54 protein-coding genes and 9 pseudogenes (1 of these 63 cut by a window edge) are annotated in these 55,153 nt (G+C 69.6%); 26 read left to right on the top strand and 37 right to left on the bottom strand.

Annotation, left to right across the window (positions count from 1 at the left end; all coding sequences use genetic code 11):
* Positions 1-838, top strand: partial view of an IS1182 family transposase gene (locus tag AB0D46_RS14050; protein WP_362877568.1) — the 3' portion only. The gene continues 827 nt to the left of window position 1, outside the view; only the last 838 of its 1,665 coding nucleotides appear in the window; the start codon falls outside the window, past its left edge; its stop codon occupies positions 836-838.
* Positions 839-1,076: 238 nt separating this feature from the next.
* Here the strand turns inward: AB0D46_RS14050 and AB0D46_RS14045 are convergent, their stop codons facing one another.
* Together AB0D46_RS14045 and AB0D46_RS14040 are read right to left on the bottom strand one after the other, a co-directional pair.
* A complete protein-coding gene (locus tag AB0D46_RS14045) occupies positions 1,077-2,240 on the bottom strand; it encodes an aminotransferase class V-fold PLP-dependent enzyme (RefSeq protein WP_362877631.1) in 1,164 nt (387 codons plus the stop codon).
* 132 nt (positions 2,241-2,372) lie between these two features.
* Positions 2,373-2,699 (bottom strand): annotated as a pseudogene (locus tag AB0D46_RS14040) (FAD-dependent oxidoreductase); the annotation flags it as partial.
* A 389-nt stretch (positions 2,700-3,088) separates the two neighbouring features.
* On the opposite strand from AB0D46_RS14040, the pseudogene AB0D46_RS14035 reads away from it, so the two are divergent.
* Positions 3,089-3,229 (top strand): annotated as a pseudogene (locus AB0D46_RS14035) (ATP-binding protein); the annotation flags it as partial.
* Between the two features lie 832 nt (positions 3,230-4,061).
* Here the strand turns inward: AB0D46_RS14035 and AB0D46_RS14030 are convergent.
* The 4 genes from AB0D46_RS14030 to AB0D46_RS14015 form a co-directional block, all read right to left on the bottom strand.
* Positions 4,062-4,736, bottom strand: a complete 675-nt coding sequence (locus tag AB0D46_RS14030) for a LysE family translocator (RefSeq protein WP_362877567.1) — start codon at positions 4,734-4,736, stop codon at positions 4,062-4,064.
* 118 nt (positions 4,737-4,854) lie between these two features.
* Complete coding sequence (locus AB0D46_RS14025; protein ID WP_362877566.1) at positions 4,855-5,382, bottom strand: aminotransferase class III-fold pyridoxal phosphate-dependent enzyme; 528 nt, start codon at positions 5,380-5,382, stop codon at positions 4,855-4,857.
* Positions 5,383-5,530: 148 nt separating this feature from the next.
* Entirely contained in the window at positions 5,531-5,851 is a 321-nt protein-coding gene (locus tag AB0D46_RS14020; protein WP_362877565.1) for a hypothetical protein, read from the bottom strand.
* A gap of 695 nt (positions 5,852-6,546) precedes the next feature.
* The gene (locus tag AB0D46_RS14015; protein WP_362877564.1) at positions 6,547-7,005 is read right to left on the bottom strand and encodes a hypothetical protein; all 459 of its coding nucleotides are present in this window, start codon (positions 7,003-7,005) and stop codon (positions 6,547-6,549) included.
* A 582-nt stretch (positions 7,006-7,587) separates the two neighbouring features.
* Here AB0D46_RS14015 and AB0D46_RS14010 point away from each other — a divergent pair.
* From AB0D46_RS14010 to AB0D46_RS14000, 3 genes are all read left to right on the top strand, one after another.
* The gene (locus AB0D46_RS14010) at positions 7,588-7,953 is read left to right on the top strand and encodes a hypothetical protein (RefSeq protein WP_362877563.1); all 366 of its coding nucleotides are present in this window, start codon (positions 7,588-7,590) and stop codon (positions 7,951-7,953) included.
* Positions 7,954-8,436: 483 nt separating this feature from the next.
* Positions 8,437-9,597 (top strand): globin domain-containing protein, encoded by a 1,161-nt coding sequence (locus AB0D46_RS14005; RefSeq protein WP_362877562.1) that lies wholly within the window; start codon positions 8,437-8,439, stop codon positions 9,595-9,597.
* A 94-nt stretch (positions 9,598-9,691) separates the two neighbouring features.
* On the top strand, positions 9,692-10,249 hold the full coding sequence (locus AB0D46_RS14000; RefSeq protein WP_362877630.1) for a pyridoxamine 5'-phosphate oxidase family protein: 558 nt from the start codon (positions 9,692-9,694) through the stop codon (positions 10,247-10,249).
* 257 nt (positions 10,250-10,506) lie between these two features.
* Here the strand turns inward: AB0D46_RS14000 and AB0D46_RS13995 are convergent, their stop codons facing one another.
* A complete protein-coding gene (locus tag AB0D46_RS13995) occupies positions 10,507-11,445 on the bottom strand; it encodes a hypothetical protein (RefSeq protein ID WP_362877561.1) in 939 nt (312 codons plus the stop codon).
* A 124-nt stretch (positions 11,446-11,569) separates the two neighbouring features.
* Positions 11,570-11,716 (bottom strand): annotated as a pseudogene (locus tag AB0D46_RS13990) (transposase); the annotation flags it as partial.
* 84 nt (positions 11,717-11,800) lie between these two features.
* Between AB0D46_RS13990 and AB0D46_RS13985 the strand changes: the two are divergent.
* A pseudogene (locus tag AB0D46_RS13985) lies at positions 11,801-12,106 on the top strand (hypothetical protein); the annotation flags it as partial.
* A 118-nt stretch (positions 12,107-12,224) separates the two neighbouring features.
* Here AB0D46_RS13985 and AB0D46_RS13980 read toward each other — a convergent pair.
* The 3 genes and pseudogenes from AB0D46_RS13980 to AB0D46_RS13970 form a co-directional block, all read right to left on the bottom strand.
* Positions 12,225-13,025, bottom strand: coding sequence for a maleylpyruvate isomerase family mycothiol-dependent enzyme (locus AB0D46_RS13980; RefSeq protein WP_362877560.1), 801 nt, complete (start codon positions 13,023-13,025; stop codon positions 12,225-12,227).
* Between the two features lie 149 nt (positions 13,026-13,174).
* Positions 13,175-13,642, bottom strand: a pseudogene (locus AB0D46_RS13975) (hypothetical protein); the annotation flags it as partial.
* Between the two features lie 265 nt (positions 13,643-13,907).
* The gene (locus AB0D46_RS13970; protein ID WP_362877559.1) at positions 13,908-14,297 is read right to left on the bottom strand and encodes a hypothetical protein; all 390 of its coding nucleotides are present in this window, start codon (positions 14,295-14,297) and stop codon (positions 13,908-13,910) included.
* Between the two features lie 252 nt (positions 14,298-14,549).
* On the opposite strand from AB0D46_RS13970, the pseudogene AB0D46_RS13965 reads away from it, so the two are divergent.
* Positions 14,550-14,686 (top strand): annotated as a pseudogene (locus AB0D46_RS13965) (transposase); the annotation flags it as partial.
* Here AB0D46_RS13965 and AB0D46_RS13960 read toward each other — a convergent pair.
* On the bottom strand, positions 14,665-14,967 hold the full coding sequence (locus tag AB0D46_RS13960; RefSeq protein ID WP_362877558.1) for a type II toxin-antitoxin system Phd/YefM family antitoxin: 303 nt from the start codon (positions 14,965-14,967) through the stop codon (positions 14,665-14,667). The pseudogene AB0D46_RS13965 and the gene AB0D46_RS13960 sit on opposite strands and share 22 nt — an antisense overlap.
* Before the next feature lie 210 nt (positions 14,968-15,177).
* Here AB0D46_RS13960 and AB0D46_RS13955 point away from each other — a divergent pair, with 210 nt between their 5' ends.
* Positions 15,178-15,828, top strand: coding sequence for a hypothetical protein (locus AB0D46_RS13955; protein ID WP_362877557.1), 651 nt, complete (start codon positions 15,178-15,180; stop codon positions 15,826-15,828).
* Here the strand turns inward: AB0D46_RS13955 and AB0D46_RS13950 are convergent.
* The 4 genes and pseudogenes from AB0D46_RS13950 to AB0D46_RS13935 all read right to left on the bottom strand — a co-directional run bounded on the left by AB0D46_RS13950 (position 15,713) and on the right by AB0D46_RS13935 (position 17,701).
* Positions 15,713-16,156 (bottom strand): transposase, encoded by a 444-nt coding sequence (locus tag AB0D46_RS13950; protein WP_362877556.1) that lies wholly within the window; start codon positions 16,154-16,156, stop codon positions 15,713-15,715. The genes AB0D46_RS13955 and AB0D46_RS13950 overlap by 116 nt on opposite strands.
* A 4-nt stretch (positions 16,157-16,160) precedes the next feature.
* Entirely contained in the window at positions 16,161-16,355 is a 195-nt protein-coding gene (locus AB0D46_RS13945; protein ID WP_362877629.1) for a transposase, read from the bottom strand.
* 75 nt (positions 16,356-16,430) lie between these two features.
* Positions 16,431-16,553, bottom strand: a pseudogene (locus AB0D46_RS13940) (IS110 family transposase); the annotation flags it as partial.
* A 146-nt stretch (positions 16,554-16,699) separates the two neighbouring features.
* Positions 16,700-17,701 (bottom strand): helix-turn-helix domain-containing protein, encoded by a 1,002-nt coding sequence (locus AB0D46_RS13935; RefSeq protein ID WP_362877555.1) that lies wholly within the window; start codon positions 17,699-17,701, stop codon positions 16,700-16,702.
* Between the two features lie 527 nt (positions 17,702-18,228).
* On the opposite strand from AB0D46_RS13935, the gene AB0D46_RS13930 reads away from it, so the two are divergent.
* From AB0D46_RS13930 to AB0D46_RS13920, 3 genes are all read left to right on the top strand, one after another.
* Positions 18,229-18,573, top strand: a complete 345-nt coding sequence (locus AB0D46_RS13930; protein ID WP_362877554.1) for a DoxX family protein — start codon at positions 18,229-18,231, stop codon at positions 18,571-18,573.
* A gap of 57 nt (positions 18,574-18,630) precedes the next feature.
* A complete protein-coding gene (locus AB0D46_RS13925) occupies positions 18,631-19,890 on the top strand; it encodes an SGNH/GDSL hydrolase family protein (protein ID WP_362877553.1) in 1,260 nt (419 codons plus the stop codon).
* Between the two features lie 64 nt (positions 19,891-19,954).
* Complete coding sequence (locus AB0D46_RS13920) at positions 19,955-20,722, top strand: class I SAM-dependent methyltransferase (RefSeq protein WP_362877552.1); 768 nt, start codon at positions 19,955-19,957, stop codon at positions 20,720-20,722.
* 389 nt (positions 20,723-21,111) lie between these two features.
* Here the strand turns inward: AB0D46_RS13920 and AB0D46_RS13915 are convergent, their stop codons facing one another.
* A complete protein-coding gene (locus AB0D46_RS13915) occupies positions 21,112-21,795 on the bottom strand; it encodes a DUF3995 domain-containing protein (protein WP_362877551.1) in 684 nt (227 codons plus the stop codon).
* Entirely contained in the window at positions 21,792-22,235 is a 444-nt protein-coding gene (locus AB0D46_RS13910) for a hypothetical protein (protein ID WP_362877550.1), read from the bottom strand. The genes AB0D46_RS13915 and AB0D46_RS13910 overlap by 4 nt, the downstream gene beginning before the upstream one ends.
* A 716-nt stretch (positions 22,236-22,951) precedes the next feature.
* Here AB0D46_RS13910 and AB0D46_RS13905 point away from each other — a divergent pair.
* Complete coding sequence (locus tag AB0D46_RS13905; RefSeq protein WP_362877549.1) at positions 22,952-23,473, top strand: DUF4142 domain-containing protein; 522 nt, start codon at positions 22,952-22,954, stop codon at positions 23,471-23,473.
* Between the two features lie 475 nt (positions 23,474-23,948).
* On the opposite strand, the gene AB0D46_RS13900 is transcribed toward AB0D46_RS13905, so the two are convergent.
* From AB0D46_RS13900 to AB0D46_RS13880, 5 genes and pseudogenes are all read right to left on the bottom strand, one after another.
* The gene (locus AB0D46_RS13900) at positions 23,949-24,545 is read right to left on the bottom strand and encodes a hypothetical protein (RefSeq protein ID WP_362877548.1); all 597 of its coding nucleotides are present in this window, start codon (positions 24,543-24,545) and stop codon (positions 23,949-23,951) included.
* Between the two features lie 429 nt (positions 24,546-24,974).
* The gene (locus AB0D46_RS13895) at positions 24,975-25,448 is read right to left on the bottom strand and encodes an SPW repeat protein (protein ID WP_362877547.1); all 474 of its coding nucleotides are present in this window, start codon (positions 25,446-25,448) and stop codon (positions 24,975-24,977) included.
* Positions 25,449-26,108: 660 nt separating this feature from the next.
* Positions 26,109-26,265: pseudogene (locus AB0D46_RS13890) on the bottom strand (CBS domain-containing protein); the annotation flags it as partial.
* Positions 26,266-26,820: 555 nt separating this feature from the next.
* Positions 26,821-27,099: a GlsB/YeaQ/YmgE family stress response membrane protein gene (locus tag AB0D46_RS13885; protein ID WP_362877546.1), complete on the bottom strand. Its 279-nt coding sequence runs from the start codon at positions 27,097-27,099 to the stop codon at positions 26,821-26,823.
* 103 nt (positions 27,100-27,202) lie between these two features.
* Complete coding sequence (locus AB0D46_RS13880; RefSeq protein WP_362877545.1) at positions 27,203-27,373, bottom strand: hypothetical protein; 171 nt, start codon at positions 27,371-27,373, stop codon at positions 27,203-27,205.
* A gap of 449 nt (positions 27,374-27,822) precedes the next feature.
* Here AB0D46_RS13880 and AB0D46_RS13875 point away from each other — a divergent pair, with 449 nt between their 5' ends.
* The 5 genes from AB0D46_RS13875 (at position 27,823) to AB0D46_RS13855 (ending at position 31,555) form a co-directional block, all read left to right on the top strand.
* Positions 27,823-27,957, top strand: a complete 135-nt coding sequence (locus AB0D46_RS13875) for a hypothetical protein (RefSeq protein WP_362877544.1) — start codon at positions 27,823-27,825, stop codon at positions 27,955-27,957.
* Positions 27,958-28,199: 242 nt separating this feature from the next.
* On the top strand, positions 28,200-29,567 hold the full coding sequence (locus tag AB0D46_RS13870; protein WP_362877543.1) for a GAF domain-containing SpoIIE family protein phosphatase: 1,368 nt from the start codon (positions 28,200-28,202) through the stop codon (positions 29,565-29,567).
* Complete coding sequence (locus AB0D46_RS13865; protein ID WP_362877542.1) at positions 29,564-29,935, top strand: STAS domain-containing protein; 372 nt, start codon at positions 29,564-29,566, stop codon at positions 29,933-29,935. The genes AB0D46_RS13870 and AB0D46_RS13865 overlap by 4 nt, the downstream gene beginning before the upstream one ends.
* 99 nt (positions 29,936-30,034) lie before the next feature.
* On the top strand, positions 30,035-30,199 hold the full coding sequence (locus AB0D46_RS13860) for a hypothetical protein (protein WP_362877541.1): 165 nt from the start codon (positions 30,035-30,037) through the stop codon (positions 30,197-30,199).
* A 24-nt stretch (positions 30,200-30,223) separates the two neighbouring features.
* On the top strand, positions 30,224-31,555 hold the full coding sequence (locus AB0D46_RS13855; protein ID WP_362877540.1) for a PQQ-binding-like beta-propeller repeat protein: 1,332 nt from the start codon (positions 30,224-30,226) through the stop codon (positions 31,553-31,555).
* A gap of 377 nt (positions 31,556-31,932) precedes the next feature.
* Here the strand turns inward: AB0D46_RS13855 and AB0D46_RS13850 are convergent, their stop codons facing one another.
* The 4 genes from AB0D46_RS13850 to AB0D46_RS13835 all read right to left on the bottom strand — a co-directional run bounded on the left by AB0D46_RS13850 (position 31,933) and on the right by AB0D46_RS13835 (position 34,864).
* Positions 31,933-32,262, bottom strand: coding sequence for an STAS domain-containing protein (locus tag AB0D46_RS13850; RefSeq protein ID WP_362877539.1), 330 nt, complete (start codon positions 32,260-32,262; stop codon positions 31,933-31,935).
* Between the two features lie 90 nt (positions 32,263-32,352).
* Complete coding sequence (locus AB0D46_RS13845; RefSeq protein ID WP_362877538.1) at positions 32,353-32,769, bottom strand: ATP-binding protein; 417 nt, start codon at positions 32,767-32,769, stop codon at positions 32,353-32,355.
* A 74-nt stretch (positions 32,770-32,843) separates the two neighbouring features.
* Positions 32,844-34,094, bottom strand: coding sequence for a PP2C family protein-serine/threonine phosphatase (locus AB0D46_RS13840; protein ID WP_362877537.1), 1,251 nt, complete (start codon positions 34,092-34,094; stop codon positions 32,844-32,846).
* Between the two features lie 410 nt (positions 34,095-34,504).
* Positions 34,505-34,864 carry an ATP-binding protein gene (locus AB0D46_RS13835; RefSeq protein WP_362877628.1) on the bottom strand — a complete coding sequence of 120 codons (360 nt, stop codon included), beginning with the start codon at positions 34,862-34,864 and terminating at the stop codon, positions 34,505-34,507.
* Positions 34,865-35,670: 806 nt separating this feature from the next.
* On the opposite strand from AB0D46_RS13835, the gene AB0D46_RS13830 reads away from it, so the two are divergent.
* Positions 35,671-35,928, top strand: a complete 258-nt coding sequence (locus AB0D46_RS13830; protein WP_362877536.1) for a hypothetical protein — start codon at positions 35,671-35,673, stop codon at positions 35,926-35,928.
* Positions 35,929-36,227: 299 nt separating this feature from the next.
* On the opposite strand, the gene AB0D46_RS13825 is transcribed toward AB0D46_RS13830, so the two are convergent.
* The 6 genes from AB0D46_RS13825 to AB0D46_RS13800 form a co-directional block, all read right to left on the bottom strand.
* Positions 36,228-37,433 carry a PP2C family protein-serine/threonine phosphatase gene (locus tag AB0D46_RS13825; RefSeq protein ID WP_362877535.1) on the bottom strand — a complete coding sequence of 402 codons (1,206 nt, stop codon included), beginning with the start codon at positions 37,431-37,433 and terminating at the stop codon, positions 36,228-36,230.
* A 265-nt stretch (positions 37,434-37,698) separates the two neighbouring features.
* The gene (locus AB0D46_RS13820; RefSeq protein ID WP_362877534.1) at positions 37,699-38,745 is read right to left on the bottom strand and encodes an acyl-CoA desaturase; all 1,047 of its coding nucleotides are present in this window, start codon (positions 38,743-38,745) and stop codon (positions 37,699-37,701) included.
* 227 nt (positions 38,746-38,972) lie between these two features.
* On the bottom strand, positions 38,973-39,218 hold the full coding sequence (locus tag AB0D46_RS13815) for a hypothetical protein (protein WP_362877627.1): 246 nt from the start codon (positions 39,216-39,218) through the stop codon (positions 38,973-38,975).
* 41 nt (positions 39,219-39,259) lie between these two features.
* Positions 39,260-39,715, bottom strand: a complete 456-nt coding sequence (locus AB0D46_RS13810; RefSeq protein WP_362877533.1) for an SRPBCC family protein — start codon at positions 39,713-39,715, stop codon at positions 39,260-39,262.
* Positions 39,716-40,320: 605 nt separating this feature from the next.
* Entirely contained in the window at positions 40,321-41,439 is a 1,119-nt protein-coding gene (locus tag AB0D46_RS13805) for an acyl-CoA desaturase (protein WP_362877532.1), read from the bottom strand.
* A 7-nt stretch (positions 41,440-41,446) separates the two neighbouring features.
* Positions 41,447-42,502, bottom strand: coding sequence for a ferredoxin reductase (locus AB0D46_RS13800; RefSeq protein ID WP_362877531.1), 1,056 nt, complete (start codon positions 42,500-42,502; stop codon positions 41,447-41,449).
* Between the two features lie 86 nt (positions 42,503-42,588).
* On the opposite strand from AB0D46_RS13800, the gene AB0D46_RS13795 reads away from it, so the two are divergent.
* From AB0D46_RS13795 to AB0D46_RS13785, 3 genes are all read left to right on the top strand, one after another.
* A complete protein-coding gene (locus tag AB0D46_RS13795; protein ID WP_362877530.1) occupies positions 42,589-43,728 on the top strand; it encodes a helix-turn-helix domain-containing protein in 1,140 nt (379 codons plus the stop codon).
* A gap of 370 nt (positions 43,729-44,098) precedes the next feature.
* Positions 44,099-44,824, top strand: coding sequence for an SDR family oxidoreductase (locus AB0D46_RS13790; protein ID WP_362877529.1), 726 nt, complete (start codon positions 44,099-44,101; stop codon positions 44,822-44,824).
* Between the two features lie 52 nt (positions 44,825-44,876).
* Positions 44,877-45,305 (top strand): DUF427 domain-containing protein, encoded by a 429-nt coding sequence (locus AB0D46_RS13785; RefSeq protein ID WP_362877528.1) that lies wholly within the window; start codon positions 44,877-44,879, stop codon positions 45,303-45,305.
* Positions 45,306-45,410: 105 nt separating this feature from the next.
* Here AB0D46_RS13785 and AB0D46_RS13780 read toward each other — a convergent pair whose 3' ends face one another.
* Positions 45,411-45,971 (bottom strand): TetR/AcrR family transcriptional regulator, encoded by a 561-nt coding sequence (locus tag AB0D46_RS13780; RefSeq protein ID WP_362877527.1) that lies wholly within the window; start codon positions 45,969-45,971, stop codon positions 45,411-45,413.
* A gap of 105 nt (positions 45,972-46,076) precedes the next feature.
* Between AB0D46_RS13780 and AB0D46_RS13775 the strand changes: the two genes are divergently transcribed.
* The 3 genes from AB0D46_RS13775 (at position 46,077) to AB0D46_RS13765 (ending at position 48,661) form a co-directional block, all read left to right on the top strand.
* Positions 46,077-46,925 (top strand): alpha/beta hydrolase, encoded by an 849-nt coding sequence (locus AB0D46_RS13775; protein WP_362877526.1) that lies wholly within the window; start codon positions 46,077-46,079, stop codon positions 46,923-46,925.
* 140 nt (positions 46,926-47,065) lie between these two features.
* Positions 47,066-48,151 carry a PP2C family protein-serine/threonine phosphatase gene (locus AB0D46_RS13770; protein WP_362877525.1) on the top strand — a complete coding sequence of 362 codons (1,086 nt, stop codon included), beginning with the start codon at positions 47,066-47,068 and terminating at the stop codon, positions 48,149-48,151.
* Between the two features lie 171 nt (positions 48,152-48,322).
* A complete protein-coding gene (locus AB0D46_RS13765; RefSeq protein WP_362877524.1) occupies positions 48,323-48,661 on the top strand; it encodes a hypothetical protein in 339 nt (112 codons plus the stop codon).
* 34 nt (positions 48,662-48,695) lie between these two features.
* On the opposite strand, the gene AB0D46_RS13760 is transcribed toward AB0D46_RS13765, so the two are convergent.
* A complete protein-coding gene (locus AB0D46_RS13760) occupies positions 48,696-49,865 on the bottom strand; it encodes a DUF6545 domain-containing protein (protein ID WP_362877523.1) in 1,170 nt (389 codons plus the stop codon).
* A gap of 3 nt (positions 49,866-49,868) precedes the next feature.
* Positions 49,869-50,384 (bottom strand): toxin-antitoxin system, toxin component, encoded by a 516-nt coding sequence (locus AB0D46_RS13755; protein ID WP_362877522.1) that lies wholly within the window; start codon positions 50,382-50,384, stop codon positions 49,869-49,871.
* Positions 50,385-51,114: 730 nt separating this feature from the next.
* On the opposite strand from AB0D46_RS13755, the gene AB0D46_RS13750 reads away from it, so the two are divergent.
* Both AB0D46_RS13750 and AB0D46_RS13745 read left to right on the top strand, forming a co-directional pair.
* Entirely contained in the window at positions 51,115-52,176 is a 1,062-nt protein-coding gene (locus tag AB0D46_RS13750) for a MoxR family ATPase (RefSeq protein WP_362877521.1), read from the top strand.
* A complete protein-coding gene (locus AB0D46_RS13745) occupies positions 52,173-53,990 on the top strand; it encodes a hypothetical protein (protein WP_362877520.1) in 1,818 nt (605 codons plus the stop codon). Before AB0D46_RS13750 ends, AB0D46_RS13745 begins: the two co-directional genes overlap by 4 nt.
* A 280-nt stretch (positions 53,991-54,270) precedes the next feature.
* Here the strand turns inward: AB0D46_RS13745 and AB0D46_RS13740 are convergent.
* Positions 54,271-55,153 (bottom strand): annotated as a pseudogene (locus tag AB0D46_RS13740) (hypothetical protein); the annotation flags it as partial.

Below are 55,153 nucleotides of genomic sequence, written 5' to 3'. Positions count from 1 at the left end.
GGTCACGCCCTATGACATCGAGGCACGCGGCAGCGTCAAACGGGACACCATGTGGGACGGATACAAGGTCCACCTCACCGAGACCTGCGAGCCGGACGTCCCGAACCTGATCACGAACGTGGCCACCACCGTCGCGACGGTTTCCGACATGTCGATGACCGAGACCGTGCACGCCCAGCTCGCCGAGTCGGGCCGTCTGCCCGTTGAGCATCTGGTCGATGCCGGATACGCCGACGCGCATCTGCTGGTCAGCACCCGACGCGAGTACGGCATCACGCTCACCGGCCCGGCCGCCGCCGTCATCAGCCACCAGGCCGCCGGTGGCGGCTTCACCGGCGACGACTTCACCATCAACTGGGCGGGCGAGCAGGTCACCTGTCCCGGTGGTAAGACCACCACCCGCTGGAACCCGGATCACTCCCAGCACGGCACCCCCGTGATCCGGGTCCGGTTCAACAGCGGCGACTGCCGGCCCTGCCCGGTCCGCGAGCAGTGCACCACCTCCAGCGTCGGCCGGCGCCTGACGCTGCGGCCCCGCGAGGAACACGAAGCACTCCACCAGGCCCGCGCCGACCAGGCCACCGACACCTGGAAGGAACGCTACAAAGCCCGCGCCGGAGTCGAGGGCACCATTTCCCAGGCTGTTGGGCGCTGCGGCCTGCGCAGATCCCGCTACCAGGGCCTGGCCAAGACCAGCCTCCAGCACCAGCTGACCGGTGCCGCCATCAACCTCGCCCGCCTCGACGCCCACCTCACCGGCACACGCAGGGCCCACACCCGCACCAGCCACTTCGCAGCACTTCGCCCCGCCGAGCCGAAGCTCGACGGGGCGAAGTAGACCCCCGAATTAACCAACAGCATCAGCTCATCGGCGGGGGCCGGAGCTTCTTCCATCCCGACGCCTACTGTTCGGCTGACATCCCCGCCCCGGGGTGCGCTCGCGCAGCCCGGGACTCCCACTTCTCCCTTGAGCGTGATCAGCGAAGCCGACAGCTTCTTCGCGCCGGACAAAGCACTTACGCACAGGGCGCGCCGTGCGGGGGCAATCGTCAACCACGCCGGCCGAGGCCCCGCGGTCAGGAGCGAGGTCGCACGTGGGTCGGGCCGGCCTCGAGCGCTTGGAGTAGTCGTTCGATGTCGTGGTCGGTGGTGTGGAGGTGCGGGCTGATGCGCAGTACGGATCCGCGGGCTCCTACGTGGACGCCGGCTTGATCGAGCGTGTTCAGCAGGCCGGCTCGCCGGTGTTCGGAGACTTGCAGGCCGAGCATGTGCGGGCCGCGTGGTTCGGGGACGTGCAGGCCGAGGTCGCGTGCGGCGGCCGCGATCCGTCCGGTAACGGCTTCCAGCGTCGCGGCGATGTTCGGCACCGTCCAAGCGACGAGCTGTTCGAGGGCGGCGATGGCCATCGGTGTGAGCTCGAATGCGGTGCGCTGTCCCATGTCGAAACGGCGCGCTCCGCGTTGGTATGTGTCGCGGTAGTCGACCAGGCGCGCGAAGTCCTGGGCGTCTTCGCGTGCGATCCAGTTCTCCTCCAGCGGTAGGCCGTCCTGGTGGTGAGGGGCGACGTAGAGATAGCCCAGTCCGAAGGGGCCGAGCAGCCACTTGTAGCCGACGGTGACCACGAAGTCCGGTCTCAGTTCGACGACATCCAGGGGAACGGCGCCGGCCGACTGGCTGGCATCGATGACCAGGGCTGCTCCGGCGTCATGGGCAGCTTGTGCGATGGGTGGCAAATCCACCAAGGTGCCGTCGGTCCAGTGCACCTGCGGCACCGAGACCACGGCGGCCGTCTCATCGAGGTCACGGAGGACCGCGTCCGTCCAGGTCTGTCCGGGCTCGCGGTGAACGGTGTGCACTGTCGTGCCGGTACGGGCAGCGAAGCGGCGCCAGGTGTAGACGCCGGAGGGGTACTCCTCCGCCAGGACCAGGACTCGCTGGCCGGGGAGGCCATCGAGGTTGGCAGCGGCTGTTGCGATGCCGTAGCTGGTGGCGGAGACCAGCGCGACATCGTCAGCTTCAGCACCGATGAGGCGGGCGAAGAGGCTCCGGCGTTGCTCGGCGGCGGTGAACCAGTCCGATGCGGTGATCGCCCATGGCTCTGCCCGGCGGCTCAAGGACTCTTGGCCCGCGGCGAGCACGCCGTTCAGAGTGGGCGCGAGGCTAGCGGTGTTGAAGTAGGCAACCTCATCTGGGACGTGGAAGAGATGACGTGCGCTGGGCAGGACGATGCCATGGGCCATGGTGTTCACGGTACTTCCGCCTCCTCCTGCGCGCTGTCCGGGCACGCGGCGTTGCGGGCCGCTGGTGGTAGCGGCCCGCGTCGGCTTGTCCGCTGGTGCGCCGCAGCTCCCGCCTCGTGCGTGGCGGGGTGCTCAGCCGGTGGGGGCGCCGAACCAGGTGGGCACTGTATTGAGCAGGTCCTGCTGGTTGTCGCCGACCCAGGCAACATGGCCATCCGGCCGCAGCAGGACTGCGGGCGCGTCGAGTTCCTCGGTGGCGTCCATGATGTGGTCGATCCGGTCCGCCCAGCCGGTCAAGGAGAACCGGCCGGTCCGGTCGAGCAGGAGGCCGCGGCCGCCGTGCATCTGGTCGTAGAGGCGGCCCTGCTTGAGCTGGATGTCCCGCAGTCGGCGTCCGAGCAGGTCGTGGCCGTTGCCGAGGTCATAGCGCACCCCGACGGCGGTGATCGTCTCGGTCAGTTCCCCTGGTTCCGGTTCCTGAACCACGTCAGAAGGGCGTAGCAGTACGGCCGGCAGGTGTTCTGGCCGGCGTCCCCGACTATCAGGTTCCTGGTCCAGTCCGAGACTGGCCCGATCGGCCCGCCGACTGCGTCGAGGAGGAGGTACGGCACCACCGGCTGACCGGTCTGCACCACCCCACGGGCCAGAATGCGTCGACCGGCGCCCAGCCGCGCGGAGTCGTATCCGGGCGGTCCCCCGGCGCTGCGGCGCAGACGAATGACGCTGCCCATCCAGGAGGCAGCGGGCCGCCGTAACGGAAAGCGGCCGGCGGCCCCAGCCACGAGCGGCCCACCCGCTCGAACGCCCCGTCGGCGGGCAGCGCCCGCAGTCGCCCGGCGCCGCTGTTGCGTCTCCAATACCCCGATCCCTACGCCGAGGCGGCCCGCCCGCGGTTGCACTCCGAGGCCGAGGTCACCGACACCACGCACCTCACCCCCGCCCAGGCCGCCCAGGCCGCCCAGGAGATCACAGAGGCCGTCAAGAGTTGAGGGAACGACCTTCCGGCGCCGCACCGCGCAGGTGACAACAAGCCTGCCTTTGTGTCAGCTATCGTGCTTCGGCTCGATTCCTCCGGACATCCGAGCCCTCTCGGCGTTGTACTCAGTAACCGACGTCGAGGTAGTCGATGTCAGTGAACTCGACGAAACGCTCGTCGGCACCTCGGCCGCTGTCCTTGAAGTAGGCCTCCTGAAGGGCCTAGGCGGCGATCTGCTGGAGTTCCGCCTCCGTCGCTCTGGTCTCCTGCGCGGCGAACAGACGACCCGCGTACTCGGGCGATGGCTTCGATGACCAGGCCAGTGCGCTGCTCGGCCTCCATGAGCTCGACGAGTTCGGGGCGCGAATACTCGATCTGGCCCTTCACGTACCGCTCGACGGTGGGCTGGGAGGTGGTCAGCAGGGTGGCGACGGCTTTGGTAGAGCCCCTCGACGAGGTAGCGGATTTGGGCGCCGGCGGACTTGGAGATCGGCCGGTGACCGCGGCAGCCCGGTCCGGACCGTCCGCGACGACGCTCACCGTGCCAACCCCGTTGTACTCGTAAGCGGTCACGGCGCCCGGCGGCGATCTCGCTCTCGGTGGCACTCGATGGGGTGGCACGGGACACAGTGGAACCGGCTTCGCCGTTGGCGGATCTGCCATACGAAGGTAGGCGGAGGAACGGAAACGATCACCGCCCGTGTCCGCCGCATGCTTCCTGCCCCACCCGAGCGACGAGGCTGCCCACAGACGCGAGCAGGACCCGGCCGGAGTGATTACGGTCCCGGGCCGGGTCCTGCTCGCTTGGGGCAACCGTCGTGGCTTTCCCATCCGCGCGGGGGGGGTCAAGCGATTGCTGCGACGCCGATGCCGATGCCGATGAACAGCCATCCGGTCGTCAGTTCCCAGCGGTGACGGAATCTCGGTCGGGCGAGGAGCGCCCGTAGGTGCGTGGCGACGGCGACCAGGGCGAACCAGTAGACGATGCCGATAAGGACGTCCAAGGTGCCGAGGAAGAAGATCTGCCGGGTCATCGATCCGCCGCCGTTGACGAACTGCGGCAGGATGCTGATGAAGAACAGGGCCGCCTTGGGGTTGAGTACATTGGTGAGGAAGCCCTGGATGAAGCCGGACCGCCACCGGCCTCTGGTGGGTCCGGCCTCCGCGGGGTCCACCTGCGCCGGGCTGTTCTCGGGGCCGCCTGTCGCCTCTCGGCCGGCCGACCGCTCACGGGCGGCCCGCCGAGCTGCCAGCACGGCCCGTACCCCGAGGTAGACGAGGTAGGCCGCGCCGAGCAGCTTGATGGCGTCGTAGACCATAGGGGAGCGAGCGGCGATCAGCGACAGTCCGGTGGCGGCGGCGAGCATGTGCACACACAAGCCGGCCTGGGCGCCCAGCGCCGCGGCCCGGCCCTTTGAGGGGTGTTCGGCTGCTGACCGGCATACCACGAGGAAGTCCGGCCCCGGAACGAGGTACGCCGCCAGCACCACACCAAGGAACCCGACGAGATCAACCGACATTCGCTCTCCGTTCATCAGCCCCGTGGCCGGTCCGCCAACGGGATTGGTTCGTCCATGGGCCGGTGCACCTGGGGCTGGGACGTCGGGTCCGATGTCAGGTCACGAAGGTCCGCACGGATCACCGGGCGACCGCCCGGTCGATTAACTTGAGGCCCCGCTCCAGTTGTCCTGCCGCGGCTGTCAGTGGCGGCCGGAGCTTGACCACCTGGTCGTGGACTCCGGCCGTTTCCAGCAGCAGACCGTTGCGGAAGGCGGCGTCACACACCTCGCGGGCCGTGCCTGGACGGATGAAGGGCAGACCCCGGGCCAGGCCGCACCCGCGAGGTGCGGGCAGCCCGTGCCGGCAGGCGGTCTCGGCGAAAGCGTGTCCCACCTGGCCGCCCAGCGCGGTGGTCCTTGCTTCCGGCGTTCTGTCGGACCAGCACAACTCCAGCGCCTGGGCGGCGGCGACGAACGCCGGCTTGTAGCCGCGGAAGGTGGCGCTGTGCTCCCCCGGCTCACACGCGTCGCACTCGAGGCGGAGCAGCGTCAGGGCCATGGGCATCGCGTACCCGCTGTTGGACTTGGCCAAGCAGACGATGTCGGGGAGGATCGCGGCCGCTTGGAGGCCGGGCGATCGCCTGGTCGCGGTTGTCCGGAGGGTCATCGAAGGGCGTTTGGCATGGTGTGCGGCAGCGGGATGCCCGCCCCGGCGCGTTTCATCGGGTTGTAGGTGCGTTTCATCGGTTGGCGGTGACCGCCAGCGACCCGAGCGTCCTGCCCTGGAAGCCGCGTTCGAAGTAGGCGACGGCGTGTCACCCGGTGCATTTCCGGGCGAGCTTGAGCGCGGCCTTGACATTACTCGGCGGAACCAGGGGCTCTCCCTTGGCCGACGACACCGGGGTCGCCAGGCGCCAGCGCGACGCCCTTGCCGCGCACAACTGGCACGAACCCGTGCCAGTTCTGCGGGCGGCCTGGTTCTCGTGACGCCAGAGGTCCATCACCAAGCACGTGCGTGGACGGATGATCTCTGCGGCCAGCAGCACCTCGCAGGGGGCCTCGATGCTCACCGTGTCGACGGCGGGTGGGGCAGCCACTTCGATGCGGGTGCCGTCCGCGCCGACGGCGAGCGTCACGACGGTTGATGTGGCCAAGGTCATCTGCTGTCGGGCTCACCCAGAACGGCGTAGGTGTCGATCGGCTCGCGCTGCGCGGGCGAGGGTGGCGACGGCAAATCCGGGGGCGATGTCGAAGTGGAGACTGCTGTAGGAATCGGCCGTCAAGTGGTGGCGTGTGATCACGCAGCCTCCCCCGGCGTAAGGCCCGGGCGGCCGTGGGGCGGGCAACCTCGTCCGCTCCCGCTTGGCGGGCATCAACCTTGGTTCCGGCTCCGCCTGGCGAGCCCGGTGCGCAGCCCGGGCCACGGAATTTCTGGCCGGAGCAGGCGACGCCCGGAACGCAAAGGGGCCCCTGTTCAACCGGAACCGTTCCGGCTGACCAGGGGCCCCGTAGTACCGGTCGGTCCTAGCTGCGGACTAGGGACGCGGGGTCGAACTCGATCGGGAACGGCTCGTCGATGCGTCCCACGGCGCCCGCGAGGAGTGGCGGCAGGTCTTCATACGAACTGGCTCGCAGGAACCCGATCAGGATCCGCGGCGCGGGCTCCAGCCCGATGCGCCAGCAGTACTCGATACCCGCCGCCGGTACAGCGCGGCTTGAGCTTGCGGTCTGTGACCGGGGTGGACGGTGAAGCGTTCTCCCGCCGGGCCGGCCGCCGGTACAGCGCCGCTGGCGTCGGCGACGCTCGGCCCCTACGGCCGGAGGCGACGGATCAGCCGCACCGGATCGGTCCGGTGTCGAGGTTGTATTTCACTCCTCCCCGGACCAGCGAGCCGCTCACCGAGATGCACTGCCCCGTCGAGTTGAACCAGGTGTACAGCGGTCCGGCGTAGTAGCGCAGGTTGGCCGGATGCTCCTTGGGCGGGTCGACGGAGTAGTCGCCGCCCTCGTCGAAGATCGCCACGGTGACGTGCGAGGCGAGGCCGTCGTAGGGACTGGACCAGAACTTCACGCAGTTCTTCTTGGTCGAACCGTTCCAGTAGGTGCGCGCGTAGCCGCCCCCGTCGCGCCCCGCCGGATTCTTGGCCCAGTACGTTTTGCCGTCCCAACTTCCGCTGCACTGCTCGGCGGCGGGGGCCGCCTGCGCTGTGGGGGAGGCAACAAGACCGAGCAGCAGCGCCATGACGCCGACGCCCAGCACCTGTGGTGTACGTAACCGCTTCTTCAGCATTCGCATCTCCTGCTGATCAGATGCCGTTGACCCGGTCTGCCCAGGCCATGCCTATTACGCTCCGCTCCCCACGGACCGCACATCCGACGTTTCACGAAATCTCCACCGGATTCACCGCGACGCCACCACCGGGACCAAGGCCGTCCGGTGCGAGCCCGAACGTCTTTGCGGGGTAGACGCGGTGGCCAGGGTGCGGTTCGTGTCCGCGTCGACGCGATGGCGGGCCCGGTAGGCGGGATGACTGGCTGACTCCGTGGGCCGGGAGAGGTAGGGCCTTTCGGCCAGCTGGTGGGAGCCCATCGCGGTAGGCGTGGCGACGCATACATCACGCTCCGCGACTGTCCCCAAATTCGTGCCAGAACCGAGTTGCGGCGTCGTTTCGACACGATATTGAGAGTCGCTCGCTCGCGCGAATAGCCGATGTCGCAAGAACGGGAGGCATCCCTTGCCCGTTCACCTGGCTGGCGGCGAGCTGTGGCCGACCGCGGACCTCCGGGTGAGGCTGGTGGGGTACGGGCGAAAGCCTTCCAGGGCCCGACCCGTACGCAGGGCCCAGAACTGCCGCCACCCACCCTCGCGGAGATGATGATGTCGCACGCCAACGAGGTCAGAATCCCCTTCCTCTTCTGCTCGTCGCCGCAGGCGCCCGGGATCCAGGGCGTCGACAGGGTCAAGATCCTCTGGGACGGGGAAGAGATCTGGCAGGGTGAAGCCGGGACCGGTGAGACCAATACGCCCGAGGTGACCAGACCCCTGCTGGGGTCGGGCACCCTCGCGCTGGCCGTGAGGCCGGCGGCGGAGGGCAGCGTGTGGGACGTCATCGGCTCGATGGTGCTGAGCGAGGCGGATCTGGGGGCAGGCATCCAGACCGCGCGATTCGTGAAGAGCGGCGCGGACTACGAGCTCTCCTACGAGGTGGCCATGGACGTCAGCGACGACCGACCCTGATCACAGGGCCGGACCATCGGCCACTCATCAGATCTCCTGAACAGCCGGCAGATGAAATCCCCTGGGCGGGGTACCGGTAGCACGCGGAATCAACCGTGCCGGTTGCCGCGGGCCGTTGCTACTTCTGAGTCACACCCATGATCGGGTAGCCTCCGGAACCGCTTGGTCCGCTCTCCGATGCCCCCCAACAGGAGGACTCATGCCTGCCCCCGTCGCCGCCACGACCGCCACCCTCCCAGAAGGCAGATCGGGCGAGGACGCCTCCCGCCGCAAGCTACGAGGCGGTGACCGCGCGTGCCACAGCGTCGGACGCCTGCGGCCGACTCACATATCGACGGGAGGAGCGCCGGTCTCTTGAAGTTCCGGATCGGACGCCCGACACACCCGTCCACACACCCGCCCGCCCACGCACACGCACACGCACACGCACACCCGGGCCCGGGGGGCTCCGGCCCCCGCGCAGTTCCCGCCCAGGCCGGCGCCGTGGGCGAGTCGGCCGGCGCCGAGCCGCCGCTCTCGGCCCACGAAATCGCCCTCATACGGGCTTCCGTCTCCGTCGTGGAGCCGTTCGCCGCGGACATGACGGTCTATTTCTATGCGATCCTCTTCGCCCGCTACCCCGAGGTCCGTCCCATGTTCCCGCCGGGAATGGACGCCCAGCGCGGGCGCCTGCTGCGCGCGCTGCTGCGCATCGTGGACTTGGTCGACGACCCGGAGCGCCTGGTCGGCTTCTGCGGCCACCTCGGTCGCGACCACCGCAAGTTCGGCACCCTCAGCGCGCACTTCCCGGCCGTGGGCGAATGCCTCCTCGCTGCTCTGGCCCGCTACGCCGGCCCGGCCTGGACCGCGGACATCGCCGCGGCCTGGACCAAGGCGTACGGGGTGGTCGCCGACGTCATGATCAGCGCTGCCGAGCAGGACGAGACGCAGCGGCCCGCGGTGTGGCCCGCCACGGTGGTGCACAAGGTCCTGCGCGGACACGGCATCGCCGAGGTGACCGTGCGGCCCCATATGCCGTACCCGTACGCGGCCGGGCAGTACGTCAGCCTCGAAACTCCCTGGTGGCCCAAGCAGTGGCGCTACTACTCGCCGGCCAACGCACCCCGCCGGGACGGCACCCTCACCTTCCACGTGCGCGCGGTGAGCGGCGGTTCGGTCAGCGACGCGCTCGTACACCGCTCTGCCGTCGGAGACGTGGTCCAACTCGGGGCACCCATGGGGGACATGGTGCTGGACGCCGCCGTCCACAGCGACCTGCTCTGCGTGGCGGGCGGCACCGGTCTCGCACCGATCCGCGCGATCGTCGAGGAAGTGGCCCGTCGCGGCGGACGGCACCAGGTCGATCTGTTCCTCGGAGCCCGTACCGGCGCCGAGCTGTACGGGGTCGACGACATGCTCCGGATGGCGCAGCAGCACCATTGGCTGTCCATCAGGGGCGCTGTCTCTCACGAGCACATCCCCGGCATCCGGGGATCCCTGCCGCAGGTTCTCGCCGAGTACGGCCCGTGGTACCAGCACGACGTCTTTCTCAGCGGGCCGGCCCCGATGGTGGTCTCCGCGAGCAAGACGCTCACGCAGCACGGCACTGCGCCCGACCGCATCCACCACGACCCCTTCGAGACCCCCGTCCTGTCCGCTTCCTGAGACACACCCGTGCCGAACCTGCCAGGAGAACGCCCCCGTGACTTTCCCACCGCCCGCTTTCGGATCAGCAGGTGAACACCGGCTGCAGCAGCACATGGGCAGCGCCGACCGCGCCGCACGGTTCTACGACCAGCAGGTGCGCTCCCGCCTCACGGCCGAGATGCAGGAGTTCATAGGCCGCCAGAGCATGGTCTTCCTGGCCACCGCGGACTCCCGCGGGGAATGCGACGCCAGTTTCCGGGCGGGTCCGCCCGGCTTCGTGCGCGTGCTGGACGAACACACCCTCGCCTATCCGGAGTTCCGGGGGAACGGCGTGCTCGCCAGCGCCGGCAACATGACGGAGAACCCGCACCTCGGCATGCTCTTCGTCGACTTCACGCACGACCACGTCGGCCTGCACGTCAACGGCGTCGCCCAGCTCCAGCTCGACGCCGAGCTTCGTTCGGCGCACCCCCGCCTGCCCCAGGACATCGCGCCGGGCCGCGCCCCCGAGATGTGGGTCCGCCTCACCGTCGAAGAGGCTTACATCCACTGCTCCAAGTACATACCGCACCTGGTGCCGGGCCCCCGCGCCGCCCACCCGGCCGACCGGCCGAAGGACGCGGACTACTTCACCGCGCGGGCAGCGAAGGCGTCACGCCCCACCCGGTGAGCCGCGTGAACCCCTCGACGCCCATGGCACCGGGCGGGCCCCGGGCGGCCGGGGCCGGGCGGGGCCGGGCGGCACCGGCCGGAGGGTGCCGGGCGGGGCCGGTCCCGGCCACCGCGCCGGCACCGCGCCGCTCGATCACGCCCGCCCCAAAGCCCAGGCACCCGGCCCGGTTCACCCGGTTACTGCACAGTTGCGCGGTCCTCCTCGTACTCACCGGTCACTCCGGACCCGTCGAAGATGTGGGCGACAGCGGAGAGTCAGTACCCTCCATAGCCTCCTGTCCCGCTGGTGCCGGTGCCCCCGATCTCACGGCTGGATGAGCTGCGGCCCGACGGGGGCAACGTGAAGGTCCGGTAGTCCTCGTAGAACAGTTCCCGCCACCAAGTCTCGAAGCTCACGCTTTCGAGCTCGCGCTCCGTCTGGGTGATCGCCGTTCTGTCCCACTGCAGTTGGACCGGCTTCAGATCGTTGAGTGCCTGGCGCAGACCCGGCAGGTCGACGGGCGGATTCATCTGCGGCGAAGTCGGTGCGATGCCGTCCCCGGCGGGTACGTCGTGCCGGAAGACGTACGCGGTCGGTCGGCCGTTGGTTGCCATCGACCAGCCCCAGAGGGGCCGTTCGGCGAGCGCGGCCTTACGGCGATGAGCCTGCCGTGCACGTTCCCCTGCTTTTTCCTTCTCGATCCACATCGCTCCCGCGATCTCTTGCCGGATCGGCTTGTAGGCCTCCCCGGCCTCCTGCATGACACGCTCGTAGCGCTGCCGGGCCTTCTGCCAGTTGCGTAGGGCGAGGGGTGCGGCGAAGCGCCTCCACCGCGGGACGGACCTGGCGCGATGGTTGGCCGCAACCAGCTCGGCGCTGACGCCGTCCACGGCGGTGGCATAGGCGACGGCAGCTTCGACCCAGCGACGGCAGGCTTGCGCCGTGCACGGTACGAGACAGCTGTCTCCGTCGGTGTCGACCAGGAGGGGGCGGCCCGTCGTGCTGAACCGAAACCCTCGGGGTGCGTCATTCGGCCGGGGGGTCCGAACCGGAAAGAAGCGATCCGGGTTTGTCCGCCATCCACCCAGCAGCCATGGAGGCCGGTATTCCGAAACGTAAACCTTGCCGTCCTCGGGTTCGACCAGTTCGGCGCCGTCCTGCAAGGACAGCAACGTCCTGTCCACCACAAGGTACGGCAGTTCTAAGCGACTCATCGGCTCTCCCCCGTGTGCCTGGACCCTCATGATGCTGTCCTGCCCACCCGCCGGACAATGCCGCCGCTCGGTGGTCATCTCAGGCCGGTGCCAGGAGCAGATCAACTTCCGCGCGCCGGGAAGGCCGACCGCGGTTGAGTGCTCCGTACAGGGCCCCGTGCTCGCGCCGATGCTCGGGCGCCGGCGCCAGGTCCACCAGCGTCCTCACTCGTCCGTCGCTGCACAGCGCCACATCCGTCAGCTCGAACAGCGCGTCGCACCGCCCGATCAGGCAGTCGTAGAAAACCTTTCGGCATACGCCGTCGTCGGCCCCGGCACCTCCGAGGGTCTGCCGGCTCCCGGTGTGCAACCGGCGCGGCCCGAACCGGCGGAGGCGGCGAAACCGAAAACAGCGGTGCCGGTGTGGTGCGCGGGGCTGGCCTGGTCGGCGCTGTCGGTGGACAACCAGCGCATCCTGCAAGCCCTCAGCGACCGTAACCGACTCGGTCAAGGAGCTTTGACGTGCCAGGAGATGGCCGCCTGCATTGGCCTGGACCCCGTACCGGAAAAGGTGGAGGCACTGCGATCGAAGACCAAGCGGCTGACGGCGCGCGGCTGGCTGATCGAGCCGACACCTGGCCGATTCACGCTCGCGAAGGACGTGGCCGGGCAACGCGGCGGGTGGCTTGGTGACGCCCCGAGGCCGCCTCGCGGGTTTGAGCCCGGTGCCGCGACTGACGAACCTGGCGAAGAGTCGTGTCCTACCGGCTCGAGGCGCGGCCAACCGCCCCCGCTACGTCCTACTTCTCCTCCGGCTCCCAGGCGCGGAGCAGGTCGAGCAGCCCTGCGTCTCCGTCAACGTGCAAGGAGTCGGCCTGGATCCGGTCGTACAGGTAGAGGACCAGCTCACTGGCCGTGCCGTGGACGGCGGCGCCGGCTGCGTCCGAGTCCTCGCCGGTCGCGTCAGTGGGCGCGGGGATGCGGGTGGAGCGTGCGCCGTCGCCGTCGACGGTGAGGCGCCAGGAGCGGCCCTCGGCGGCGTGGAAGTCGAAGGCCGTGGGCTTGTGCGGCCAGGCACTCGGCGTTGCGCAGACGGTGTACAGGAACTCCTCCACACCGTCGAGCGCCAGCTCGACCGGCAGCGGCTGCGGGGAGCCCCCGGCGAGCTGGGCGTCGTAGGTGTGCACCGCGGTCTCCTGGACCCGGTGCCGGGCGGTGCCGCCGGCGGTCTGCGGTGACTGCGACGCGGGCCACCACGTCCAGCAACCGCTCTCCGGCCCCGCCGCGCGCAGGGCGCCCAGCAGAAGCTGCGTCGACGCGTCCAGCCAGGCCAGCAGGGCCTCACGCTCCTGCGGCACTTCCAGCGCGGCGCGCGCGGCGACGGCCTCGGCCGGGGGAGCGTCGGCAGACCCCGCGCCGACGATGGCGGCCCAGAAACGGTCTCCCCCACCCAGGTGCTTCACCAGATCGAACAGCGTCCACCCGGGGCAGCTCGGCACCTGCGCGTCGAGACCGGGAGCGGCGGCGACCACGGCGCGGAAGGCGGTCGACCGTTCATCGATCAGTCGCAACAGGTCAGGGAACTCAAGATTCTTCTCCACGCCGGATGTCTATCACCGTACTTCGGTGATCGGACAGCGATTTTCACAGTCGCCGCCGGTTGGCCATTGCGGACGTCCTCGCCTCCCACCGCTCCGGTGACAAGCTGCGCACTGCCGCGAGGACGCTGGTGGTGGCGGTACGCCAGGCGTCATGCCTGTGGGTGCTCTGGCCTCGCCCCTGCGGCCGGGCACCTCGGCGACGTGACGTCCACCCGGTGCGCGCGGTCGCTGCCGCTCGATGTGATGGACGCGGAGGTCACGACGCCGGGTGAGGACCGGTCGGCTCGGGAGTTCAGGTGACTCCCGTTCGACCAGCACTCCTCAGCTTCGGAGCAACAACAGCCACTTAGTACTGCAACGGTATTTGCCGTGACGGTTTGTTGACCTCTGGTGGGGTGTGGCCGCGTCGTTCGTAGCGGCTGATGCGGGCTTGGAACTATCGTCGCCGTCGCCAGTGTGACCAGTGCAGGACGTGGTCGATGCTCGGGCGGGGCGACGATGAGGCAGGCGTGGGCGGCCATGGCCAGGGTCATGTGGCGGTGCCAGCCGTCGTAGCGGCGGACCTGGTAGTCGTCCAGGCCGCACTCCTGCTTCGCGCTCTGGAAGCATTCCTCGACCGACCGGCAGCAGTCGATCGGCGAGCTGGACCGCGCGCTCACCACGGCAACTGAAGGCCGACCGCTACCCGGCTGCTCCACCGACCCCAGCCGCACCGAGGACATCAGGTGGCGCCAGGCCCGCACCACGCTGCTCGAGGCCGTCGCACGCCACCGCCACGCTCCCCTGCTCGCCGCCATCGTCGAGCTCGGCGGTGAGCTGGAGAGCTCCCAGCTACCCCTAACGGGCGCTTCAGGGGCGCGGTCATGCCAGAAGGCTGCGCGGTCAGCGCCGGCCACCGCCGATGCGGCGGTCGTCGGCCAGTGCGGTCAGCGGGCCGAACTCGCGGGCAAGCTCGCTCCACGTCAGAACCTCGCCGCAGCGGGCCGGGAACTCCTTCGGGTTGAACTCGGGCATGGTCCAGGTGCCAGTGCCCCGGTCCCGCAGCCACAGGTCCCCGTCACCGTCGACCACAGTCGGCGGGACCGGTACGGGCTCGGCCTGATCGGTGGGCTCCCAGGTGACCCGGCCCGGGTGGGAAGCGCGGCGCAGCTCGGTGGTGGCCAGCCGCGCGGCCAAGTCACGGGTGGACTCTTCGGCGTCCTTGACCGACGCGAGTCGGAATGCGTCGTCAAGTACGGGCAGGGCTGGATTCTTGCTGCGCTTCGAACTCATACGCTGACTACCTCCGGTGGGGGGCGTCACATCCGTTGTGGCACCCGTAGAGGAACACCGTATCCGAGGCGTGAGCCGAGCCGGCTACGACCACTGTCCAGGTGGAGGCGCTGGCACACCGGGCGGTGGGGCTAGGTCGTGTTTTAGAACTGGGGTCCGTGTCTCACCTCATTCCGTGAGGATCTCGGTGTGGGGCGAGGAGATCTTTCAGATGGGCAATGGGTGGTGCTGGGTCCGTGGTTGCCGGTCGCAGTGTTGAGCAGGCCGTCGGTGTGCCGTCGGCGGTTGATCGACGGATCCGCTGGCGGGTGCGGACCGGGGCGCCGTGGCGGGATCTGCCGACGGAGTACGGTCCGTGGCAGACGGTCTATAGGTTCTTCCGTCGCTGGCAGCGCGAAGGTGTCGGGTCGGCGGTGCCGCCCGGGCCCCCGGCCCCGGCGGCCGCCCGGCCGAACCCCACCAGCCCGCCCCAAACGGGGGCGCGCGGGTCGCCAACCGCGGCCGCACGACCCTGTGCCACGTACTGCTCGAACCACTCGGCCGGCACGAGGTAGGCCAAGGTCTTCCCCTTGCGGGTGATCGCGGCGGGCTCCCCCGCGATCCGGGTGCGATCGAGGATCTCACCCATCCGCTTGCGAAGCTCGATCGTCGAGTAGGTTTTCGGCTCCATCCCTCCAACCTACCCCAACTATCATAGTTGCGATAGTTCGTGTGCGCGCACGCGAACTCCCTGCCGGGCATATCGCGAACGGCACCATCGAACATCCCTGCGGGCACGGGGTCGCACGAACCAGGTCCAGCGCGTCGTCATGGGCGGCGCACCCCCTAGGCTGTGCGCCGGTCGGCCCCGGGCGCGGGGTCCCAGAGGTCGGGGAACAGGATGTCCGTAGAACGTCACATAGCGGAAATGCTCCAGCAGATCGCGCGTCAGCAGGACATCGTCGAGATCGCCCCCCAGGGCTCCGCGCCGAAGGCGGCCGCCCTGGCGCACGTGGCGGAGCAGTACGGCTACACGTACGGCATGGCGCACAGGACCGGGTTCAAGAACTCGCTCGTCCAGGTCCGGATGTACCGGGACCCGCGGCCCGACGCGCGCGTCCGCGAGGCGGCCACCATCACCTCCCATCCGCAGGCGGGCAACGGCGGAACAGTGCCGGGGCTGCAACAGGGATCGCTGAAGCCGCTCCCCGAAGCGGTCCGTTCCGTGGCCGTGCTGAAAGACCTCGTCACCTTCGACGTCATGGCCCTGTACGTCGCCGACCGGCGCCAGAAGGTGATGGTCTACCTCGCCTGCGCGCTCCTGGCCGTCCTCATGCTCATCGACAGGTCGCCGGTCGAAGCGGTCGCCTCCGGCGGGGCGGCCGCGCTGCTCTGCACAGTGGCGTTCGAGGTGGGCACGATCCGCCGTGGCAAGATCACACGGCGGCTGACGGACGCCGGGTTCCTCGCGGTGCGCGACGAAGAGGGCGGCCGGCGGTTCCTGCGTCCGGGGCAGCAGTTGCCCGGCCACACCAACCCATTCGCCGCCTGAAGCCCTGGCCGGCGAGCGCAGGCAGGACTGCGACACCGCCGGGCAGCGCCTTCGCTGCTGCCTGGTCCGCGACGGTTATGGGGTGCCGGCGGCGCAGGCGAACGCCCTCGAGCTCGATGGTCCGCATGATCCTGGCGACGCGCTTGTGGTTGACCGCCGGGCCGCCCTCGTCGCGGAGTTCCGCGGAGTTCCGCGGTGATCCTGGGGGCTCCGTAGGTGCCGTCGGGTCCTGGTGGACCTTGCGTATCGGGGCCGCTTTGCGGAGGGTGTTCCGTTCTTCCTCGCGCTCGCGGATCCTCTTGCGGGTGGTGGCCGGCTCCGCCTCCACGTTGTCACCGCCCGGACCGCGAGGTGGCCGGCGGCTCGGAGCGGGCGTCGGGTCGGCGGCCGTCGGCGGCTCGGATCCAGTTCCGCAGCGTCTCGGTGTTCACCCGGAGATCACCGGCGACCGACTTGATCGTCGCTCCCGGCCTCAAGCGGTACAACGCGACCGCGTCCGCCTTGAACTCGGCGGGATGATGCCTCATCCCGCCGAGACTCCGTTCTCCTGGACCATCGAGATCCGAGTGTCTCCGGTGTCCAAAGCCCAGGGTCAAGGCCCCCTCAGCGTGGGGCAGCCGTTTGTCGAAGGCCTTCTTCCCGGCCGGGGTGACGGCGGTGGCGCGGTGTTCGCCCTTGCCGACGTCCAGGCCGAGGAAGGCGCCGCTGCCGCTGATGTCGATCAGGTGCGTCCTCCGGTCGTCCTCGTCGCCCTGCCGTCCCACGGCACCCATCGCCCCATCCACATGGCGAAGAGCCTCCCGACCTGTTTCTCACCCATGGACCGAACGGCAGTCGGGCGATCACTGATGCGACGTGGTCCAAGCCCGGGTCAGTGCCGCGCTTGCTGGGTGGTATCTGTTTGGCGGTGCTGTCGCGCGTGGGCACGGTACTCGGAGGGGGTGGTGTCGTAGGTGTCGCGGAAGCTGCGGCTGAAGGTGGCGGCGTTGGTGAAGCCCCAGCGGGCTGCGATCATCTGAACGGTTCGGTGGTCCATGTCGGGGCTAGCGAGGTCGTTGCGGCAGCGATCAAGGCGCCGGCGCCGGATCGCTCTTGCGATGCTGTCGGGCTCCCCGTCGAAGAGTGTGTAGAGCGTGCGCAGAGAGATGTTGTGTCGTTCGGCGATCGTGCGGGGCGAGAGGTCGTGGTCACCGAGGCTGTGTTCGATGAAATGCAGGATCCGCTGCAGCACCAGCTGGGATCGCGCTTCGACCGGCGCCTCGCCCAGGGAATGCAGGTGCTGTGCGAGGCACGCGGTGACCAGGTCGACCGTGGCGGACCCCATGGAGAGCAATGCCTCGGTTCCGCAGTGCGCTGCTTGAGCGTGGAGGGTGCGCAGGAACGCCGCGAGAATGGCGGTCGCTCCGTTTCGGGCAGGGAGGCGATGCACCAGGAGCGGTTCGAGTCGGCGAGGCTGCAGTGGCAGGGTGGTCCGCGGTATCTGCAGCGTCAGGGCGTGAATTGGGTCGCCCGCGGACAGGCACTCGGTCAGCATGGGGCTGGAGGTGTCGGTCAGTACGAAGTCGCCCGCCACCAGTGTTTCGCGACCGCCCTGGGAGACCCGGAAGCTGCCCTGGGTCACGAGTACGAGTTGGTAGCTCTCGGGATCACCCTGTCGGATGTGCCTCGCGGATCTCCATGCCCGCATGGGGGAGAATTCGAACGCCGACAACGCGACAGGGCCAAGTGGCATGTCCTGAATGTCTGCGTGGAAGTCGTCCCGTCGGTCACTGCTCAGCGACAGGGGCATGACCTCGTTGGAGACGGTTTCGAGGAACCATTCGAATCTGTCTGCTGGGGGTGCGACAGAAGTCGCCGCCCTTGCCCCACCCACAAGTCCCCCACTGCGTACGTGTCATGCCACAGAAGCAGTTGATCCGATTACCTCATGATCCAATCTGGCGCTTTGAAACTCAAGTGGGCTCTTGCACGTCGCTGATGGCGGCGCCCGTCCAGTGGGTTGAGGGTGCCCGTGACCGTCGGGCCGAAGGGTTGCCGGGAGCATTGAGGTGACGGCGGGATGGGCGGTCGGTCGACACGCCGTTGGAGGAGCCGCCGGCGGTGCACCTCGCGGCGCCCAAGGGGTCTGCCCGTCGGGAAGCACCCGATACGGACCGATGCCGGATCCATGGGCCGGAGTCAAGCCGGCTGCACAGAATGCGAAGGCGCTCCGCACCGTATGCACACTGCGCCCGCTGCCCCACGATGTCTAATCAAGCCGTCGAAGCAACGTGTCGGCACCGTGGGGATGAGCAGGCATGCCCCCTGGACGGCACTCGCCCGGTGATACACCCCGCTCTCGGCCTGCACTCTCACACACCCACCACACGTCTCGCACCCAGCTGACTTTGGAGCATCCGCATGTCCATCACCGATGTCGTCACCATTCTGACCGCTCTTTGGGTCGGCTTCTCCGGCTTGTCCTTGATGCGCAGAGCCCCATTCGTCGTGGAGCCGCTCGTCCAGTACGAGGTGCCCCGATCCTGGTGGACCCCTCTTGCCCTGGCCAAGCTCGCCGGCTCGGCCGGCCTGCTGATCGGGTTGGCCATACCGTTGCTCGGGTTGCTCGCCGGGGCGGGCCTGGCCCTCTACTTCCTCGGCGCTGTCATCACCGTGCTGCGGGCCCGTTCGTACAAGACGGTCGCCTTCCCCCTGCTCTACCTGGCTCCGGTCACGGCCACTCTCGCCCTGGGTCTCACTGCCTAACACCCGCGCGACGCGGCTCGGGCCGCCCCCTGTCGACCACATACGAAAGAGCACACGATGCGCGCCTTCTCCCGCCTGCCTCTGGCCGTCGCTGCCTTGGCTACTCTGCTGATCGCCGCCCTGGCGTCCGCGCACACGCCCACTGCCTCCCCGCGAGCGCACCAGTGGATCGCCGGCTGGAGCACGGCCGTCCAACGCCCCTCCCAGAGCTGGTACCCGACCTGGGCGGAGGCCGGCTTTGACAACCAGTCCGTACGTCAGACCGTGAGGGTGGGCACCGACGGTTCCGACCTGCGCATACGCCTGTCCCACGCGTTCGGGGCGACCCCGCTGCGACTGACCGGTGCCACAGTCGGTATCTCCGCCGAGGGTGCCGCTGTCCGCCCCGGGACCCTCCGCACCCTGACCTTCGACGGCTCCGCCTCCCCTTCGATCCGGCCCGGAGCGCGGCCGGCCAGCGACCCGGTACGGCTGCCGGTGAAGGCGGGTGACCGGCTCAGCATCACCCTGTTCTTCAACGGTCCCTCGGGCCCTGCCACCTTCCACAACGTGGCGATGGAGACCGCGTACCGGGCCGACGGCGACCGCCGCGCAGACGTCAGCGGGGACGCCTTCACGCAGCAAAGCTCGTCCTGGTACTTCCTCGAGGGCGTCGACGTCGCCGCGAAACCGGCGGGAGGTCGGCGGGACGCGATCGTCGCCTTCGGCGACTCCCTCACCGACGGCGCGGCCTCTACACCCGGTGCCGACAACCGCTATCCCGACCAGCTCTCCCGCCGCCTGTCGGCCGAGGGACGTCCTCGCCCGGTCCTCAACGCCGGCATCGGCGGCAACCGGGTGCTGAGCGACTCGGCGTGCTTCGGCGAGAAGGCCACGACCCGATTCCAGCACGATGTCCTCGAGCAGACCCGAGTGGGTACCGTGATCGTGCTGGAGGGAACCAACGACATCCTCATGGGTGAAACCGCCGCGAACGCCTGTACCACCACGAACAGGCATGTGACTGCCGCCGAGCTGATCGAGGGTCACCGCGCGCTGATCCGCGCTGCCCACGCCCGGGGGATTTCCGTCATCGGCGCGACGCTTCCGCCCGGCAAGGGCCTGGAGAGCGGAACTCCCGCCGGGACCCGCGCCGCACTCAACCAGTGGATCCGCACCAGCGGTGCGTACGAAGCAGTCGTGGACTTCGACCGCGTCCTCGCCGATCCACTGAACCCCGAACAGCTGCTCCCCGCCTACGCCAGCAAGGACGGACTCCACCCCAACGACGCCGGCTACAAAGCGATGGCCGATGCCGTGAACCTGGACTCCCTGTAGCTCCTTGCACCGAGCCGCCGCGCGCCGGGCGCCTTCGGACCACCGACCAAAGGACGTCATCCCCGTGACCACCGTCTCCGAGCACTACGACCGGATGCTCGCCGCGCACTACACCTGGATGCTCGGCAGCGACATTCACGCGGTCGCCCGCGACCAGGCCGAACTCCTTCGAGGGCTGGGAGTAGGGCCCGAGACGGTCGGGGACGCAGCCATCGACCTTGGGTCCGGGCCCGGCCCACAGACCCTGGCTCTGGCACACCTGGGCTTCTCCACCGTCACCGCAGTGGACCTCGGCCAGGTCCTGCTCGACGAACTCGTTGGGCATGCCGATACCGCCGGCTTCGCGGGCACCGTACGCACCGTGCGCGCGAACCTCCTGGATGCCCTCCCCCACGTGGCCGGACCGGACACCGCCGCCGCGATCGTATGCATGGGCGACACTTTGACCCACCTGCCCAGCCGTGCCGACGTCCGCTCCCTCCTGGACAGCGTGGCGTGTGTCCTACGTCCCGGTGGACACATCGTGGTGACCTTTCGCGACCTCACCGGGGAGCTCCGCGGCGATGATCGGTTCTTCCCCGTACGCTCCACCGAGGACCAACTGCTCACCTGCTTCCTGGAGTGCGTGGACGACGACACGGTCATGGTCCACGACCTGCTCCACACCCGCTCGGAGGGAAAGTGGCTTCTCCAGGTCGGCAGCTACCCCAAACTGCGGCTGGCCTCGGACTGGGTGAGTGGTGAAGCCCGGCGCGCCGGGCTGCAGGTCCAGCACGCTGCCGCGGGCCCCCGAGGCATGCGGGTTCTCCACGCGATCAAACCGAATCGGTGAAGCACGGGGCCTCCGTAGGCTCCCGTGCCGGGGTAGTGCCACGTTGCAGGTACCGATGACGTTCGGTCGGCGAGGCCGTCGCCGCATGGTGAGCAGGTTGCTCCCCGGCGACGGCTACGTCTTACGGGGCAGAAGACATACTCCTCATGGAGATGACGACGGAGAGGACCGCACATACCAGCAGGGCCGGCTACTTCGCGGCCTTGCCCGACCGTCCTCGGCGTGTTCCTGTTCATCCCGGCGGCCCTGTTGCTGTTCATCACGTCCTTCGCCAACGACGGTGTCCGCCCTGGCACATGGCTGGTGGTGATCACCCCGATCGCGGCCGTGGCAGCGGTGGCCGCGTTCTTTCTCCAGCGTCCGAACCCGGAGGGCGGGCCTCCACCCTCCTACAGCGCGACGCTCGACTCCCCCGATCGAGCCCACGATCGAGACGTCAATCGGGGCAAGGAGCGCCTTCGAGGGTTCGGCGCCACGTCGATCCCGGTCGGTGAGTATCCGGTCGGTCGACTTGCGCTCGGCCGGTTCAAGGGGGCTTGTCGGCGCGGTGTGGCCCAGGCGGTCGCGCCCCACAGCAGGCCCCAGATCAGGAAGTAGGGCGACCACAGCAGCAGATCCACTCGAGAGAGATGGAGCGCGATCTCGGTGTTGGGTGGCCCCACCCGCTGAACGCCCGACAGCACAAGGGCGTCGCCCACGACGCCGAAACCGAACGCCCCGCACGCTCGCAGGACCATCAGGACGCTGGTGATCCACATCGGCACGGTCAAGAGCCGACGTGGCAGCACGCGTCCCCAGGGCCGCACGGTGGCGAGCGCCGCCAAGGCACCAAGGACGACCAGGCCGACCGATATCCAGTGACCGACGATCGCGGCGGGGCTCTGCGCGACGAGCTCCTCCCGGGCCGAACGCGGCAGAGGGGCACTGGAGGTGAGCGCCGTGCCGCCCAGCGCCCAGTGGAGTTTGAGGGTTCCGTAGCCGGCGAAGGTCCAGGCGCAGGTCGCGTAGGCAGCCCACCGCCGCACCGACACAGCACGAGGCGTCATGGGCCTCGTGTCCACCACCTCCTTCATACCGTGTCCCGCGCCGTGTTCGCCGCTGCTGTGGCGGTCTGTCCCAGGCCGCGAGTGAAGATCCAGGCCATGGCCAGCCAGAGGCAGAGGCCGACGGCGCCCTGAATCGCGGCCCACGGCGACCATCCACCGGGGCCGGAGGGCAAGAGGACTTCCCGGGTCACGTGGATGTGACTGACCGCTGCCAACGCGCCCGTTGCCCACAGCGCGGTGAGGAGCAGCGGGCGCGGTATCAGGCCGCCCCACGGCCGTACGGCGGCGAGCGCGATGGTGGCGGAGAGCAGGCCGAGTAGGGCCAGCGTCCACTGCGTGAGGGCGACATCGGATGTGTTGACGTACTGCGAGGCGGGCACCAGCGGTCCGCCGGGAATGCCCAGACGTCCCTGGGTCGCGTAGTAGCCCTTCTGAACCACGTAGATCAGTTGGCTGAGAACGGACAAGTACGCGGGCCAAGCCCATGCGAGGACCACCGCGGTCGGGCGTCGCGCCGGCCGCCACCGCCGAGCGATCTCTCTCGCCTTGGCGTTCATGAGCCCGGCACCTGGCGCAGGTCAGGAGAGTTCGTCATGCGTTCATGATCACGCCGACATGCTTGTCCGGTCTTCACACCCTGGAATGATCCGCCTCCCCCGGGCGGGGGAGAAAAGCTGAACAGGACCGCCGGAGCGGGGGGACACGGAACAATTCGGCTTCGTGGGGCAGGCTGCGGTCCGGCATGCGATGAGGGGGAAGCGGTCTGCCAGGAGGGCGGTTTGCCCGAGCCGCGCGTATTCAGACTCGACGCGAGCGCGGCACGTGAGGAACTGCTACTCCACGGCACGATGCGGTACCTCAATCGACTCGGTTCCGCCATGCGAAGCAACTGAACGGGGTGCGGTCCGCGGGCCCGGCGGAGGAGTGTCTTTGCGGACACGGACCTGCACACGCCGGGCTTATTTTCGGCCTCCGGGTTATTGGGTTCCCAAAGGCCGAGCGGCCGGTGCCGTGCAAATCGGCACACCCGCGGCCGCGCCGCACCGGATCGGGGAGGCGGAGCAAGAGGTACGGGCCGTCGAGGCGGCGCGTTTCGGGCGGCGACGGGTGGACAGGCGCCGGGCAACAGCGAGGTCGCCGAGCTCCCCACCGCGGGCGGCCCCACAGGATCCTGGAGGTACCCATGCGTAGCAGGTGGATGACCACAGTGGTGCTCGCGGCGGCGCTGGGCGGCGTGGGCCTGTCCCCGGTCGCGGCCGCCCCCGCGCCCGGCAGTTCGGACGCCGAGTACGTCCAAATGGCGCATCAGGGCAATCTGGCCGAGATCATCGCGGGCCAGGACGCGCAGAAGAACGCCAAGGACACCTGCGTCAAGGACGCGGGTGACACCCTGGTACGCGACCACACCAAGCTGGACGCCGATCTTTCGGCACTCGCCGCGAAGGGCAAAGTGACCCTGCCGAACGCCCCGACGGCGGAGCAGCAGGCCGTCTTGGCCGACGTCAAGGCCAAGGCCGGCAGCGACGCGTACGACAAGGCGTGGCTCACGGCTCAGGAGGGCGCACACACGAAAACCCTCGCCCTGATCGACCAGCAGATCAGCCAGGGCAAGGACGCCGACACCATCCAGGCGGCCCAGAAGGCACGGCCGATCGTGGCCATGCACCTCGACATGGTGCGCGGAGGTACCTGCCACACCATGTGACCGGTTGACCGCAACGAGCCGGCACTCCACTGCGATCCGGGCGTGAATCCGCCCAGTAGAAGCGCGACAGCCCGGCCGGGCAACCGGGCCGGGCTTTGTGCGCGGCGGTACCGCCGAACGTTCAACGGGCGGTGCCGTACGGCGCCTCCCGCATCGGCCGGATGGCCGATGGCATTCGGGGCGCGCCTTCTCGGCACCCGAGCCGCGGGCCCGCTGAGCGTGGCCTGCGGAGAATCTGCGGGCGGCCCGCGATATGCCGCGACAGAGCCCGGCCAAGGCCCTGCCGGGCGCTGCGTGCGTGAGGACCGCGTCAGCTCAGAGACCGTCGTTGCGATCAACGGCTCCCCGCTATCCCCCGAGGTCGGCGTGCGTAGGCTGGGGGGTGGCTGCGGGACGGCGGGAGGTCATGCGCTCCGTCCCGTCGTCGTACCAGCGTTCGACCGGCTCCTCGGCTCCTGCCGGCCGGTCGGGGGCCTCAGCAGCCGTGATGGGACCAGCGATCACGGGACGGCATGTGCGGCGACAAGTCGCGCGCACGTTCCCACATGCCCCGTGCCTGTTCCGCCGGGCGCTGCTGTTCTCCGTGAAGGGCGTTCAGGATGAGTAGGCCGCCGGTGAGCGCGGGGACGAGCCACTGCGCGTAGGACAGCTGCCGCTCCGCCTTGCCGGTGTCGAAGGAGTCGGCGGCCTCCTGGGCGTCCTGGGCGTCCTCCGAGGAGGCGAGGTCGATCTTCTTTCCGAGCATCCGGGCGTAGGCAGTCGCGGCCAGAGCGGCGCCGGTCAGGACGGTCTTGGCCACAGTGGAGGCGGCCACCCCCTTCTGGGTGGCGACGCGGGACGCGTTCACGGCGAGCAGTCCGCTGGTGCCGATCAGGTGCGCGCCGATCGCCGCTGCGTTCACGGGGGTCCACTTCGCCCAGCCGTCGCTGGCGATTCGAGCGTTGTCGCGCCAGCTGTCGCTGTGGCCCTGGGCGGCCCCGTTGAGGCCGACCGCGCCCATGAGGGATCCGCCGAACCATGCGGCCAGTCCCACATCGTGCATGCTGCGCAGGACGGTGTTGCGTTCGGACATGACAAGGGCTCCTCAACAGGACGCGGCGCGCATGCCGACGTGAGTGTCGGCACCACGATCACCGTCACCCGCGATCACGCGTTCTGCCATGTCGGCTGGGCCGAACGGCCGCTAAGCCGAGTGCGGTAATGGTCGGGGCGCGATTCGGTCGGGGATGCTGTCGGCTGAGGCAGGAAAGCGCCGACGTGCCGCCAGCCCCGCCGAATCCGCCCGCAGCCGACAGCGCCACGGAACCGGGAGGAAACGCGGGGTCCCCTGCCTGCATTGCCACGGCACACCGTGGCGGGTTCCGTGCGCGGCTGGCTGACGCGCTGCGCTCGTGCAGAGAACCACCCGGTCAGAGTGCGCTGGTGGAGGGGCGCCCGCGTCCGTCGGCGTTCGACGGCTGCGGGTGCCCGTCCATGCGGCCCGGATGAGCCGCGCCGGTATTCAGTGGTTGCCGGGCGTGGGTCGGCGTGTGCCGGGGCCGTGGCGGTTGGTGTCGTTGTCGCGGGCGGCCGAGGCGGCGGCGAGGGCGAGGAGGGTGGCGATGACGCCGGTGATGAGGTTGCTGGTGATGGAGCGGGTGTGGGCGACGTCGCCGGCGACAACCCAGGGAGCGACGCAGGTCCAGATGCCGATGGCGGCCGCGGCCCAGGCCATCGAGTGGGTGCGCTCGTAGGAATTGCCGAGGCCGCCGAGCAGGAGCATGTAGGCGATGCCGGCGATGAGGTTGGTGACGGCCAGGGTGGTGAAGCCGTTGAAGCCGACGATCCAGGGCGACGCGGCCAGGTAGAGCCCGGTCAGCAGGGCCATGGCCTCGACCGCCTGGGCTCGCGGGGTCGCGGCCGCGCGGTCGTGTCGGGCGCGCAGTTCCATCAGGTCCGGGTGTTCTTCGATGGGCGCGCGGTGGGTTGACGCCATGATGACCTCCAGAGAAGGAGCGGTTACCCGCACCGCGTCTACCCATAAGAACGACATAAACATGCCTAAAAACCCACAAACGTTATCTTGCGGGCGGTGGAGGCCCATGTCCGGAGTCCACGCACGGCCAAGAGCCCGTTCGCACGGACCGCCCCCGCAACCGCGACGGCTGCGCCCTCTGCCGGGTGGGGACGCCGGTCAGGTTTCGACATACAGCTGCGTCGCAGAATCCGCGCCCACCGCAACATCGACATTCCCGCCTCCAACATTCCCCGTGAGGGAGTCGGGTCAGCGTCGGACACGGTGTCTGCTTTGTGTTCGTGTCCGTGTCCGTGTCCGTGTCCGTGTCCGCAAGGTCGTCGGGCAGATCCACTGCCGGGCCTGCCGGCCTGCACCCCCTGCGGGGCAGGCGTGATCACCGCCTCTACATCGACGAGCCCTACCACTCCGGGGGGCCACGCCTCCACACCCCCGCGCCCTCCCGGCGATCGCTGAGCGCGCCGCGCCCAAGCGCGGGGCGCGCCGACCGAGCGAATCGGAATGGAAGCCCATCACGATCAGCCGGGCCCCTGCGGCGGCCGGCTGCCGGTGACGGCCCCGATGCACTCTTTGCATCGGGGCCGTGGTCGGTCCCGGCCCCCACCTGAGGCTGTTCGCCTCCGGCAGGGCGCGGGCGACGTCGGCCAGGGCGACGATGCCGACCGGAGTGTGGCCGTCGATGGCGGGCAGCCGGCGGACCTGGTGGGCGTCCATGGTGCGTGCGCAGGATTTCGCCGGCGTCGTCGTCGGCGCCGATGGTGACGGCTTCGCCCTGCGCTTCACAGTGGCGGGGTCGTCCCGCCTGCACGGGTGTCGGCCAGGTCCGCTGAGCGACCGCGGCCACGGACCAGGCTGCCCCCGGCCCTCAGCCGTTAAGGGCACTCACCCTTCTCAACCGCCCGCGCGCGGATCAAGTAATCGTCTGTTTCCTTCAGCAAGCCGCACATCGCCCCCGGGGAGGGCCGCGCCAGGATGGGTCCGCACCTGCATCGAAGCCGCCTACCAACTCCTCGAATCGAACGCGGCATCCCGGAGGTCTTCGGCTCCGCCTACGACGTACGCACCCCCTCGACGCCGCCTACACGTCCGCGACGGGGAACCGCTCGGCGTGCCCGGTCCCGAGGTCGTACGCGAACACCTCTTGGCCAGGGTGGACACCACCGAGACCGGCCGGCTGCCGACTCCGGGCCCGGACACCCCGTAAGGCAGGCCGCGTGGCTGTCCGCTCGGCCGCATCCTGAGGAGACAGCGGCCTGGTTCTGTCGGAGGCAGCCAAACGGCCCCGCCTCGCGAGGAGGGGGGCCGTTCTCATCCGAAGGTGGGGCTGGGTCGGTCAGGCGTGGCGGTGGTGTCGCTTGTTGCCGGTGACCAGTCGGTAGATGGCGAGGAGGATGACCGAGCCGATGATGGCGGCGATCCACGTCGACAGGTCGAAGAAACCGTCGATGGAGTCGACGCCGAAGATGACCTTGCCGAGGAAGCCGCCGAGCAGACCGCCCGCGATGCCGATGAGCATGGTGATGATGACTCCGCCCGGGTCCTTGCCCGGCATGAGGGCCTTGGCGATGAAGCCCGCGAGCAGTCCGATCAAGATCCAGGCGATGATGCCCATGCGCTTCTCCTACCTCGATGAATAAAGCCGGTGTTAACAACCGTCTTCACCGCGCCGGAGGTTTCAAACGTCCGAAACTTTTGATCTTTGCCGGCCTCCGCCGTCAGGGCTGTTCGTCGCGACGGCCTGATACGCGGTTCGGGTAGAACGCACTGAGGTTCTTCCAGTGGCGGTCCATCTCGGCGTCGGCTTCGCGCAGCGCAGGGTCGGCCGTCAGGCCGCGCAGCCGAGGGTGCGGACCGGTGACACGGTCACCGGCGTCGGAAACGGGCATGGTCCGACGCCACGGAGCCCGGGCCGCGCTGGGCCCGTTGCTTCTGCCCCTGATCGTTCTGGTCGCCCACCAGCGGGCCACCAGAACGCCGGTCGATATCGCAACGGCTGTGACGGCGTACGCGGCGTGGGGTGCGGCCATGGCTTCCTCCAACGGACAGATTCAGGGATCTCCGCATCGGCACGGGAGGGCGGTACACGACGCCCTCACGGTCCGGCTACCCGCGGCCGGGCCGCGCACCCGTAGTCCAGGGGTCTCGCCGGTCAGGTCAAGCTCACGCGCAGCACGTACAGCTCGCCCCTGCTGATCGCTGCCGCCTGTTCCTGAAGATCCGCACGGGAGAACCCGAGCAACGCCCGGTCCGCGGACTGGGCCGGCAGCGGAAGGATCTCGGTAGCAGGCCGGCGCCGCAGTGGTGACCGGTGGCGGCGGCACACCGCTGTCCGGGCATGGAAGTGGACGGCGAAGACTTCCTCGGTGTACTCCTGGACGCCGCCACCGATACCCGCTTCAAACCCGTCACCGGCGAGGAAGCCATGGCGGTCCTGATGCTGCTCCGCGCGCTCGCAGAAGCGACCCACTGAAGGAGTCCGCGGGGCTGCGGTTGAGATGCGGTTCCGCCTCGGCTCACGCCTCGTCCTGCCCACGAGGCCACCGAGGCGCTTTGCGCGCACTGATCGTTCCGCTTTGTGTCCTGCCCAGTGGAAACTGGTCTAGGCTGCCGCAGTCATCGGCATCGACGCCGATGCGGGAGAGGTAGCCGATGCCCCAAGCGGAACATGCGACCGGCCCGACGGGCAGGCCGGGCCGGCGGACGCTCAGTGCCGTGGAAGAAGCGGCCCGGATGGACGCGGTGCGCCGCTACGACATCCTGGACACCCCGCCGGACGGCGCGTTCGACCGTGTCGCGGCGATGGCGGCCCGGCTGTTCAAGGTGCCGGTGGCGAGCGTCACGATCGTGGACGAGGACCGGATCTGGTTCAAGGCCGCCCACGGTTTGGAAGGTGTCAGTGAGATCGGCCGGGAGCCGGGCCTGTGCGGCTCGGCGGTCCTCTCCGATGAGACTCTGGTGATCCCGGACACGCTCACCGACCCGGTGGCGTGCTCCAACGCGCTGGTCACCGGGCCGATGGGGGTCCGCTTCTACGCCGCAGCGCCGATCACCACTCGTGACGGGCACCGGCTGGGCACCGTCAACATCCTCGACACCAAGCCCCGCCTGATCACCGAGGACGACACCGCCACCCTCGCGGACCTGGCCGCGATCGTGCTCGACGAGCTGGAGGTGCGCCTGTCGGCTCTGGACGCCCTGCGCGCCGAGCAGGAGAGGCGCCAGGAACAGGAGGAGGCGCGGCAGCGGGCGGAGCGGGACAAGGCAGCCCTGGAGGCGTTCGCCTCCACGCTTCAGCGGACCCTGCTACCGCCGGCGCTGCCGGTGGTGCCGGGGCTGGAGCTGGCCTGTCACTACGCCACCGCCTCTGCGCAGAATGTGGGCGGCGACTTCTACGACGTCTTTCCCCTCGGCGGCAACAGGTGGGCGTTCTTCCTCGGAGACGTGTGCGGCAAGGGCCCCGAAGCCGCCGCGCTGACCTCCCTGACCCGCTACACCCTGCGCGCCGCAGCCCTGATCGACCCGGACCCCGACGTGGTCCTCACCTCGCTGAACACGGCGCTGCTGCTCGACCCGGCTGTCGGCACCCGGTTCTGCACCGCCGTCTTCGGCGTCCTCGAACCGCATGAGAAGGACGGGTTCACCGTGACGGTGGCCACCGGCGGCCACCCCCCGGCCTACCACCTGCGCGGCTCCCGGGCGGTGGAAGCGGTGCAGCCCAAGGGAGGCATGCTCATCGGTGCGATCGCTGAGGCGCACTTCGCCTCCCGCAGCATCCACCTCGCCCCGGGTGAAGGACTGCTCCTGTACACCGACGGGCTGACCGAGGCCCGCACCCTGGGTGGAGAAATGATCGGGGAAGAGGGCCTGACCCGCTTCCTCGGCGACCGCACGGCAACCGTCAGCGCCACGGCCGTCATACAAGACATCGTCGACCTCCTCGACGCCATGCCCCACGGTGCGGGAGACGACGTCGCCCTGCTGGCCCTGTCCGTCCCCCACGCCGACACCGCAGGCGACCTCACCGCCACCATCACCGCCCACACCATCGCCCCCGCCGACGAGACGGAAAGCCGACCGTGAACGACTTCCGCCTCACCGCAAAGCACACCGACGGCGACCTCGCCCTCGCCCACGTCGCCGGGGAACTCGACATCGACACCGCCCCCCTCCTGCGCACCCAGGCACTCGCCCTGATCGAACAAGGCCACCGCCACCTGATCCTCGACCTCCAGGCCGTCACCTTCTGCGACTCCTCCGGCTTCAACGCCCTGGTCGGCATCTACCGCTGCGCCAAGACCGCCGACGGCACCCTGGTCCTCGCCGCCGTCCCCGACCGCCTTCAGCGGCTGCTGCACCTCACCGGCCTCGACACCCTGCTGGCCGCCCACCCCACCGCCGCCCACGCCCTCACCGCACACACCCCCAGCCAGGACACGGCCACCGCGTAACGTCCCGCCGCGGCCGTAAGGGGACGGCGGCATAGCTGATGCGAGACGTGGCGGAACCACCACACGAAACCTGGAGCGTGTCTGAAAGACCGCGTGCGGGTGTCTGGCGTCCCTGGTTGCAAGCACGAGAAGCTGGCCCCTCACGGATGCATCACCGCCGGCGGCGTTGCCACGATCGACCGGTACGCGTTCGGCGTCACCAAGGCCAAGGGCATGACCGGACGCCACCTCAACATCAGTCTGGAAATCGTCGCGCACCGATGAACCAGAAGCCCTTAGCCTGCCCCAATGCGTACAGCGGCGGAACACCAGCAGAACGTCGGCCGCCGTCAGGTCCTGAAGTTGGCGACCGGTGCGGTGGGCGGGCTCGCCCTCACGACCTCCGCGTGCGACGTCCTCGGCGGTGCACCGGAGGAGGCCAAGCCGCCGGCTCTGAAGCCGCTGTGGACCTGGGCTCTCCTGGACAAGGACGGCAGCGGTAAGGGCTTCGACCACGCTCCGGTGGTGCATCAGGACGGCGCGCTCTACGTCAGGTCGAAGATGGACGGGCTGTACGCGATCGACGCGGCCACCGGACGCGAGCGTTGGTGCGCGCCGTTGTTCGGCGCCCTTCCCGGCGCACCGGCGGTGACGTCGCATGCGGTGTTCATCGCCACGGACGGCGGCGCCGTGCACGCGCTGCGCATCGCAGACGGTGAGCCGCTGTGGCGCCAGGTTCCGGGGAGTCGCCTGCGCAACCCCAGCGCGGGGGACGTGTGGACCAGTGGATCCGTCGCCCTGGTCAGCTTTCTGCCGTTCACCTACGACGATGATCCTGCACCGCCGCCCAGTGTCCTGTACGCACTCGACACGCGGAACGGGGACCTGCTGTGGCACACCGAAGCCTCGCTCCTGGAGGTGCGGGACGGCCTCGCGTACGTCAACCCGCCGGACGCGAGCCTGACCGCGCTCGATCCACGCACCGGCGTTGCCCGCTGGTCGGCACCGCCGGAGAAGTCTGGGGGCAAGTGCACCCTGGACGCCTTCGCCGCGGGACTGCTCTTCGGGCGCAACGGCAACATCGGCATCGGCTCGAAGCTGGTGGCGTACGACCCGGGCACCGGTGGCGTCCGCTGGACCGCACCAGCGGCGCACGCCTCGGTGCCGGTGGCGCACGGCGACACCGTATACATCAGCGCGCCCGGCCCAAGCCGGCGCGACGCACAGGAGCTACATGCCTTCGACGCCGCGTCGGGCAAGCGTCGCTGGACCGCGCCCGCTTTCTCGACCACGCTCAACGAGAGCCCCGCCATCGCCTCTGACAGGGACTGCGCGTATCTGCGCTGGAGCGAGGACTCCCTCGTGGACGACGATCGCACGACGCTGCGTGCCCATGACGCATTCACCGGGCGGGAACGCTGGCGAAGTGAGCGCCCTGACGCCTCCTATGCGGCGGACGTGGCCCCGGGGAATCGTTTGTTCATCTGCTACTTGCGGGACTGGTACTGCTATGACGCCCGCACCGGCAAGGCGCTCTGGCGTTTGAGCGCGGGAGAGGGTACCTCGGGCCCGCCGCCACTCGCCGCCGGCGGGCTGCTGTACTTCGCGAACGACGAAGGCGTACGCGCCCTCCGCATCTGACCCCCCGCACTACGCACACTCAGCATTCGGTGCGACCTGGTCGACCCGACGCAGGTGCAAGTGGCGTCGTTCACCACGGACGACTGGGCTTCCACCCTTCTGCGGTGTCACGCCCGGCCGTCGGGGGAACGGCCGGGGACGGGTCTGCGTGGGTTTCACAACCGCTCCTGCCCGCAACCGACCATATGCGCGGACACATCCCCGAGCTTCCCGAGGAGAACGTCCTGGACGCGCCCCAGCTGGTTCCGCGACGTCGCGCATCCCTCGCCAGGCGACGACGTCGCGGCTGGGCCGCTGGGTACAACACGGCCGCAGCCTGTAGCTGGCCGGCGGTGCTATCCCGTCGACGCCCGAGAAGTTACCGGGGCAGGCGCCCGCTACTCGGTCTTCCCATCGGTCACGTCCTCGATGGTGAGCACCCGGTCGGTGCCTGTAACGGCCAGCAGACGGGCAAGCTGACGCGGTAGAGGGCCCACCAGGCGCAGATCGTGGGCGCGGTTGAGGGTGAGGAGCAGGTTCAGGAAGGTGGAGTCTCCGAAGGTGATGCCGCGGACGTCCAGGGCCAGCCGCTCGACGCCGGCCGCTGTGACGGCTGTATCGCAGACGGCCTGGAGCGGGTCGAGGGTGCTGAAGTCGAACTCCCCCGCGCACCGCACCACGCGCTGCCCGTCGCGATCGGGCAGAACGGTCACTGTCGTCGATTCCACAACGCCTCCTTGTGCACAGGTACGGATGATGCCCCCAGCCTGCCGGGCCGCCGCTCGCCACCCGCAGCCTTCCCGACACCGGAAGCGGGATCAGCTCAGACGCAGTACGGCTGTGATGGTCTTGCCATCGGAACGGAGGGTGATGTCGATGTGTTCGGTCAGGCGCTGGATGAGCGGCCATCCGTATCCGCCGGGCCGGCCCGGATCGCCTCGTCGGGAGGTCGGGGTGCGCGTACTCGCATCGCCGACCGACAGCTGGAGGGCGTCACCGCTGAGGTCGGCGTGGAAGAGGGTGAGGCCGCCACCGTGCCGGATCGCGTTGGTGACCAGCTCCGTGGTGACCATGAGGGCGTCCGCGGCGATCACGCTGTCAAGGCTGACGCCGATCCGCTCCAGAAACTTGCTGACGTACCGGCGGGCAGCGGCCGAGGTGGTGACGGCCAGCAGGCTGCCGCTCCCGTGATCATCCGATCCGGTAGCGCTCCGGCCTGCTGTTGGCGTGTCCATCCGTGCTCACCTGCCCTCAACCGCGGATGTCATGCCGTACCGGCGCGTGCGGCTACAGTCTGATGATCAGGATGTCATCGCTCAAGACCGAATCGCCTTGCGGTAGCGGCTTGCGAGCCGAAAGACCACCCCTCTAGGACCGCAGCCCCTTCCGGACGGGGGCCGTGCCAGTCCAGGCACAGCACGGTCGCGTCATCCCGCGGCGGCCGGCCGTCGTAGGTGTCCTTGACCGCGCCGACCATGGCGCGCACGACCTCACGGGGATGCTCGGCAGCGGTCTTGCGCAGGAGCCCGGGCAGGTCGACCGCTGCCGCTTCGCGTTCCTGCATGCCGTCGGTGTGCAGCAGAAGACGGTCACCAGGTCGCAGGTCGAGGTCCTGGACCTGGTAGACGCCCTCGTGATCGCCGAAGCCGAAGGGCAAGTTCACCGCCAGGTCGACTTCGGTGACCGTGCTGTCGCGCAGGAGGAAGGGTCGGGGGTGGCCGGCGTTGACGAGCTGGGCGCCGCCTCCGTCGAGGGCGATCCGCAGCATCTGCCCGGTGGCGAAGGTGCGGTGACCGTGATCGAGGAGGATCTGGTGAGTCTGGCGGGCCTGCTCGGCGAGGTCCTGGCCGGCGCGGCGGGCACCCCGGGAGGCGTTGACCAAGAGGGTGGCCATGAGGGAGGCGTGGACGTCGTGACCCATGGCGTCGGTGATCGACAGGTGCAGGGTGTCGGTGTCGAGGCTGTAGTCGTAGGTGTCGCCGGCGATGGTCGCGGCCGGGACCAGAGCGCCCGCGAGGGTGAACTGGGGGGCCTCGCACGCGGCGGCGGAGGGCAGGAGCTGGCGCTGGATCTCCGCGGCGACGCTGACCGTGGTGGTGCGGTTGCCCCAGTGGTAGAGATCGGTGAACCGGCGGTCCGTGACGATGATGTAGGCCAGCGCGTGGGCGGCGTCCTCCACCTGCGCCAGAAGTTCGTCCGTGACATCGGTGGTGAGGAACAGTTCCAGGACGCCGACGGTGTCACCGCGGTTCGTCACCGGGGCCAGGACCCGCTGCCCCGACCCGTCCGGCTCCCGCACCAGCCGCTGGGTGCGCAGGACCTCGTCATAGATGCCGCTGTCGGCGAGCGGGATCCGCTCGGCGCGTTCCTCCGGGGGTACGCCCGCGGTGTCGTGGACCCGCAGCATGCGCCGGCCCACGATATCGATGAACAGAAACGACACATACCGGGCACCGAACCGGTCCCGCAAATTCCGCGCGACGACATTGAGGGAGTCCACCGGCGCGGCAGCCTCCGCCGCGGCCAGCACGTCAGCCAGCCCGAACCGATCAACCGCCACAACAGCCTCCACAAGATCCACGCTCAACAAGCCGGGCGGCAAGTTTCCCAGGTCTCCCCTTCGGACGACGACGCCTCACCGGATGCACCACATCGACCGCCCCACCCCATGTGGCTGCCCCCACCGCACAGCCACCAACCGTCAGCGCCCGACGGAGACCGTCACACCGCTCCGGCAGTTTGCATGGACACATCGGCATCTGGCAGGGGCCGGGTGGGTCGGCCTCAGTTCGTGCACCTCCCCCTCCGGAACCGACACAGGGCGGAGTCCGACCCACGACCCTGCCCCGGGCTGACGTTGAAAATAGGACGGGAACCTCACCGTCCCTTGCTTAAAGCCGAGGCGCTGGGGCTCCGCAGGCCGGGACCCGCCCCGGCATGCCGCGACCGACGGCAGGGCGGGTTCGGCTGCTACCAGGGAAGCTCCGCGCAGACGCTCTTGCCGCCGCCCGGGACCGGCTTCACGCGGATGTGGGTGGCGAGTCGCTTGATCAAGAACCAGCCCCATCCTCCGCTCCCGTCCGTGCCGGGGGTCCGCGGCCGGGGGGGTTGCGGGCTTTGGTCGGTGACACAGATGTCGATGGTGTCGTCGAGGAGTTCCAGGTGCAGGGCGCAGGGGCCGACGGTGTGCCGGATCGCGTTGGCGACGAGCTCGGCCACCACCAGGAGGATATTGTCCGTGCTCTCATCCTCGGCCGGGGCCCGCAGGCGGGCTGCACGGGACAGAAAGGCACGAGTGGCATCCCGCGCTGCCACGACCGGTCGGTTCATGCGGGGCAGGGGCTGATCCAGTACGGCCGCGCTCACCTGTTCCTCCTTCCGCCCTACGGGCTTGTGTATGGCGCATGCCCCGTCATGCGGAGGGGAACCGGCACACGGCCTACCGCCCGCGCGCATGCTGCGCACGGTCCGGTCTCCACCGTGACCGGGCGTAGCGTGGAAAGGCAGCGGGACGGCCCGGCTTCGGTGGATGGTCGTGGCCCCCTTGGCCTGCCGCCGCGCAGCGGTCCGGCTCCTGACGGGCCCCACGGGCGGCCGTGGCGTCCGTCTCGTGCAGGCACCGGCTGCACCGAAGACACCCGACGCGGCGAGCATCAGGGCGTTTCGCCTTGGGCCGCTCTCAGCCGGACGTGATGGTCCGCCTCCGTCCGCCGCGCGCCTGGCCGGCGCGGCCTGGTGCAGGCCGAGGCGGGTGCGCCGGTCGAGCAGGGCGGGCAGGTCCCGGCGCCGGGTGTGCGTCGCGACCTGTTCCCGGGGGACATGCGGGTCCACAGGGAATCAGCCACACCGGTAGCCCCGCCTCGACCAGGTCACCGACCATCCGGCCCGCCAACGGACGCCCCACCCGAAGCGGGTCCCCGAGCACCTCCGTCAGCTGCCACGAATGAGTCTATTTATTCCTTATGTGACGTTCACGCCTCCCTTTTCGGGTAGTCGCGGAGTGGGACGACGTCGATCTTGACGTGATCCCGATCCGCGGAGCGCACCGCGTGCTTCGCACGACGGATTGGACTGCTGCCATGACTACAGCGAACCCGGGCGGGACCCCTGGAGGTCACCGGCCCGCCAGTACCGACGTGTCAGGACACGGACACGGGACAACACGGCGCCTGTCGACCGAAACGAAGTCGGCCCTGAAGACGACCGAGTTCTTCGTCTACATCGCCTGCGTGATCGCGGTCCTGATCGCTTCCATGGTGGTGGGCACCGACGATGGGCACCGCGACTACTTCCGCGCAGACATGGCCTGGCTGTACATCGTGATCCTCACCTTCGGCTACATGATCAGCCGAGGCCTCGCCAAGTCCGGCAGCCGCGACCACTACGACTCCTGACACCCGACCGACGACGGCCCGAAGCCGCAGCCGCCTGCGACCTCGGAACCGCGCGGCCTTCACCGCCTTCACCTGCTGCGGGAATGGCGTTCATCCGCGACTGTGCTCCTTACCGTCCGCTGTCGGCCGGATGGCCCGCGCTTGCCCGGCGTCCGGCAATCGGTGACTGCTCGCCCACCCTCACTTCGCCAACGGGCCGCCGCACACCCTCGAAGACCGCCACGAGCTTCTCGATCGCGGTGCGGGAGCGGGCGTTGCGGACATCGGTGTGCAGCCGTACCAAATCCGGTCGCAGCCGGTCAGGGCCGGGGCGAGGCATTCGCGCGGAGGGCCCCGGATTCAGGGCCGTGCCAGTCCAGGCACAGGACGGTGGCGTCGTCTCTGGGCGGTTTCCCGTCGTAGGCGTCGGTGACGGCGCCGACCAGGGTGCGCACGACCTCGCGTGGATGCTCGGCGGCGGTTTTGCGCAGGAGGGCGGGAAGGTCGACCCCTTCGGCCTCGCGTTCCTGCATGCCGTCGGTGTGGAGCAGGAGGCGGTCACCGGGTCGCAGGTCGAGGTCCTGGACCCGGTAGGGACCTTGGATGCGCACACCGAAGGGCATGTCCACGGCGAGGCGGAGTTCGCAGACCGCCCCATCGCGCACCCGCAGGGGCCAGGGGTGGCCCGCGTTGACGAGTTGGGCGCCGCTCCCGTCCAGGGCTATGCGCAGGAGCTGGCCGGTGGCGAAGGTGCGGTTGCCGTGGTCGAGGAGGGCTTGGTGGGTCCGGCGGGCTTGTTCGGCGAGGTCTTCGCCGGCGCGGCGGGCGCCGCGAGAGGCGTTGACGAGGAGGGTGGCCATGAGGGAGGCGCTCGTGTCGTGGCCCATGGCGTCGGTGATGGACAAGTGCAGGGTGTGGGTGTCGAGGCTGTAGTCGTAGGTGTCGCCGGCGATGGTGGCGGCCGGGACCAGAGCGCCCGCGAGGGTGAACTGGGGAGCCTCGCACGCGGCGGCGGCAGGCAGGAGCTGGCGCTGGATCTCCGCGGCCAGACTGACGGTGGTGCTGCGGTTGCCCCAGTGGTAGAGATCGGTGAACCGGCGATCGGTGACGATGATGTACGCCAGCGCGTGCGCGGCCTCCTCGATCTGGGCGAGCGCGTCCGCGGTGACCTCGGTGAGGAACAGCTCCAGGACACCGATGGTGTCGCCGCGGTTGGTCACCGGGGCGAGAACCCGCTGCCCCCGCCCGCGGTCCCCGGCCAGTACGAGGCGCTGGCTGCGCAGGACCTCGTCGTAGACGCCGCTCTCGGCGAGGGGGATCCGTTCGGCGCGTTCCTCCGGAGGTACGCCCGCGGTGTCGTGGACCCTCAGCATGCGCCGTCCCACGATGTCGACGAACAGGAACGACACGTACCGTGCGGCGAACCGGTCACGTAGGTTACGCGCAACGACGTCGAGGGAGTCCACCGGCGCGGCGTCTTCCGCCGCCGCCAGTACCTCGGCCAGTCCGATCCGATCGCGAGCCACATCAGCCTCCAGGGGTTGCGGGCTCTCCTTCCCGCGAAAGAACGGAATTACAACCGGCCGGGCTGCCAGGCGCGGCGATGTGCGTCACCCATGGTCCGAACACTCGCTCGTCCGGTCGAAGCGGAGCAGAGGGTCGGCAAGCGGCTCGGCTCGATGCCCTGAACGAATTGCTCGCCGGCTTCGGCGACGGCATCGACGACATGGTGGCCGGTGGCCCGGACAGCTGCGGGCACGGCAGCGGCTGGAATACGGAGCCTCGCCACGGTCAGGTGGCGCCGGCGTGTCGAAGGGGGGCGCCGGCGTGGTGGAGGCTGGCGAGGGTCTGCCGGTAGGAGTCGATCAGGCTGGTCTCCAGGTAGCTGACTCCGAGTTCCTGGCAGTGGCTGCGGACGATGGCCTGGGCCCGGCGCAGGTGCGGGCTGGGCATGCTCGGGAAGAGGTGGTGCTCGATCTGGTAGTTCAGGCCCCCGAGCATGACGTCGGTGAACCAGCCGCCCCGCACGTCGCGCGAGGTCAGCACCTGGCGCCGCAGGAAGTCGGGCCGCTCCGTCCCTCGTAGGGTCGGCATCCCCTTGTGGTTCGGGGCGAAGATGGAGCCCAGGTAGATGCCGAACAGGCACTGGTGCACGAACAGGAACGCGATCGCCTTGCCAGGCGGAAGAACCAGGAACAGTACGCCGAGGTAGACCGAGAGGTGCGCGAAGAGGAGGCCTGCCTCCCATGCGCGGTTCTTGAGGGACTTGTCCGCCAGCGACCGGATCCCGGACACGTGGAGGTTGAATCCTTCCAGCGTGAGCAACGGGAAGAACAGGTACGCCTGGGAGCGGCCGATCAGTCGCGGCAGTCCCTTGGAGGTGCGCGCCTGGTCCTGGGTCCAGACGAGGATGTCCGGATCGAGGTCGGGGTCGAGGTCCTCGTGGTTGGGGTTGGCGTGGTGGCGGGTGTGCTTGTCCTGCCACCAGCCGTAGCCCATGCCGATGCCGAGGTTCCCGGCGATGCGGCCGGACAGCTCGCTGGCCCTGCGCAGGCGGAAGACCTGTCGGTGCGCGACATCGTGCGCCAGGAGCGCCACCTGCCCGAACACGAAGGCGAGGAATCCGGCGACGAGCAGCGTCCACCAACTGTCGCCGATCAGTACGAACGCCGCCCAGCCCACCGCGTAGAGGAAGGTCACGGTGGTGATGCGGATCGTGTAGTAGCCAGGGCGGCGAGCCATGAGTCCTGCCGCCTGGATTCTCTTGGAGAGCCGGGCGAAGTCGCTCCCCGCCCCCGCTGGAGTGGGCGGGGGAAGCACCTGTTGTACGGGATCCATGGTGAGAGGTCACTTTCCGTCGTCCACCACCCGGCGGTGATGGAAGGATCCGATGGCAGCGCCGAACCGGCGCGCCGGAACCCCGCGTACCTGGCGCCTACCCCCATTCCGGGAATCGACCGCCGGTGAGCGAACTCGGGTCCCCGGCCGTCGGGCCATTGCCTCGGCCGCGGCCGCTTTGGGCAGGACGCAGGCCCGACATGTCCACCAAGCTCACCCGTCGGGCGTCAGCCTGTTCCGGAAAGGCGGCGGCTCCATTGACGGAGCAGTCCCGCAGCCGGCATGAGCGTGCCCCACCAGCCGACGGCGAACGCCACAGTCCGGGCGCACGAGGCAGCCGCGATCGCGGCGACGAGCACCGTGATGCCGGCGAGCACCGCGAGGCATGGAGCGACACGAGCCAGAAGGCTTGCCTCCGGCAGCCGGCGGCGCATGGTCCGCAGCCGGTGTTCCAGGAGTTGGTCGTGGCGCAGCCCGGTCTCGATGGCGGCAAGGTGGTGGCGTTCGGTCGGGGTCAGGCTCGTGCGCGGTCCCGTCCGGCGGACTTCTCGACGACGTTCGCGAGTCGGGTGAGCATGCTTCGGTGGCGTAGCTGGATCAGTGTGTCGACCGCGGCGTTGTGGAGCGTGCCGCCGATGCCCCGCAAGGGGTGTTCATCGACTTTGACCAGGGCTTCGTCTCCCCAGGGGCGGACTTCGATGGCTACTCGGGCGGTGCCGATGGGGCCGCTGTCGACTTCCAGTTCCAGTTCCTTGGGGGCGTCGACGTGGCGTACGACAGTGGTGCCTGCCACGGTCCATGGTCCGATCCGGACGGTGTACTCGAGCGCGGATCCGAGTTCGGGCCACCGGCCGCGGGTGGGGCGCGAGTCGCTGGTGCCCACCACCCATTGCGCGTAGCGCGACGGGTCGGCGAGCACGGCCCATACCTGGTGTGGGGTGGCATGGATCAGTTGGTGTCGTACGGCCATGCTCGTCCTCCTGGGTGAAGGTGCTGGTTCGGCGCTTCGTGCGCAAGGACGGTCGCGTCGGTGACGCGACCGTCCAAGGGACCGCCGGTCTCGGGAGGTCGGTTGCCAGTCGGCGCAGCCGCTCCCCTTCCAGTCCGAGCAGGACCGCCTCGGCGCCGCGTCGGGACAGTGCGTGGCCGTGCTCGCGCGGGTGCCCTTGCGCCGGTCACCATGGCGACGCGCCCTTCCAGCGGGTGTGCGTCGTCGTGGTGCCGCTGGGACCGGGTCCTCATGGGGGGCGCCTGCCCGACCGGCGCGTTTCCACGCGCTGTCGGCGACCCTGGTTCCCGGGTCGGCGAGCGGTCGTTGACGCACGGTGCAAGTGGCTGCCCCATGCCGGGTTCCGGCCCCGAATCCGCGACTTGATGCTTTCCGGACGGTTCAGTGGCTCGACGTGAGCTGGATCGCCAGTCGACGGCCAACCATGTGCATGTCGGACCATGGCGACGCAGCCGTCGACAGAGCATGCTCGTTGCTCAGGGTCAGGGGCCGCCCCGCTGCCGGCGACGTCGGCGAACGGGCACGTACACCGATCCCCCCCCCCCCCCCCCGGGAACCGGGGAAGGTCAGGCCGCGACGAGTTCCTGCTCGCGGTCCGGCGTCGTGGTCCTGGGCTTCTTGTTCGGCAGCGAGAGCCGGAAGACCTTGTGCCACGCGGAGTACACCTGCTTGGGCAGGGGCCCGGTGACGTACTGCAGCTCGTACTTCTCGAACAGCGCGCGTACCTTGACCGCGACCTCGGCGTACCGGTTGCTCGGCAGGTCAGGGAACAGGTGGTGCTCGATCTGGTGCGACAGGTTGCCGGTCATGAAGTGCATGGCCTTGCTGCCGCTGATGTTCGCCGAGCCCATCATCTGGCGCAGGTACCACTGGCCGCGCGTCTCGTTCGTGATCGACCGGCGCTCGAAGACCTGTACGCCTTCGGGGAAGTGTCCGCACATGATCACCGAGTGGGTCCAGATGTTGCGGACCAGGTTCGCGGTGAACGTGGCGGCGAGCGTGGGGAGGAAGGACGGGCCCGAGAGGAGGGGGTGGATCACGTAGTCCTTGAGCACCTGCTTGCGGATCTTGCGGCCGACGGCCCTGGCCCGCGCGCGGAACTCCGGGCTCTTGCGGCGACGCTTGTGCAGGTTCTTGCCGAGTTCCAGGTCGTAGGCGGCGATGCCGTACTCGAAGAAACAGGCGTTGATGAAGTTCCACAGCGGCTGGCCGAGGTGCAACGGGTGCCACTTCTGGTCCTCGTCGACGCGCATGATGCCGTAGCCGAGGTCGTTGTCCTTGCCGATCACGTTGGTGTACGTGTGGTGGAGCTCGTTGTGGGAGTGCTTCCACTGCTCGGCCGGCGAGACGTGATCCCAGTCCCAGGTGGTGGAGTGGATCTTCGGGTCCCGCATCCAGTCCCATTGGCCGTGCAGGACGTTGTGGCCGATCTCCATGTTCTCCATGATCTTCGCCACGGACAGTCCGGCGGTGCCGATCACCCATGCGGGCGGGAAGATCGAGAACAGCAGCACGCCCCTGCTGACCAGCTCTAGCTTGCGCTGCGCCGAGATGACCCTGCGGATGTAGGCGGCGTCGCTCTCGCCGCGGCCGGCGATCACCTCGTCGCGGATCGCGTCCAGCTCGCGGCCGAGCTCTTCGATCTGCTCCGCGGTCAGATGGGCGGTGGGGTCGATGGCGGTCAAGGTGCTCCTACCGTTCGATGTCGCAGGGGCCCGCAGCGGCGGACACGCAGGTCTGGATGAGGACGCCCGGCCCGGCTTCGGTGACCTCGCCGGTGCGCAGGTCGCGGACGGCACCCGCCGTGAGCGGCGTGACGCAGCCGAAGCAGATGCCCATGCGGCACCCGGACGGCATGAGCACCCCGGCCTCCTCACCGACGTCCAGCAACGGAGTGGCACCGTCCGCGTCGACGGTCTTGCCGGTGGCGGCGAAGGTCACCTCGCCACCGTCGCCGGCGACGACGGTGCCGGCGCGGAAGCGTTCGGTGTGCAGGCGCTCTTCGACGCCGTGTGCGCTCCAGTGCGCTTCGGCGGCGTCGAGCAGGCCCGCGGGCCCGCACGCCCAGGTCTCGCGCTCGGCCCAGTCGGGCACGAGTTCGCCGAGACGGGCGATGTCGAGCATGCCGTCCGTGTCGGTGTGCACCTCGGTGAGCCGCAGCTTCTTGTCCGCGACCAGGTCGTGCAGGTCTTTGCGGAAGAGCACGTCGTGCGGCCGTGGCGCGGAGTGGATCATGACGACGTCGTCGAGATCGATGTCGCGCAGCATGCCCATCACCGGCGTGATGCCGCTGCCGGCCGTCAGGTAGAGCACCTTGGCGGGCTTGGTCCCGGGCAGTACGAAGTCACCGGTCGCCTGGTCGAGCTGGATCAGCGTGCCCGGTTTCGTCCTGCGGACGAGGTGGTTGCTGACCTTGCCGTCCGGGATCGCCTTCACGGCGATCGTGATCAGGCCGTCCCGACGGTTCGTCGGCGAGGTGACCGAGTAGGCACGCCACAGGCGCACCCCGTCGACGTCGACCCCGATCCGCACGTACTGACCGGCCGTGTGGCCGCGCCATCCCCGTCCGGGTCTGATCACGATGGTCGCGGCGTCACCCGTCTCGGGGTGCACGGCCTCGATGCGCCCCCGCAGGTCGGCACCCGCGCGCAGTGGGACGACCAGGTCGAGGTAGTCCGACGGCAGCAAGGGCGTCGTGACCATCTCCAGCAGTTTCCACGCCCTACTGCGGAGGGCTGTACTCGTCATGACCCCAGCTTGATCCGCTTCGGGGGGTAAAGTCCTGTCCGTAGGACGTGAATCTGATCAGTGGAATTGTTCGCAGGGAACAAAAAGTGAGCCATGCAATCCGGAGGGCCAGTGAACTGGTCCTGGATGAGACGACGATCACAGCGCTTCGGGCCGCGCTGAGGACCACCGCCGAAGAAATCGTCCAGGCGATCATCGACGAGGTCCCTCCCTACGCCAACGCCCTGTCCGGCCGCATGGGCGCCACCATCCGGCGGGCCGTCCGCACCGCCCTGGGCCTCTACCTGGACCTGGCGAGCGGGAACGCCACGGGCGGCACCGCGGGCGACGCGGCCTACGAGCTGGGCCGCGGCGAGGTCCGCGACGGACGTTCGATGGACGCCCTGCTCAGCGCCTACCGGGTCGGCGCCCGCGTGGCCTGGCGCGGCCTGGCCGCACGCGCCGTACCCGCAGGTCTGCCCGCCGCCGAGGTGGCCAAGTTCGCCGAGTTGACCTTCGCCTACATCGACGAGCTCTCCGCCGCGAGCGCCGCGGGTCACGCCGACGAACTGGCCGCCCGGGGCCGGGCCCACGAGCGCCACCTGGAACAGCTGGCCCGCGACCTCCTCGCCGGCGCGGGCCCGGACGTACTCCTTGCCGCTGCCGGGCGGGCCGGTTGGCAGCCGCCGACCTCATTGACCGCGGTCCTGCTGCCCGCCGCCCAGGCTCGGCCCGCCTTCCGCACGCTCGACCCGGGCACCCTGGTCCTCGACGATCTGCCGGACGCCTCCGGCGTGCTGCTCGTCCCCGACGCCGACCGAGCACACCTCCTGAGGCAGCTGCCCGACCGTGCCGCCGTGGTCGGCCCGGCCCGACCGTGGACGCGGGCGTCCGCCTCGTACGCACGAGCCGTACGCGCACGCTCCCTCTCCCCCGGCATCCGCGACACCGAGGACCACCTGCCCGAGTTGGTACTGAGCGCCGACGCGGACGCGTTCGCAGACCTGCGTACCCGAGCCCTCGCACCGTTGCGGACCTTGCCCGACGCGACCTCGCGGCGGCTCGAGGAGACGTTGCGGGCGTGGCTGCTGCACCAGGGCAGGCGGGACGAGGTGGCGGCGGCGCTGTTCGTCCATCCCCAGACCGTCCGGTACCGGATGTCGCAGCTGCGGGAGCTGTTCCCCGATCTCGGGTCGCCGCACCGGGTCCTCGAACTGACGCTGGCGGTCGGTCTCGGGGTGGGCTGACGTGTTTCCTCGACCGTTCACGACCGCGTCGGCGCACCCGAGCGCGGCAGCTACGCCCTCACCGTCCAGTAGGCCGTGGTGGCCGCGGCAGATGAGACGACACCGGGTCGTGTGACCAACCACGGCCACGGTTGCCCGAAGGGCAGTCAGCGACTCGTTGGCGTCTGGACCTCGCGGCAGGAAGAAGCTGGAATCCCAACGGGCCTCGGAATGCCCGCCTGCGCCGAATCGCTGCACAAACGCCGCAAGATGCTCGCAGCGGACGGGGTTCCCATACTGATGGCACCTGGTCTCGTACGGGCAGGAGCGCTGCGATGGAACCTTGGGACCTTGCAGGCCTGCGGAGCGAACTCGGCTCCGGTGGTCGCCGATGACCGGCCGGAGCATGGAAGGCGTCCGGATTCTCGTGGTCGGCGCCACGGGGGTTCTCGGTGGTCTCGCCGTCGAGGAACTCTCCGCGCGCGGCGCCCACGTGGCCCTGGCGGGACGCGATTCCCGGCGGCTGGACGATCGGGCCGGCCGGCTGGGCGGGCGTCCGACACGCCGGGTGGACGCGTACGACACGGATGGCTGCGCCGCGCTCGCCCCGTGGGCACGGGAGCGGCTGGGGGGTCTGGACGGCGTCCTGGTCACGGTCGGTGTGGCGGGTTTCGGTTCGGCGCGGGAGGTGTCGGACGCGGCAGCCGAACACATCTTTCAGGTCAACGTGCTGTGCCCGGCGGCGGTCCTGCGGTCGGCGGTCTCGTGCGTGGCGGAGGGCGGATTCCTGGCCGCGGTCACGGGGGCGATCGTGGACGCTCCGATGCGTGGCACAGCCGATTATGCCGCCGCCAAGGCGGCACTGGGTTGCTGGTTGGAGGTGCTGAGGCGCGAGGTGAGGGGGCAGCGGCTCAGGGTGTACGACTTTCGCCCACCGCACCTGGACACGGGATTCACCGAGCGCCCCGCCATCGGAAGGCCGCCTGCCCTGCCGCCGGGAGCAGACCCCGCAGTGGTCGTCGGGGCGCTGGTGGACCGGCTCTCCGGCGCAGAATCCTCGCGCGAGGCTCTGCCGCGTCACGGCCGGGGAGGGGACGGGCGTGCGAACCGGATCTGAGGGCGCTGACCGCCGGACCGAGTCGGTGTGGGACTATCCCCGTCCGCCCCGGGTGGAGACGGACGAACGCCATGTGGTCGTCGTACACGCCGGAGTGCGGGTAGCCGATACCCGTCGTGCCCTGCGCGTCCTGGAGACGAGTCATCCGCCGGTCTTTTACATCCCGGCGGACGACACCCTGTTGAGGCTCCTTGTTCGTTCCGGTTCGACGACGTTCTGCGAGTGGAAGGGCGTGGCCACCTATTGGAGCCTGGCCGTGGCGGACGCGGGAGTCTCGCCCGACGCGGCGTGGAGCTACGAGTCCCCCACCCCTGGATTTGCCTCGATCACCGGCCATTTCGCGTTCTACCCGTCCCGGGTCGGCGGCTGCTGGGTCGATGGCGAACCGGTGAGGGCGCAGCCGGGGGACTTCTACGGGGGCTGGATCACGGATGAAGTCGTCGGCCCGTTCAAAGGGGGGCCCGGCTCCGGCGGCTGGTGAGGGTGCCGTCGCCCGGCGCCGGTTGGTGCGAGGTTGCTCCCCCGCCCGTGGCGCCGACCCCGTCCGTGTCGGCCCCGGGCCCGCGCCGCCCGGAGTGTCAGCGGCTCATGAGCCCGAAGACGCGCCGCCCGTGGTCCGCGCGACAGCTGTGCGCAGCAGGTCGGCCATCGATCGACCGGCGACCCGTAGCGGTTCCGGATCGCGCGCGGCCCGGCTGAGCATGAAGGCGCCCTCCAACATCATGACCATCGACTGGGCAAGCGATCGTGCCGTCTCGGGATCGTCGACCCAACGGCCGAACCAGTGCGCCGCGGTGTCGACCCATTCCGCGAAGACCTCTGCCGTCGCCACGCGCAGCACCTCGTTGCTGCTGGCGACCTCCAATGCCATCGTCCCGATGGGGCATGCGTCGGCGTAGTCGGCCGCGGCGAGGTCGTGCGCCGCCGCCTCGAAGGCGTGCACGAGGGATTCCGCAGGATCCGGCACGCTGTCCAGCAGGGCCATGACCATGCGGCCGTACTCGGGTCCGGACGTGCGGATCATGTCCTCGGCCAACTGTTGCTTGCCACCGGGGAAGAAGTGATAGATCGAGCCGAACGGCGCTTCCGCCTCTGTCGCGATCCGCTTGAGACCGGTCGCCGCGTAGCCGTGCCGGCGGAACAGCATCGTGGCGGAGCCCTGGATCCTGGCTCGCGTGTCTGATCGTCCCATTGCCCTCTGCTCTCCCAGCCTTCATGCTTGCAGTAGAACAATCTATCAAGTGGGGGTCCCATGCCGAGGATCGAGCTGTCGTCCGGGTCAGTCGACTATCAGGACACCGGCGGCGAGGGGCCCGTGCTGGTGTTCGCCCACGGTATGCCGATGAACGAGACACAGTGGCGCAAGGTGGTGCCGCTGCTGGTCGGATACCGCTGCGTCCTGCCCACCCTGCCCCTCGGTGGGCACCGCCGGCCGATGAACGCCGATGCCGACCTGTCCCAGCGCGGCATCGCCCTCCTCCTGGGCGAGTTCATCGAACGGCTCGGCCTCGACCAGGTGACCCTCGTGCTCAACGACTGGGGCGGGGGCCAATTCCTGGTGTCGGAAGGACGGGACCAGCGCATCGCTCGCCTCGTGCTGGTGGCCTGCGAGGCCTTCGACAACTTTCCCCCCGGACCCGCCAAGGCCATGGCCCAGGTGTGCAGGGTCCCCGGCGGCGTCTGGCTCCTGACCCGACTCATGGGGATCCCCGCGTTCCGCCACAACCGGGCCGGGTACGGCGGTATGAGCGTCCGCGGGATCCCCGACGAGATCTTGGACGACTGGTTCGCTCCCGCCACCCGCAGCAGGGCCATTCGCAAGGACCTGGCCAAGTTCGCCACCGGGGCACCGGACCGCAGGACACTGTTGGCCTGGAGCGAGCGACTGCGTTCGTTCGACCGCCCGGTACTGGTCGTCTGGGCGACCGAGGACAGGCTGATGCCACGTGAGCACGGCCCCCGCTTGGCCGAGTTGTACCCGCGGAGCCGACTTGTCGAGATCGCCGCCTCGTCAACTCTCATCCCTGAGGACCAGCCCGAACGGCTTGCCGACGTGCTGACCGACTTCCTCGTCCAGACCGGAGCAGAGCCGATGCGTTGAGCGAAAGCCCTGCGCCCCGCGCCCCGTGCCACGAGGCGTCCGCGGCCAGCCGTCCTGGACAGCCTCGATCCGCGGCGCGGAAGGCGTGCAATGTCGCCCCTTCGAGTCGCAACCTGTCGCGGACGTCAGTGGGGGTGAGGATGACCATTGTGACCACGCCCCGCTCAACGAGCGCTCGTTATCGTCTCGTGCGCGCTCTGCCGCTGCTGCTCATCGCCGCGTCCGCGGTGACCGATCTGTGCACACCGCCACAGGATCGTTATGACGCCTTCCTGTTCATCGTGCCGGGGCTGGCCGCCGTGGCGTGGGGCGCGGTCGCGACCATGGCGTTCGGGGTGGTCGGTGCATTGGTCAACACGGGCCTGGACGCGGCTCGCGGGGAGCCCTTCCTCCCGGCGGGCCTGGCCGGGCTGGTGCTGATGATGGTGTTCAGCGCCGTGGCCGCCTGGACGAGTACGGAGCGCCGGCGGTACGAGCGTGAGGCGCGGCGGATGCGGGAAGTGGCCGAGGTGACGCAGCGGGCGATGCAGCATCCGCTGCCCGACCGTCTGGGGCGTCTGGATCTGTACCTGCTGTACGAGACGTCCGTGGCCGGCGCGCATGTCGGGGGCGACTTCTACAAGGCGCTGCAGGTGCCGGGCAAGGTGCGCGTGATGATCGGCGATGTGCAGGGCAAGGGGCTGGGTGCGGTGGAGACGGCGGCGGTGCTCTTGGCGTCGTTTCGCGAATCGGCCTATTCCGCGCCCGACCTGCCTGCGATCGCCCGCAGCCTGCAGACCAGCATGGAGCGGTACGCCGCCCGCGGGGACACCGCCGTGGCGGACCGGTTCGCCACGGTCCTGCTGGCCGAGATCCCCGACGACCTGCCCGTGGTGCGTCTGCTCAGCTGCGGTCATCCGCCGCCGGTACGCCAGCACGACGGGCGCACGGAGTACATCTCCTTCCGTGAGCCGTCGCTGCCGATCAACCTTCCCGTCGCGGTGGACGAGGAGCACGTGGTGGAGGAAGTCGCTTTCCAGACCGGTGACCGTCTCCTGCTGTATACCGACGGTGTGAGCGAAACACGGGACGACCATGGTGCGTTCTTCCCGCTCGACGAACGCCTTGCCGCGTGGGCGACGGAGCCGGACGAGAAGATTCCCACGCTGTTGTCGGGCGATCTGCACCGGTTCAGTAGTCACGGACTCGATGACGACACCGCGGCCGTCCTCATCGCGCACCGCTGATGTGCCGTCGGAACGTCCAGGGCTCGATCCCGTTGGTGAGCAGGTCGTGGCCGTCGGGTGAGCGGTTGTCACCGGCGCCTGACCAGGCCCATGGCCGTTGTCCGGGGCGTCTCGGCGGCTCATGCGAGGATGGTGGGGAGTTCCGCTTTGCCCGCTTCCAAAAGGCCGCACATGACCAGCAAGTTTCTCCCCTTCCGGCGCAAACGCGGGACGAAGGTCACCTATGAGGTGACCGGCACCGGGTCCTTCGAGGTGACCTATGCCGTCGGCGACCCCCTCAAGGGCGAGGAGAAGCAGGTCACGGGCGTTGTCACGCCGTGGAAGCAGGACGTCGTGATGTCGGGCATCGGCGCGATGCCCATGCTCACGATCACGACGTCCAACCCCGAGCATCCCGACGGCTGGCTCCAGTGCACGATCTCCATCGACGGTGAACTCGCGGTGGAAGGGGCGGTGTCCTCGCGGTCGGCCTGCGCGACCTTCACGGCTCTGCCCGGCGCGACCGGCTGACAGCTCCGGGCCCCGGGCGGCTACCGCTCCCTGATCACAGTGCGCGGGACAGCCGTTCCGGAAGGTCGCGGTACTGCGTTTCCGCCGCACGGTACGCGGAGACCGCGCGCCCGTTCTCCTCGCTCTCGGCCTTCTCGCCACGGCCGCGGCTGTCGGCCGCGCTGCGCACCATGGCGGCCAGGCCCGCGGTGACCGCGTTCGCGCCGGATGCTCCGTCCTCCACCGCCCGCAGGTGGGCCCGCTCGCGCACGTCGTCGTCGAAGTACGGGCGCAGTCCGAGTATCCAGTCCTGGATGCTGGTCTCGCGGTGGACCAGCCGCTGCTCCGGTCCGGCGTGCCAAGGCAGCACGAGGAGCGCCGGATGGGCGGGGTCGGGGTTCGGTGGTCGAACGACGCGGTGCAGGGGGTTGAGCGTGCGGTAGGTCCGCCACGGCTGCCAAACACGTTCGATGACGCGCTGCCCGAACACCGGGATGAGGAAGCCCGCGGAGATCACGAACGCGGCGAGCGAGATGAGGGGCGCCACGCCTTCGTTGAGCAGCGGCGACCGCGTCAGCGCGCCGGTGAGTTTCACGATTCCGAAAATCAGCTCCAGGAGGAAGCCGACGGCGAGGGTCAACAGGCCGGCCCACAGGCACCTCACCTGCGCGGTCGCCGATTCCTTCCGAGCGTCCTTCCTGATGTCGAGCGACCATTTCCAGGTGACCACCGTGGCCGCTCCCACGGCCACACAGTGGGCGAGCAGGTAGGTGAAGATCATCTCTCGGATGAACGGGGTGGCGGAGTAGTAGGTGTCGAAGTCGCGCAGTCGTTCGTCCGGCGCCTCGCCCAGGACGAAACACGCGATGATGATCAAGCCCACCAGGGTGTAGGCGAGCTTCCAGCGGCGTACCCGGCGCCGTGCCACGGCCTGGTGGCGCGAGTCCGCGCGCCAATTCTCGATGAGCACCAGGAAGCTGCAGGAGAACGCGGACAGCATGACGTAGACCAGCGGGGCGGAGAAGTTGCTCACGCCCGTGAGTCGGTTGACCAGCATGATCGTGGGCGGGGCGGAGAACGTGAACACGGCGCAGCCCAGGGCCAGTGCGATGTTGACGGTGCGCACCATGGGCAGCCGCCAGCCCCTCAGCAGTGCGGGGAGCTTGGCGATCAGCACGAGGAACACCACGCCCGCGGGGACGTAGTAGTTGACGCCGGTTTCCATGGATCAGCCTTCCAGCGAGGCCCAGATGCGGCCGGCCACGCCGTCGTTGGCGAGGCGGTCGGGAGCTCCGTCGAGGTAGGGGCGGAACTTGGTCGCGAGCATGCGTCCGAACAGCTCGGCGCGGCGCTCCTCCTCGATGCCCCCGTCGGTCCTCGCGGCGACGCGGATCACGGCTTCGCTGAGGTCCCAGCGCTCGCCCAGCACGCGTGCGGCGGCCGCCACCCCGGTGACCATGCCGTGGTGGCCGCAGCTGCCCTCCTTGCGGTGCCACAACTCGTGGCCGAGGATGACGAGTTGGTGCACGGGAGAGGTCTGTGCCTCCACCGCGACGAGATCGAGGTCGCCCATGTCGATCCATAGCCCGCTCACCGTGTCGGGCGGGAACGCCTGCAGGATGAGGCGTACCTCACGTCCGCTGCTCTGCGTCAGATAGGTGCACAGAGAGGTGAGCAAGGCGGCCGGTTGCATGGGTGCGACCGGGGCGACCCCCTTGAACAGCTCGTCGCGATGCCTCTTCATCTCGCGGGAATACCCCACCATGCCCCCAGTCCTGTTCCGCTGACGCAGCGCTGCCTTGGCGGCGCTCCATCAGCGTGTCCTCACTGCTCAGGGCTCCCCGGCCGCGCGCAGTTCGCTCCTCGCTCGTGTCCGTGCCCGACGCGTTCTCCACGTTCCGCGGCTCACGCTTCCGTTCCGCGCGTGCCCGTCCGACCCCGATCCGATGAGGGATGTCATGGTCCGGGCCGTGTCATCGGAAGCGTCGGCGGGGCCCGGGGCCGCATGATCGGGCGCTACCGCGACCTGATGTGATGTTTTGCTTTTTCTTGACGGGTAACCACCCGTTGAAGGCCCTCATCCTGGCTCACGAAGATACGTTCCAGCAAGTCACCGCGGATACGGGGAAGAAGCCGTTCCGGGGGGTCTGCCCACGGGACTGCGAGCGGCTCGATGTCGTTGCCCCCAGCGATGGATGCCGGCGACCGCGCCCTGCGGCGGACGGGTACGGCTCGCCCCTCGGATGCTCGACGATCCCCGGCATCGGTCCGGGTGGATCAGGGGATGGCCGGGGTTCGGCCGCCGTCCCTCGCGGCGGTGAGTCCGACGTCACCCGCCCACGAACCCGGGCATCCGAACCCGCCTTGACCGCCCACCGCCCACGGGAAAACCGGATGCCGGGCGGTGTGCGGTGTGCGGTGTGACCACACTGGCAGCGTCAGACGCCGCCCCACCCCGAAGGACGTCCCCGCCCGTGCAGGCTGCCGTCACCGTCACCCCCGCCGAGATTCCCGAACTGCTGCTCGGCCTCGCCACCGTGCGGCCCGTCTTCCTCTGGGGGGCGCCCGGCATCGGAAAGTCCTCGCTCGTCAGGAAGTTCGCCGACTCGTTGGGCCTGGAGTGCGTCAGCCTCCTCGGTACGCAGCTGGCCCCCGAGGACCTGATCGGCGTACCGCAGATCCGCGACGGCCGCTCCGTCTTCTGCCCGCCCGAGGCCATCGCCCGCGACGAGCCGTACTGCCTGTTCCTCGACGAGCTCAACGCTGCGGGTCCGGACGTCCAGAAGGCCTTCTACTCGCTGATCCTCGACCGCCGGATCGGCTCCTACGAACTGCCCGCGGGCTCCATCGTCATCGGCGCGGGCAACCGCGCCACGGACAACGCACTGGCGCGGCCCATGGCCTCGGCCCTGGTCAACCGCCTCACCCACATCCACCTCCAGGCGTCCGCAGAGGACTGGCTGGTGTGGGCCGGCGAACACGGCATCCACCCGTGGGTCATCGACTACCTCACCGACCGCCCCGACCACCTCTGGTCGCAGCCGCCCAAGACGGAGGAGCCCTTCTCCACCCCGCGCTCCTGGCACATGCTGTCCGACGCCCTGCACTCCTTCGGCCCGGCGCTGGAGGAGCAGGCCCTGAAGGTGGTCGCCCACGGCACCCTGACCCCCGCTCACGCCGTTTCCTTCTGCGGCTACGCCAAGATCGTCCGTCACACCTTCGGCATCGAGGCCATCCTGAAGGGCGACGCCTCGTGGCCCACCCGGCTCCAGGACCGCGACCTGCTCTACTACCTCGCGGAAGCCTTCCGGGGGCGCCTCCTCAAGGAACTCCCGGCGCGGAAGGAACACGTCTCCCCCGCCCTGCGGCAGCACACGTACCGCTTCAAGTCGCTCCTCGTGCAACTCGCCGAGATCTCCGTCGAGGTCGCCCAGACCGTCATCGCCGACGACGCCGACGGCCTTCCCGTGCTGCCCGGATGGTTCCTGATCGAGGCCGCCCGCGACATGCCCCGCCTGGTCGAGGCCCGCCGGTGAGCCGGAGCGGCAAGTCCCGCGCGAAGGCCGCCGCCAAGCCCGATCCGGCCGGCCAGGCCTTCGCCGAGGGCCTCGCCCTGGTCAAGCAGAACCCTGCCCTCGGCGCCCTCCACGGCAAGGTCTGCCGCGAGGCCGGCTGCCCGCAGTCCCCGGCCGGGGGCCTGGCCGCCGTCACCTCCAACGGCGTCGTCCACGCCCACCCCACCCGACGGGCCGAACCCCGCGAGTGGGCGTGGGCGATCGCCCACGCCCTGCTGCACCTCGGGTTCGGCCACGTCCCCGCCGCCCCGGACGAGGACCGCGCCCAGCCGGACCCGTTCGACCTCGCCGCACGCTGCACGGTCGTCAACCGTTTCCTGCTGACCTTCCCCGTCGGCCGCGCCCCCGACCATCTGCCCGCCGAGTACCCCGGCGGCGACGAGGACGAGCTCGCCGCCCGCTGGCGCCGCGACGGCATACCGCCGGCCTACGAGCACTGCGGCACCGCCGGGCGCGGACCCGACCAGGTCCTGACCACTTGGCGCACCTGGAACACCGCCGTCCCGGACTGGCAGACCGCTTTCGCCGCCGCGCTGACGCGCAGCGTCTCCGCCGCCATGGACGTGGCCGGGGGCCGCCTCGACCGGACCACCGGCCAACGCGTCGCACAGCGCCCCTGGGACCGGGCCCTGAACTGGTTCGTGTCCTCGTACCCGCTGCTCGGCGGGCTCGCCGCCGGTCTGACCGTCGTCGCCGACGCCGAGTTGGCCCGCGCCCAGGACATCTCCATCGCTGCCGTCAGCGCCGGCGCCGGGGAGATCTACATCAACCCGCTGCGCAGCTTCGAGGACGACGAGTGGCGGTTCATCCTGGCCCACGAGATGCTGCACGCCGCCCTGCGCCACGGCGAGCGCCGGGGCCCGCGCGACCCGTTCCTGCACAACGTCGCGGCGGACTACGTCGTCAACGACTGGCTGGTGGAGATGCGGATCGGCAGCATGCCCGAGGGACTGCTGCACGATCCGGCGCTGCGCGGGCTCTCCGTCGAGGAGGTGTACGACCGGATCGCCGGTGACCTGCGCCGGATGCGGCGCCTGGCCACCCTGCGCGGCACGGGCGCCGGCGACATCCTGGGCGAGCCCCTCGCGCACGGCGCAGGGCGCCCGTACACGGATCTCGACGAGTTCTACCGGCGCGGCCTCGTGCAGGGTTTCGACCTGCACGAGCGCGGCGGGCGCGGCCTGCTGCCGGCCGGGCTCGTCCAGGAGATCCGGACCCTGGCCCACCCGCCGGTGCCGTGGGACGCCCGGCTCGCCCGCTGGTTCGACGAGCACGTGCCGAAGCCGCAGGCCGTACGGTCCTACGCCCGCCCGGCACGCCGCCAGGCCTCCACCCCGGACATCCCGCGCGCGGGGCGGTACTTCCCGCCCGAGGAGATCGCCCGCTGCACCTTCGGCGTGGTCCTCGACACCTCCGGTTCGATGAACGCCGCGCTGCTGGGCAAGGCGCTGGGAGCGATCGCCTCGTACGCCGAGGCCCGCGACGTTCCGGCGGCGCGGGTCGTCTTCTGCGACGCGGCACCTTACGACGCGGGCTACGTGCCGCCGACGGAGATCGCGGGTCGGGTCCGGGTCCGCGGCCGGGGCGGCACGGTCCTACAGTCGGGCATCGACCTGCTGCAACGCGCCGACGACTTCCCTCCCGAGGCGCCCCTCCTGGTGATCACCGATGGTTGGTGCGACACCCTGCGCGTCCGCCGCGAACACGCTTACCTGATCCCGCAGGGCGCAGGTCTCCCCTTCACGCCGAAGGGCCCGGTCTTCCGACTGACCTGATGCACAGTGGACCGTGGGCCCACGGGAGGGGTCCGGACGCGGGGCCGTCAGTGGTGGGCGGCCGCGTCGTCCTCCCGGTCCCCGTACTCGTCGTCGTCGCCGTGGTCGGGCCTGCCACCGTGATCGGGTCGCGGTGCCTCCCGGTGCCGGGGTGCCGGTCCAGGTCAGCGTGCTGCCCGCGAGGGCGGCTGAGCCGGTCCGGCCGTTGACAGCGGGCGTCGGCGCTACGGCGGCGAGCGGTCCGACGCCCCCGGCCGCTGGGGACGACGGCCGGCAGGTCTCAGTTCCGGGCGTTGAGTTCGGCGACGATCGACGCCGGCGTGTGCCCGCTGCCGTCGGACAGCTTGTGGAAGTCGACCGAGACGAAGTTCGGGTCGCGTCCACCGGCCGCCGGACGGCATCGTTCGCTGATGCGGTCCCGCAGTTTGGTCCCGTTGTCGAGTACGGCGTTGATCACCGTGGGCACGTTCCTTTGATGGCTCATGGTGAAGAGCCTCCGGAAGCCCGGTTCCTGACGGTCGAGCGGTACGTCGGACCATCGGCTGACGCAGGAGACGTCGTTGCCCAGGTCGCCGAGGCTCCAAAAGTTGCTGACGGTCCAGGCCTTGTCGTACATGACGCCCAGGTGCTCACGGTCGGGCTCGTCGCTGAAGATCAACAGGCGCGTCCCGGAGCCAACGAGGTCGGTCATCCTCGGCCAGCCCTGCTGGCGCACATTCCACGCGTCGGGGCGGAAGAGCAGCTGATCGAGGCCGCGTACCCGGCCGAGCGAGTTCCCCAATTGTTGGGCGCTGACGTAGTCCTCAAGGAAGATGCTCACCACTTCCTGGGGGTTCGCCTCCAGGAACTCCACCACGGTTTGCATGCTGCCCTGGAAGGACTGCCTGGGCAGAGCGTAGGTGACCCCGGCGAAGGTCTTGCACTCGCCGTGGCAGAGATGGACGTCACTGGGGTAGCAGTCGCTGCCGAAGCTGATGACGCAGAGCCACTTACTGCGCTCGTACCAGTGGGTGTCCAGGCTCAGGCCGCGCACCCCGCTGTCGAGCTGATGGCGTATGGATTCGGACTGGGCCACTGAACTCCAGCGGGAGTCCTCGTAGTGGCCGTCCGGGGAGACGACCGGAGGCCGGGCGTGCGTGGGGCGCCCCAACCGATGGTTGGGG

The organism is Streptomyces sp. NPDC048383 (genome assembly GCF_040651775.1).
Taxonomy (GTDB): Bacteria; Actinomycetota; Actinomycetes; order Streptomycetales; family Streptomycetaceae; genus Streptomyces.
Note: the sequence above shows the minus strand (reverse complement) of the source record. Positions and strands in the feature narration are given on the sequence as shown.

Coding starts and splice junctions, on each gene's coding strand:
- AB0D46_RS14045 (WP_362877631.1), bottom strand. CDS start 2,240: ATGGCCCATGGCATCGTCCTGCCCAGCGCACGTCATCTCTTCCACGTC.
- AB0D46_RS14030 (WP_362877567.1), bottom strand. CDS start 4,736: ATGTCGGTTGATCTCGTCGGGTTCCTTGGTGTGGTGCTGGCGGCGTAC.
- AB0D46_RS14025 (WP_362877566.1), bottom strand. CDS start 5,382: ATGACCCTCCGGACAACCGCGACCAGGCGATCGCCCGGCCTCCAAGCG.
- AB0D46_RS14015 (WP_362877564.1), bottom strand. CDS start 7,005: ATGCTGAAGAAGCGGTTACGTACACCACAGGTGCTGGGCGTCGGCGTC.
- AB0D46_RS14010 (WP_362877563.1), top strand. CDS start 7,588: ATGATGATGTCGCACGCCAACGAGGTCAGAATCCCCTTCCTCTTCTGC.
- AB0D46_RS14000 (WP_362877630.1), top strand. CDS start 9,692: ATGGGCAGCGCCGACCGCGCCGCACGGTTCTACGACCAGCAGGTGCGC.
- AB0D46_RS13995 (WP_362877561.1), bottom strand. CDS start 11,445: ATGAGTCGCTTAGAACTGCCGTACCTTGTGGTGGACAGGACGTTGCTG.
- AB0D46_RS13970 (WP_362877559.1), bottom strand. CDS start 14,297: ATGAGTTCGAAGCGCAGCAAGAATCCAGCCCTGCCCGTACTTGACGAC.
- AB0D46_RS13960 (WP_362877558.1), bottom strand. CDS start 14,967: ATGGAGCCGAAAACCTACTCGACGATCGAGCTTCGCAAGCGGATGGGT.
- AB0D46_RS13955 (WP_362877557.1), top strand. CDS start 15,178: ATGTCCGTAGAACGTCACATAGCGGAAATGCTCCAGCAGATCGCGCGT.
- AB0D46_RS13945 (WP_362877629.1), bottom strand. CDS start 16,355: ATGAGGCATCATCCCGCCGAGTTCAAGGCGGACGCGGTCGCGTTGTAC.
- AB0D46_RS13930 (WP_362877554.1), top strand. CDS start 18,229: ATGTCCATCACCGATGTCGTCACCATTCTGACCGCTCTTTGGGTCGGC.
- AB0D46_RS13925 (WP_362877553.1), top strand. CDS start 18,631: ATGCGCGCCTTCTCCCGCCTGCCTCTGGCCGTCGCTGCCTTGGCTACT.
- AB0D46_RS13915 (WP_362877551.1), bottom strand. CDS start 21,795: ATGAAGGAGGTGGTGGACACGAGGCCCATGACGCCTCGTGCTGTGTCG.
- AB0D46_RS13905 (WP_362877549.1), top strand. CDS start 22,952: ATGCGTAGCAGGTGGATGACCACAGTGGTGCTCGCGGCGGCGCTGGGC.
- AB0D46_RS13900 (WP_362877548.1), bottom strand. CDS start 24,545: ATGTCCGAACGCAACACCGTCCTGCGCAGCATGCACGATGTGGGACTG.
- AB0D46_RS13895 (WP_362877547.1), bottom strand. CDS start 25,448: ATGGCGTCAACCCACCGCGCGCCCATCGAAGAACACCCGGACCTGATG.
- AB0D46_RS13885 (WP_362877546.1), bottom strand. CDS start 27,099: ATGGGCATCATCGCCTGGATCTTGATCGGACTGCTCGCGGGCTTCATC.
- AB0D46_RS13880 (WP_362877545.1), bottom strand. CDS start 27,373: ATGCCCGTTTCCGACGCCGGTGACCGTGTCACCGGTCCGCACCCTCGG.
- AB0D46_RS13875 (WP_362877544.1), top strand. CDS start 27,823: ATGGAAGTGGACGGCGAAGACTTCCTCGGTGTACTCCTGGACGCCGCC.
- AB0D46_RS13855 (WP_362877540.1), top strand. CDS start 30,224: ATGCGTACAGCGGCGGAACACCAGCAGAACGTCGGCCGCCGTCAGGTC.
- AB0D46_RS13845 (WP_362877538.1), bottom strand. CDS start 32,769: ATGGACACGCCAACAGCAGGCCGGAGCGCTACCGGATCGGATGATCAC.
- AB0D46_RS13835 (WP_362877628.1), bottom strand. CDS start 34,864: ATGAACCGACCGGTCGTGGCAGCGCGGGATGCCACTCGTGCCTTTCTG.
- AB0D46_RS13820 (WP_362877534.1), bottom strand. CDS start 38,745: ATGGATCCCGTACAACAGGTGCTTCCCCCGCCCACTCCAGCGGGGGCG.
- AB0D46_RS13810 (WP_362877533.1), bottom strand. CDS start 39,715: ATGGCCGTACGACACCAACTGATCCATGCCACCCCACACCAGGTATGG.
- AB0D46_RS13800 (WP_362877531.1), bottom strand. CDS start 42,502: ATGACGAGTACAGCCCTCCGCAGTAGGGCGTGGAAACTGCTGGAGATG.
- AB0D46_RS13790 (WP_362877529.1), top strand. CDS start 44,099: ATGACCGGCCGGAGCATGGAAGGCGTCCGGATTCTCGTGGTCGGCGCC.
- AB0D46_RS13780 (WP_362877527.1), bottom strand. CDS start 45,971: ATGCTGTTCCGCCGGCACGGCTACGCGGCGACCGGTCTCAAGCGGATC.
- AB0D46_RS13775 (WP_362877526.1), top strand. CDS start 46,077: ATGCCGAGGATCGAGCTGTCGTCCGGGTCAGTCGACTATCAGGACACC.
- AB0D46_RS13770 (WP_362877525.1), top strand. CDS start 47,066: ATGACCATTGTGACCACGCCCCGCTCAACGAGCGCTCGTTATCGTCTC.
- AB0D46_RS13765 (WP_362877524.1), top strand. CDS start 48,323: ATGACCAGCAAGTTTCTCCCCTTCCGGCGCAAACGCGGGACGAAGGTC.
- AB0D46_RS13760 (WP_362877523.1), bottom strand. CDS start 49,865: ATGGAAACCGGCGTCAACTACTACGTCCCCGCGGGCGTGGTGTTCCTC.
- AB0D46_RS13755 (WP_362877522.1), bottom strand. CDS start 50,384: ATGAAGAGGCATCGCGACGAGCTGTTCAAGGGGGTCGCCCCGGTCGCA.